This window comes from Ornithinibacillus contaminans, assembly GCF_001038425.2.
Lineage (GTDB): Bacteria > Bacillota > Bacilli > Bacillales > Amphibacillaceae > Ornithinibacillus > Ornithinibacillus contaminans.
On record NZ_LDPV02000036.1, the window covers coordinates 1 to 57,671 of the forward strand.

Annotated in this window: 64 protein-coding genes and 1 other RNA gene; 8 read left to right on the forward strand and 57 right to left on the reverse strand. The window is 37.4% G+C overall.

Annotated features, from left to right (window positions below; translation table 11 throughout):
• Positions 1 to 531, forward strand: a 531-nt coding sequence (locus JF53_RS08690) for an IS3 family transposase (protein WP_047982126.1), incomplete at its 5' end; no start/stop codon positions are given.
• 90 nt (positions 532 to 621) lie between these two features.
• On the opposite strand, the gene JF53_RS08695 is transcribed toward JF53_RS08690, so the two are convergent.
• The 5 genes from JF53_RS08695 to JF53_RS08715 all read right to left on the reverse strand — a co-directional run bounded on the left by JF53_RS08695 (position 622) and on the right by JF53_RS08715 (position 6,847).
• Entirely contained in the window at positions 622 to 825 is a 204-nt protein-coding gene (locus JF53_RS08695; RefSeq protein WP_047980091.1) for a DUF6501 family protein, read from the reverse strand.
• 72 nt (positions 826 to 897) lie between these two features.
• A complete protein-coding gene (msrA, locus tag JF53_RS08700) occupies positions 898 to 1,854 on the reverse strand; it encodes a peptide-methionine (S)-S-oxide reductase MsrA (protein WP_047980090.1) in 957 nt (318 codons plus the stop codon).
• A 76-nt stretch (positions 1,855 to 1,930) separates the two neighbouring features.
• A complete protein-coding gene (vrrA, locus tag JF53_RS08705; RefSeq protein ID WP_053071844.1) occupies positions 1,931 to 2,389 on the reverse strand; it encodes a VrrA/YqfQ family protein in 459 nt (152 codons plus the stop codon).
• Positions 2,390 to 2,580: 191 nt separating this feature from the next.
• Positions 2,581 to 5,694, reverse strand: a complete 3,114-nt coding sequence (locus JF53_RS08710; RefSeq protein ID WP_047980089.1) for an AAA family ATPase — start codon at positions 5,692 to 5,694, stop codon at positions 2,581 to 2,583.
• 1 nt (position 5,695) lies between these two features.
• The gene (locus tag JF53_RS08715) at positions 5,696 to 6,847 is read right to left on the reverse strand and encodes an exonuclease SbcCD subunit D (RefSeq protein WP_047980088.1); all 1,152 of its coding nucleotides are present in this window, start codon (positions 6,845 to 6,847) and stop codon (positions 5,696 to 5,698) included.
• Positions 6,848 to 6,984: 137 nt separating this feature from the next.
• On the opposite strand from JF53_RS08715, the gene JF53_RS08720 reads away from it, so the two are divergent.
• Positions 6,985 to 7,308, forward strand: a complete 324-nt coding sequence (locus JF53_RS08720; protein ID WP_053071843.1) for a YolD-like family protein — start codon at positions 6,985 to 6,987, stop codon at positions 7,306 to 7,308.
• 121 nt (positions 7,309 to 7,429) lie between these two features.
• Here the strand turns inward: JF53_RS08720 and JF53_RS08725 are convergent, their stop codons facing one another.
• From JF53_RS08725 to JF53_RS08750, 6 genes are all read right to left on the reverse strand, one after another.
• Entirely contained in the window at positions 7,430 to 7,651 is a 222-nt protein-coding gene (locus tag JF53_RS08725) for a YozE family protein (protein WP_047980087.1), read from the reverse strand.
• 22 nt (positions 7,652 to 7,673) lie between these two features.
• Positions 7,674 to 8,417, reverse strand: a complete 744-nt coding sequence (gene tatC, locus JF53_RS08730) for a twin-arginine translocase subunit TatC (protein WP_047980086.1) — start codon at positions 8,415 to 8,417, stop codon at positions 7,674 to 7,676.
• Positions 8,418 to 8,513: 96 nt separating this feature from the next.
• The gene (locus JF53_RS08735) at positions 8,514 to 8,717 is read right to left on the reverse strand and encodes a twin-arginine translocase TatA/TatE family subunit (protein WP_047980085.1); all 204 of its coding nucleotides are present in this window, start codon (positions 8,715 to 8,717) and stop codon (positions 8,514 to 8,516) included.
• A 24-nt stretch (positions 8,718 to 8,741) separates the two neighbouring features.
• Positions 8,742 to 8,945 (reverse strand): twin-arginine translocase TatA/TatE family subunit, encoded by a 204-nt coding sequence (locus JF53_RS08740; RefSeq protein ID WP_083443589.1) that lies wholly within the window; start codon positions 8,943 to 8,945, stop codon positions 8,742 to 8,744.
• 151 nt (positions 8,946 to 9,096) lie between these two features.
• Positions 9,097 to 9,585, reverse strand: a complete 489-nt coding sequence (locus JF53_RS08745; protein WP_047980084.1) for a dihydrofolate reductase — start codon at positions 9,583 to 9,585, stop codon at positions 9,097 to 9,099.
• A gap of 12 nt (positions 9,586 to 9,597) precedes the next feature.
• Positions 9,598 to 10,554, reverse strand: a complete 957-nt coding sequence (locus JF53_RS08750; RefSeq protein ID WP_047980083.1) for a thymidylate synthase — start codon at positions 10,552 to 10,554, stop codon at positions 9,598 to 9,600.
• 123 nt (positions 10,555 to 10,677) lie between these two features.
• On the opposite strand from JF53_RS08750, the gene JF53_RS08755 reads away from it, so the two are divergent.
• Positions 10,678 to 11,679 (forward strand): C40 family peptidase, encoded by a 1,002-nt coding sequence (locus JF53_RS08755; RefSeq protein ID WP_047980082.1) that lies wholly within the window; start codon positions 10,678 to 10,680, stop codon positions 11,677 to 11,679.
• A gap of 131 nt (positions 11,680 to 11,810) precedes the next feature.
• Here JF53_RS08755 and JF53_RS08760 read toward each other — a convergent pair whose 3' ends face one another.
• Positions 11,811 to 12,404 (reverse strand): HD domain-containing protein, encoded by a 594-nt coding sequence (locus JF53_RS08760; protein ID WP_047980081.1) that lies wholly within the window; start codon positions 12,402 to 12,404, stop codon positions 11,811 to 11,813.
• Positions 12,404 to 14,074, reverse strand: a complete 1,671-nt coding sequence (locus JF53_RS08765) for a formate--tetrahydrofolate ligase (RefSeq protein ID WP_047980080.1) — start codon at positions 14,072 to 14,074, stop codon at positions 12,404 to 12,406. Before JF53_RS08765 ends, JF53_RS08760 begins: the two co-directional genes overlap by 1 nt.
• Positions 14,075 to 14,437: 363 nt before the next feature.
• Between JF53_RS08765 and JF53_RS08770 the strand changes: the two genes are divergently transcribed.
• Positions 14,438 to 14,638: a cold-shock protein gene (locus JF53_RS08770; protein ID WP_047980079.1), complete on the forward strand. Its 201-nt coding sequence runs from the start codon at positions 14,438 to 14,440 to the stop codon at positions 14,636 to 14,638.
• A 57-nt stretch (positions 14,639 to 14,695) separates the two neighbouring features.
• Here the strand turns inward: JF53_RS08770 and JF53_RS08775 are convergent, their stop codons facing one another.
• From JF53_RS08775 to JF53_RS08810, 9 genes are all read right to left on the reverse strand, one after another.
• Positions 14,696 to 15,211 carry an isoprenylcysteine carboxyl methyltransferase family protein gene (locus tag JF53_RS08775; RefSeq protein WP_047980078.1) on the reverse strand — a complete coding sequence of 172 codons (516 nt, stop codon included), beginning with the start codon at positions 15,209 to 15,211 and terminating at the stop codon, positions 14,696 to 14,698.
• Positions 15,208 to 16,296, reverse strand: a complete 1,089-nt coding sequence (locus JF53_RS08780) for a type III polyketide synthase (RefSeq protein WP_047980077.1) — start codon at positions 16,294 to 16,296, stop codon at positions 15,208 to 15,210. The genes JF53_RS08775 and JF53_RS08780 overlap by 4 nt, the downstream gene beginning before the upstream one ends.
• 155 nt (positions 16,297 to 16,451) lie before the next feature.
• Complete coding sequence (locus JF53_RS08785; protein WP_047980076.1) at positions 16,452 to 17,951, reverse strand: carboxypeptidase M32; 1,500 nt, start codon at positions 17,949 to 17,951, stop codon at positions 16,452 to 16,454.
• Positions 17,951 to 19,093, reverse strand: coding sequence for a THUMP domain-containing class I SAM-dependent RNA methyltransferase (locus tag JF53_RS08790; RefSeq protein ID WP_047980075.1), 1,143 nt, complete (start codon positions 19,091 to 19,093; stop codon positions 17,951 to 17,953). Before JF53_RS08790 ends, JF53_RS08785 begins: the two co-directional genes overlap by 1 nt.
• 142 nt (positions 19,094 to 19,235) lie before the next feature.
• Positions 19,236 to 19,611, reverse strand: an RNA gene (gene rnpB / locus JF53_RS17075) — RNase P RNA component class B.
• Between the two features lie 66 nt (positions 19,612 to 19,677).
• Positions 19,678 to 19,983 carry a cell division regulator GpsB gene (gene gpsB / locus JF53_RS08795; RefSeq protein WP_047980074.1) on the reverse strand — a complete coding sequence of 102 codons (306 nt, stop codon included), beginning with the start codon at positions 19,981 to 19,983 and terminating at the stop codon, positions 19,678 to 19,680.
• 156 nt (positions 19,984 to 20,139) lie between these two features.
• Positions 20,140 to 20,538 (reverse strand): cytidine deaminase, encoded by a 399-nt coding sequence (locus JF53_RS08800; protein WP_047980073.1) that lies wholly within the window; start codon positions 20,536 to 20,538, stop codon positions 20,140 to 20,142.
• A gap of 73 nt (positions 20,539 to 20,611) precedes the next feature.
• Entirely contained in the window at positions 20,612 to 20,962 is a 351-nt protein-coding gene (locus JF53_RS08805; protein WP_047980072.1) for a DUF1798 family protein, read from the reverse strand.
• 82 nt (positions 20,963 to 21,044) lie between these two features.
• On the reverse strand, positions 21,045 to 21,341 hold the full coding sequence (locus JF53_RS08810; RefSeq protein WP_047980071.1) for a hypothetical protein: 297 nt from the start codon (positions 21,339 to 21,341) through the stop codon (positions 21,045 to 21,047).
• A gap of 116 nt (positions 21,342 to 21,457) precedes the next feature.
• Between JF53_RS08810 and JF53_RS17460 the strand changes: the two genes are divergently transcribed.
• Positions 21,458 to 21,559 (forward strand): spore protein, encoded by a 102-nt coding sequence (locus JF53_RS17460; protein WP_157052485.1) that lies wholly within the window; start codon positions 21,458 to 21,460, stop codon positions 21,557 to 21,559.
• Positions 21,560 to 21,595: 36 nt separating this feature from the next.
• On the opposite strand, the gene JF53_RS08815 is transcribed toward JF53_RS17460, so the two are convergent.
• Complete coding sequence (locus JF53_RS08815; RefSeq protein ID WP_157052489.1) at positions 21,596 to 22,546, reverse strand: DUF2515 family protein; 951 nt, start codon at positions 22,544 to 22,546, stop codon at positions 21,596 to 21,598.
• Positions 22,547 to 22,746: 200 nt separating this feature from the next.
• On the opposite strand from JF53_RS08815, the gene recU reads away from it, so the two are divergent.
• Positions 22,747 to 23,322, forward strand: coding sequence for a Holliday junction resolvase RecU (recU, locus tag JF53_RS08820; protein WP_047980069.1), 576 nt, complete (start codon positions 22,747 to 22,749; stop codon positions 23,320 to 23,322).
• 17 nt (positions 23,323 to 23,339) lie between these two features.
• Entirely contained in the window at positions 23,340 to 26,015 is a 2,676-nt protein-coding gene (locus tag JF53_RS08825) for a penicillin-binding protein 1A (protein WP_047980068.1), read from the forward strand.
• Positions 26,016 to 26,056: 41 nt separating this feature from the next.
• Here the strand turns inward: JF53_RS08825 and nth are convergent, their stop codons facing one another.
• From nth to JF53_RS08885, 12 genes are all read right to left on the reverse strand, one after another.
• Positions 26,057 to 26,713 (reverse strand): endonuclease III, encoded by a 657-nt coding sequence (gene nth, locus JF53_RS08830; RefSeq protein ID WP_047980067.1) that lies wholly within the window; start codon positions 26,711 to 26,713, stop codon positions 26,057 to 26,059.
• The gene (locus JF53_RS08835; protein WP_047980066.1) at positions 26,713 to 27,396 is read right to left on the reverse strand and encodes a DnaD domain-containing protein; all 684 of its coding nucleotides are present in this window, start codon (positions 27,394 to 27,396) and stop codon (positions 26,713 to 26,715) included. The genes nth and JF53_RS08835 overlap by 1 nt, the downstream gene beginning before the upstream one ends.
• 98 nt (positions 27,397 to 27,494) lie before the next feature.
• Positions 27,495 to 28,787, reverse strand: coding sequence for an asparagine--tRNA ligase (asnS, locus tag JF53_RS08840; protein ID WP_047980065.1), 1,293 nt, complete (start codon positions 28,785 to 28,787; stop codon positions 27,495 to 27,497).
• A 58-nt stretch (positions 28,788 to 28,845) separates the two neighbouring features.
• Positions 28,846 to 30,030, reverse strand: coding sequence for a pyridoxal phosphate-dependent aminotransferase (locus JF53_RS08845; RefSeq protein WP_047980064.1), 1,185 nt, complete (start codon positions 30,028 to 30,030; stop codon positions 28,846 to 28,848).
• 14 nt (positions 30,031 to 30,044) lie between these two features.
• Entirely contained in the window at positions 30,045 to 30,566 is a 522-nt protein-coding gene (locus tag JF53_RS08850; protein WP_047980063.1) for a cell wall elongation regulator TseB-like domain-containing protein, read from the reverse strand.
• A gap of 329 nt (positions 30,567 to 30,895) precedes the next feature.
• Positions 30,896 to 33,757 carry an ATP-dependent DNA helicase DinG gene (gene dinG / locus JF53_RS08855; RefSeq protein ID WP_236686930.1) on the reverse strand — a complete coding sequence of 954 codons (2,862 nt, stop codon included), beginning with the start codon at positions 33,755 to 33,757 and terminating at the stop codon, positions 30,896 to 30,898.
• Positions 33,758 to 33,833: 76 nt separating this feature from the next.
• The gene (locus tag JF53_RS08860; RefSeq protein WP_047980062.1) at positions 33,834 to 34,829 is read right to left on the reverse strand and encodes a biotin--[acetyl-CoA-carboxylase] ligase; all 996 of its coding nucleotides are present in this window, start codon (positions 34,827 to 34,829) and stop codon (positions 33,834 to 33,836) included.
• Positions 34,805 to 36,007, reverse strand: a complete 1,203-nt coding sequence (locus JF53_RS08865) for a CCA tRNA nucleotidyltransferase (RefSeq protein WP_047980061.1) — start codon at positions 36,005 to 36,007, stop codon at positions 34,805 to 34,807. Before JF53_RS08865 ends, JF53_RS08860 begins: the two co-directional genes overlap by 25 nt.
• A 40-nt stretch (positions 36,008 to 36,047) precedes the next feature.
• Entirely contained in the window at positions 36,048 to 37,175 is a 1,128-nt protein-coding gene (gene bshA / locus JF53_RS08870; RefSeq protein ID WP_047980060.1) for an N-acetyl-alpha-D-glucosaminyl L-malate synthase BshA, read from the reverse strand.
• Entirely contained in the window at positions 37,172 to 37,588 is a 417-nt protein-coding gene (gene mgsA, locus JF53_RS08875) for a methylglyoxal synthase (RefSeq protein WP_047980059.1), read from the reverse strand. The genes bshA and mgsA overlap by 4 nt, the downstream gene beginning before the upstream one ends.
• A 16-nt stretch (positions 37,589 to 37,604) precedes the next feature.
• Positions 37,605 to 38,399, reverse strand: a complete 795-nt coding sequence (dapB, locus tag JF53_RS08880) for a 4-hydroxy-tetrahydrodipicolinate reductase (protein WP_047980058.1) — start codon at positions 38,397 to 38,399, stop codon at positions 37,605 to 37,607.
• A 23-nt stretch (positions 38,400 to 38,422) separates the two neighbouring features.
• The gene (locus tag JF53_RS08885; protein ID WP_047980057.1) at positions 38,423 to 38,749 is read right to left on the reverse strand and encodes a nucleotide pyrophosphohydrolase; all 327 of its coding nucleotides are present in this window, start codon (positions 38,747 to 38,749) and stop codon (positions 38,423 to 38,425) included.
• Positions 38,750 to 38,921: 172 nt separating this feature from the next.
• On the opposite strand from JF53_RS08885, the gene JF53_RS08890 reads away from it, so the two are divergent.
• Positions 38,922 to 39,794 carry a YitT family protein gene (locus tag JF53_RS08890; protein WP_047980056.1) on the forward strand — a complete coding sequence of 291 codons (873 nt, stop codon included), beginning with the start codon at positions 38,922 to 38,924 and terminating at the stop codon, positions 39,792 to 39,794.
• A 68-nt stretch (positions 39,795 to 39,862) separates the two neighbouring features.
• On the opposite strand, the gene JF53_RS08895 is transcribed toward JF53_RS08890, so the two are convergent.
• The 22 genes from JF53_RS08895 to JF53_RS09000 form a co-directional block, all read right to left on the reverse strand.
• The gene (locus JF53_RS08895) at positions 39,863 to 40,540 is read right to left on the reverse strand and encodes a zinc metallopeptidase (RefSeq protein ID WP_083443590.1); all 678 of its coding nucleotides are present in this window, start codon (positions 40,538 to 40,540) and stop codon (positions 39,863 to 39,865) included.
• A 79-nt stretch (positions 40,541 to 40,619) separates the two neighbouring features.
• On the reverse strand, positions 40,620 to 40,871 hold the full coding sequence (locus JF53_RS08900; RefSeq protein ID WP_047980055.1) for a sporulation protein YpjB: 252 nt from the start codon (positions 40,869 to 40,871) through the stop codon (positions 40,620 to 40,622).
• 55 nt (positions 40,872 to 40,926) lie between these two features.
• Entirely contained in the window at positions 40,927 to 41,520 is a 594-nt protein-coding gene (lhaT, locus tag JF53_RS08905) for a lipoprotein heptaprenylglyceryl N-acetyltransferase LhaT (protein ID WP_083443592.1), read from the reverse strand.
• A gap of 88 nt (positions 41,521 to 41,608) precedes the next feature.
• Positions 41,609 to 42,388 carry a menaquinol-cytochrome c reductase cytochrome b/c subunit gene (locus tag JF53_RS08910; protein WP_047980054.1) on the reverse strand — a complete coding sequence of 260 codons (780 nt, stop codon included), beginning with the start codon at positions 42,386 to 42,388 and terminating at the stop codon, positions 41,609 to 41,611.
• A 16-nt stretch (positions 42,389 to 42,404) separates the two neighbouring features.
• A complete protein-coding gene (qcrB, locus tag JF53_RS08915; protein WP_047980053.1) occupies positions 42,405 to 43,079 on the reverse strand; it encodes a menaquinol-cytochrome c reductase cytochrome b subunit in 675 nt (224 codons plus the stop codon).
• Between the two features lie 6 nt (positions 43,080 to 43,085).
• A complete protein-coding gene (locus JF53_RS08920; RefSeq protein ID WP_047980052.1) occupies positions 43,086 to 43,598 on the reverse strand; it encodes a QcrA and Rieske domain-containing protein in 513 nt (170 codons plus the stop codon).
• Between the two features lie 141 nt (positions 43,599 to 43,739).
• On the reverse strand, positions 43,740 to 44,198 hold the full coding sequence (locus JF53_RS08925) for a DUF2487 family protein (RefSeq protein WP_047980051.1): 459 nt from the start codon (positions 44,196 to 44,198) through the stop codon (positions 43,740 to 43,742).
• 89 nt (positions 44,199 to 44,287) lie between these two features.
• A complete protein-coding gene (locus JF53_RS08930) occupies positions 44,288 to 44,863 on the reverse strand; it encodes a ReoY family proteolytic degradation factor (RefSeq protein WP_047980050.1) in 576 nt (191 codons plus the stop codon).
• 44 nt (positions 44,864 to 44,907) lie between these two features.
• Entirely contained in the window at positions 44,908 to 46,152 is a 1,245-nt protein-coding gene (locus tag JF53_RS08935) for a tetratricopeptide repeat protein (RefSeq protein ID WP_236686931.1), read from the reverse strand.
• Between the two features lie 36 nt (positions 46,153 to 46,188).
• Complete coding sequence (aroA, locus tag JF53_RS08940) at positions 46,189 to 47,481, reverse strand: 3-phosphoshikimate 1-carboxyvinyltransferase (protein WP_047980049.1); 1,293 nt, start codon at positions 47,479 to 47,481, stop codon at positions 46,189 to 46,191.
• Positions 47,482 to 47,485: 4 nt separating this feature from the next.
• Positions 47,486 to 48,583 (reverse strand): 3-dehydroquinate synthase, encoded by a 1,098-nt coding sequence (gene aroB / locus JF53_RS08945; RefSeq protein WP_047980048.1) that lies wholly within the window; start codon positions 48,581 to 48,583, stop codon positions 47,486 to 47,488.
• Entirely contained in the window at positions 48,583 to 49,749 is a 1,167-nt protein-coding gene (gene aroC, locus JF53_RS08950) for a chorismate synthase (protein ID WP_047980047.1), read from the reverse strand. The genes aroB and aroC overlap by 1 nt, the downstream gene beginning before the upstream one ends.
• Positions 49,750 to 49,869: 120 nt before the next feature.
• Positions 49,870 to 50,649, reverse strand: coding sequence for a CheR family methyltransferase (locus tag JF53_RS08955; RefSeq protein ID WP_047980046.1), 780 nt, complete (start codon positions 50,647 to 50,649; stop codon positions 49,870 to 49,872).
• Positions 50,650 to 50,711: 62 nt separating this feature from the next.
• Positions 50,712 to 51,158, reverse strand: coding sequence for a nucleoside-diphosphate kinase (ndk, locus tag JF53_RS08960; protein ID WP_047980045.1), 447 nt, complete (start codon positions 51,156 to 51,158; stop codon positions 50,712 to 50,714).
• An 84-nt stretch (positions 51,159 to 51,242) separates the two neighbouring features.
• Complete coding sequence (hepT, locus tag JF53_RS08965; RefSeq protein WP_047980044.1) at positions 51,243 to 52,214, reverse strand: heptaprenyl diphosphate synthase component II; 972 nt, start codon at positions 52,212 to 52,214, stop codon at positions 51,243 to 51,245.
• 36 nt (positions 52,215 to 52,250) lie between these two features.
• Entirely contained in the window at positions 52,251 to 52,955 is a 705-nt protein-coding gene (menG, locus tag JF53_RS08970) for a demethylmenaquinone methyltransferase (protein WP_047980043.1), read from the reverse strand.
• Positions 52,955 to 53,671 (reverse strand): heptaprenyl diphosphate synthase component 1, encoded by a 717-nt coding sequence (locus JF53_RS08975; RefSeq protein ID WP_236686932.1) that lies wholly within the window; start codon positions 53,669 to 53,671, stop codon positions 52,955 to 52,957. Before JF53_RS08975 ends, menG begins: the two co-directional genes overlap by 1 nt.
• 134 nt (positions 53,672 to 53,805) lie before the next feature.
• Positions 53,806 to 54,021: a trp RNA-binding attenuation protein MtrB gene (gene mtrB, locus JF53_RS08980; protein ID WP_047980042.1), complete on the reverse strand. Its 216-nt coding sequence runs from the start codon at positions 54,019 to 54,021 to the stop codon at positions 53,806 to 53,808.
• Between the two features lie 105 nt (positions 54,022 to 54,126).
• Positions 54,127 to 54,399: an HU family DNA-binding protein gene (locus JF53_RS08985; protein WP_047980041.1), complete on the reverse strand. Its 273-nt coding sequence runs from the start codon at positions 54,397 to 54,399 to the stop codon at positions 54,127 to 54,129.
• A 389-nt stretch (positions 54,400 to 54,788) separates the two neighbouring features.
• The gene (spoIVA, locus tag JF53_RS08990; RefSeq protein WP_047980040.1) at positions 54,789 to 56,267 is read right to left on the reverse strand and encodes a stage IV sporulation protein A; all 1,479 of its coding nucleotides are present in this window, start codon (positions 56,265 to 56,267) and stop codon (positions 54,789 to 54,791) included.
• Between the two features lie 232 nt (positions 56,268 to 56,499).
• On the reverse strand, positions 56,500 to 57,222 hold the full coding sequence (locus tag JF53_RS08995; RefSeq protein WP_047980039.1) for a hypothetical protein: 723 nt from the start codon (positions 57,220 to 57,222) through the stop codon (positions 56,500 to 56,502).
• A 19-nt stretch (positions 57,223 to 57,241) separates the two neighbouring features.
• Complete coding sequence (locus JF53_RS09000; protein WP_047980038.1) at positions 57,242 to 57,439, reverse strand: DUF2768 domain-containing protein; 198 nt, start codon at positions 57,437 to 57,439, stop codon at positions 57,242 to 57,244.
• Positions 57,440 to 57,671 lie beyond the last annotated feature (232 nt).

Sequence of the window (57,671 nt, forward strand, 5' to 3'; positions counted from 1 at the left end):
ACCTATAAGCCACATAAACCGCAACATATAGCTGAAAATGTTTTAAATAGAAAATTCCAAGCCGACTATAACGCGATGGAAGTATTATTAACAGATGTCACTGAATTCAAGTACGGAGTTCATTCGAAAGCATATTTAAGTGCCATCTTGGATTATGGTGAAAATAAAATTGTAGCCTATAAATTATCACGACATAATAACAATGCCTTAGTACGTGATACGGTCACTCAGATTAAAGATACGATTATTCCAATGAAGACATTATTTCATAGTGATCGTGGCTTTCAATACACCTCCCATGGATTTAAAAACTTTGTGGAAGAACACAAAATTATCCAGAGCATGTCACGTGTTGGTAGATGTATTGATAACGGTCCAATGGAGAATTTTTGGGGGATCATCAAGGAAGAGATGTATCGATTAACCACTTATAACACATTTGAAGAATTAGAAAAAGATATTGAGGCTTATATTGAATTTTATAATACAAAGCGCGTGACGTTGAAGATGGGGCTAAGAATTCCAGCATAAGAAAAGCCATGCATGGAATTCATACATGGCACAAAAAATTTGTTTTTTTACCTGTCTACTTGACAGGGGGCAGTTCAATCGGCTCTCACATTACACTTCTTTAAAATAATCTTTTCGAAATCCAGCAATGCGATTGCTGTTATCAATAATGAAGTAAAACTCTTCTGTTTCATTTTTTACATCATAGACTTTTCCTGGCGTTAATTTATTGTCTACAACGAACTTTTTGGCATTTGCATGCACACATTCAATTTGTTTTAAGGTTTGGTTATTCTCCCATTTTAAATGCATCATTATTAAGTATTCTCCTCTACTTCATTTTAGTTAACATAATACTATTATGGTTAACCACAGTCGTTCTCCCTGCTATTTATCAAACAATTTACGATAGTTGCCATAACCCTCATCTGCCAATTTATCTTTTGGAATAAATCGCATCGCAGCTGAGTTCATGCAATAACGTAGTCCACCACGATCTACTGGACCATCTTCAAAGACATGTCCTAAGTGAGAGTCTGCTGTTCTACTTCGGATTTCTGTTCTTACCATCCCGTGTGATGTGTCCACTTCTTCGATAATTTCATAGTTATCAATTGGCTTTGTGAAGCTTGGCCAACCACATCCAGCATCATATTTATCTTTTGATGAAAACAACGGCTTACCTGATACAACATCCACATAGATCCCATCTTCCTCATTATCCCAGTATTCATTTTGGAATGGTGTTTCCGTACCTCTATCTTGTGTTACTTCGTATTGTAGTGGCGTTAACCTCTCTTTTAAATCAGACTTGTCGACCTTCCAGGTATTCTTAATAAAGTCTTCCCTGCCAGAACCCTTCTTATATAATCGATAGTGAAAGGATTGCTTTTTATAATAATCCTGATGCTTCTCCTCCGCTTCATAGAACGGCTTGGCAGGAAGTATTTTTGTTACAACTGGTTTAGAAAACTTGCCACTCGCTTCTAAAGCTTGCTTGGACCTCTCCGCTATTTCCTTTTGTTCTTCACTATGATAGAAAATTGCGGTTTGATAGGACTCACCACGATCATTAAATTGACCACCAGGGTCAGTAGGATCGATTTGCTGCCAAAAGGTTTCCACTAATTGCTCATAGGGCATGAGTTCTGGATCAAAGGTAATCTGAACTGCCTCGACATGACCGGTTGTGTCTGAACATACTTGTTCATAGGTTGGATTCTCAACATGGCCACCTGTATAGCCTGAAACAACGTTGATAATACCTGGACGTTGGTCAAATGGTTCAACCATACACCAGAAGCAGCCACCAGCAAATGTTGCTTTTTCTATTGAAGTTGTCATCATGAATACCTCCAAAATATCTTATTATATCTCATTCTTAATCTTTTCGAAGCAAAAATCAAGTTTTGCGTTTGAGTTAAATAAATAATTTTGGAGTAGATTGTCCTTGTCCGCTTCTTCTAATTGGTCTTTCGTCTTGTTCGTATATTGCATTTGGTGAGTTGTCAACACTTTCAGCAGTTTCGCTTTCTATTTCAGAATCCTCATTTTCAGTATCTATATCTTTAAATGCCTTCATCATTCGATACATAGCTGGTAAGTTACGAACTAGCGGGCCGTATTGTTTCACCATTGGTGCCGCTGTATCAACAACCCGTAAGACTTGTTGAACACCATTTAGTGTCCGTGATATCCCTTCTACCCCTTTGGTAGCTACCTGCGTAACATTAGTGTTAGGGCTAAGAAATTGCTGCACCATCGATACAATGTTATTGCGCGCAGGTAATGGTTGATAGCTACGACCCGGAAATGAAAAATTGTTATTTGGACGTATGAAATTATTCATTGGAGGCTGTTGCCGATTCGGGAATATCATCCAGTAATCCCTCATTTCATAAATTTTTCTAGTTCATTGTACGTAAGCTATTCGAATACGTGTAGGCTATTGGATGATAGGATAGTACGATATTTCCCGGGTAACCGCAAAAACCTACATTCAGGATGCGGTTATGGACGATTATTGGCGAATAAAGTAAGATAACCAAGCTTTTTGGTCGTTTTGCTGAATCATTTGCCGAAAGAAAATGTTAAACTGGATCCTCTATGGGACGGTGTGATCATGAGTTTTGTATGGATCTCATTTTTAAGCTGTGGAACATGGGAAATAATTCCGAGTAATCGATTACTCTCTTGAAGATCCTTCAAGCAATTTATAGCTTGTTGTAAGGAAACTTCATCAAGTGTTCCAAAGCCTTCATCAATAAACAGTGTGTCCAATTGAACCCCACCAGCATGGGCTTGTACAACATCGGCCAATCCTAACGCAAGACTTAATGCCGCTTTGAACCCTTCCCCACCGGAAAGTGTTTTTACAGAACGTCTGATTCCTGTGTGATGATCCATGACTTCCAAGTCTAATCCGCTTTGAGCGCCTCGTTTTGCAATTTCTCCGCTTCTAATCAACTGATAGCGGTGTTCAGTCATCCGATCTAAACGAATGTTAGCCTGCAGTAAAATTTCATCTAAAAATGATGCTAAGACGTATCGTTCAAACGATAAACGTAATGAATTATTTCCGCTAGAAAGATCTGCTAATTTACCTACAGTATAATATTCTTTTTCGAGTGTTTTTAGCTGTTTTATAGTAGAAGTTAGTTGACTTAGAATTATTTCATCATGCTTTAACTTAGCTGTAAGTGCAAATAAGTTATCCTGTATGGCTTGCAATTCTAGCTGGAATTGCCCTATTTCCACTTCCAATTCAACTAGATTAACTCGCTCTAGTTTGGCAAGTTGCTCTGTTAATTCCTGCAAACGATAGCGTAGTTGTTTTGTTTTATTTTCATACTCCTGCAGTAGAGCTTCTAATTGCTTCTGTTCCTCTAGTGATAGCTTAGCATGCTCATAGGACTCTACACTGTCAAAACCGTTTGTTTTGACTTCGGCAATAAATTGTTCCAGTTGGTGTTCATAACGCTGTTTTGTTTCTTTTTCAAATTCTGTCAGCTGTTCTAATACGGTACGCTCTTTGTGCAAGGAATCACGAGCGGTTTCGTAAGATCCTTTAAGTTGTTCCCATTCGGATAGGAGTTGCTCGTAATGCCTTTCTTTTCTATTTACCAATTGCACAAAGGTTGTCGGGTCTTCCAATTCTTCAGGAAGTAGTTTTTTCGTTTCCTCGATTTGTGTTCTTATTTGAACGAACGCTTCCTGTGTTTGTTGAATGGACTTGGTGGTTTGTTCAAACGTTTGTTTTAATTCTGTTTCCTTCTGTTTTAAGGTTTCCTTCTGTTCTTTTAACGTATTTAGTTTCGATAGCTTATCAGCTATTTCTTTCTGATCTTGCTGTAGTTGGTCAAGCTGTCTTTCGGTCTCTACTTCTAGCTTATCCATCTCTTCGGCGTTCATATCCGGCGCGATTTCGGCTAATTGCTGTTGTAGATTAACTACTTGGTCTCGTTTGCTTTGTCCAGTTGTTTTCGAATCAATATATTGCTGCTGAAATGCTTCGAATTCTTGTTCCTTTTGTTCCAGAAGGCTCTTTAATTGCTTCATTTGTTGATGATCCTCTTCAACTGTCATCGTTGTAGCTACTGCTGGATGGTCCTTGGATCCGCAGACTGGACAAGGTTCACCAGGTATGAGCTGATGTGCAAGTAAAGAGGCGTATTGTTCCTTTTGTTTTACAGCTAAAGAATCGTATTGTATTCGTAACTGTTTGATTTCGTTTTGTTTTTCTTGATAGGTTCGATGGATAACGGAGAATTCCTGTCGCAATTGAACTAAAAGTCTACTTTCATCTCGCAACTCTTTTAGTTTTCTGTTAAGCTCCGCTTGTTTGTTAAGTGTATCCTTTGTCTCATAAAAAGCTTTGGTAAGCGAGCTTTCTTCACTTAAGTTAGTTTCAATTGCTACTAATGTTTGTTCATTTGTTGCTAAATGCTTTTCAACCTCGGAAAGTATTACCTCATCCTGGTGTTTCTTCTTTTGAAGTCTATCCGCCTGTTGTTTTAATTCAAGATAATGATTTACTTGCTCGAGCTGTTTTTTTGCTGCTTTAATGTCTTCTTTTAATTGCTCACGCTCTTGTTCTTTATCCGCCGCTGTAGAATATTGAACGGAAATGTTCGTAAATAGCTTTTCTAGCTGCGTTACGTGTTCTTGTTGTTTGGTTAAACGGCTTAGTTGATGCTGCCATTCCTTTTCACGTGCAATCCGTTGTTCCTCTAATGGAATGATGTGTTGTGCTTGTTGTGCGTTTTTTAGTGTTGCTTTTTTCTGCTCGATTTGATCCCGATCACGCTCTAGTTTTTCTAATTGAGTTGTCAACAGTTCTTGCTCGCTAAACTTTTCTTCAATTAATTTTGCTTGATGGAGTTTCTCCTCAGCATGTTTTATTTTTTCCTGTTGGATCAATTTCTTTTGGGTTGCGACTTCGATTAATTGCTTCGTATCCTCATTTTCCTGAACTAAACGATTTCGTACTTCTTCAACACTATCTGTTTCTTCGACTTCTTCATTTCGCCATTGAACCTTGGAGATTTCATACGTGATATCTGTTTCCAATTTACGGATAGCGGCTTCCATATCTTTTGCTTCCATTTTTAATGCTTCAGTAATTTGTTCATAAAAATAAGTTCGAAATATTTTTTGTAAAATCACTTCACGTTCGCGACTGTTTTCTGAGATAAGTTTACGAAATTCACCTTGTGGGATTAAGACCATTTTCCGGAATTGTTCATAATCGAATCCTAGACGTTCTTCTATCGTTTCGTTGACATCTTTAATTCGGGAAGATAGTAGTTGTTTTTGCCCATCATTCACTTCGTATAAAACTGCTTTAGCTGGTTCCTCTGTATAGCCATCACCGCGTTCCTTCTTTTTTAATTGTTTCGGATTACGGGTGATTTCATAGATTTTATTTGTTAAAGAAAACCGAAATGTTACTTCAGTTGGTTCTGCATCGGTGGCAAAATGACTTCTTAAAGAATCCTGATCACGATCTGATCCACTTGCCTTTCCGTATAATGCATAGCAAATCGCATCAAAAATCGTTGTTTTCCCAGCTCCGGTTGGCCCGGTTATCAGAAAAATTGATTCATCACCAAGTTCATCGAAACGGATAATTTGTTTTTCGAGATATGGTCCAAATGCCGTCAAACTTAGGGTTATCGCCCGCATACTATTCCCCTCTTTCCTTCGTCATGACTGTAGAAATGACTTTTTCCATGTATTCTAGTTGTTTCTCATCAATCGCTTCATCTGTAATTTCTTTATAAAACGATGCAAACAATTCTTGATGTGACTGGGACTGTTTTTGGCGAATTTGTTGTAGGTCGACTAAGCTTTTAGTAGTGGCTAAGCCAACTCGTTCTAATCGCAATATATTGGGATAAACCTTACGTAGCTTGTACATGGGATCCATAATTTTCCCTTTATCTAACAATCGGATATGCAAGTAATCTTCATTGTTTTCTAAAGGGTTAGCCATTAGTTCTTCGAAGTATCCTTCTACAACTCGCAAATCATGTTTAGGCTGTAATGGGATATAGCCAAGCTCACAAGTACCCGCTTCATCCAAGTCAATGATGGTTACCGATTTTTTATGGTTAGCTTCTGAGAAAGAATATTTCAGGATAGATCCACTATAACGGACGACATTTCGTCTTATCCGTTGTGGCTGATGTAAATGCCCTAATGCCACATAGGAAAAATCATCAAATAGATTCGCATCGACATAGGGAGTACCACCTATCATGGATAGTCGTTCCTCTGATTCAGATTCCATGCCACCTGCGACAAAAGCGTGTCCAACAAAAATGTGACGTTTCGTCATGTCATGGTGCTGTTTAATGTAACGAATAACTGCTTCCATCGCGGTTTGATGGGAATGAATGCTATTATCTGCAAAGAACTCTCGAGCTTCTGCAGGTTCAATATATGGAACTAGATGAAAATAAACTGGACCATGTTCATCGTTTAGGATGACTGGTTCGAGGCTTCTACTAAGCTTGGTTTCGATATATAAGTTCTGGGCGCGAAACATCTCGGTACCAAATTCAAGACGTTCGGGACTATCGTGGTTTCCAGAAATTGCTAGAACAGGAATTTTGATATCTGTGACAAGGGTGGTTAAGACACGATTCAGTAGGTCGACTGCTTCTTTTGGTGGTACAGCACGGTCATATAAGTCTCCAGCTATTACCAGAACATCGGGCTGTTCTTTCCTGATAATGTCGAGTATTTGATTCAGTATATAATCCTGATCTTCTGTCATGTGGACACTATTAACGATTTTACCTAAATGCCAATCGGCAGTATGCAATATTTTCATGTGCTTTCCCCCTGCTACGATTTTAAAATATTTCAGTTCGTATTAGTCTATTTTACCATGATTTTTTCGGCTTCAGTATAACGAAATGTTGAATCACAAACAAATGTTCGCGTATAATGTATAGGAGGTGACGTAAAGTGGTACAGGATAGAGGATCTATTAAATGGGCATCTTTAATGCTGCCGGAGCATGTAGAGTTATTAAGGCATATATGGAAGGAAGATACTAAGATTAAACGGACTGTATTGGATGAACAAGAACTCGAGGTGTTAAACACTCGTATGATAAGAGCATATGATGTACAACAAGTGGTAAGAATTGAACATTATAAAAGTGGCCAAAAATTAACATCACAAGGCATTGTAACTAAATTGGATTCATTAAATCATCGTATCACACTTAAATCCCATGACGGTGTGCTACAATCCATTCAGGTAATCGATATTTATAGCATTACATGAAGAGGCTGGGACATAAGTAAAATGAGAAGATACAAGGACGAACAATGCACTGATTCCTGGAGCGGGTATCGTGCACCAACGTTCGGATTTTATCTAACCATTAACACTTATGTCCCAGCCCCTAATCTATTTCCTTCGTTTGATAGGTATCCCAGAGTGAATCAAATACAGAAAGCGCAGTTGCGAATGGACTATTCCACTCGAGATACTCACTAATTTCATGATAGCTTGTGGAATGCTTCGGAAAGTTATGATCCTGAAACATCCAATCTGCTAATCTACTCATATCATCAGGCTTCTTTTTACCACGATATGTCATCATAAAATGATAAAACGAACGCATTATTACACCTCATTAAACGGATTTAAGCTTGCATATACTCGTTATGTCTTTGTTCCTTTTTGCGATACACCATTTTGGAAAGAAAAATACTGATTTCATATAATAAGAAAAATGGAATGGATACAATAATCGGTAAGAAAAAGTCAGGTGGTGTTACCATCGTTGACAAAATGACCAAAATAAAATAGGCGTACTTACGTATTTTTTGCATAAATCTTGGTGTTAACATACCGATGCTCGTTAAGAACATGGCTATTATTGGTATCTCAAAAATAATGGCAAATGGCAATGTGATTCGGAAGATAAATTTAAAATACTTATCAACGGTAAACATTTCAACAAATGTTCCATCATTCATCGATAAAAGGAATGGAAGTATAAGATTAATAAACATAATATAACCTACAACTAGTCCACCTACAAATAAAAGAAAAATCACTGGGATATAAGCAAGAGATGCCCTTCTCTCACGTGGCGTTAGGCCAGGCTTAATAAACATCCAAAGCTGAAAAGCTAAAACTGGAATAGTTGCTGCTAGTGCTACAATACCTGCAATCGTAAACCACACCCAAAATACATCCGCTACTCCAATAATTGTTAATTTGAAATCGATATGACTTTCAAAAAAGCGGTAAATATCCTCAACGAAAATATAGCTTGCAATAAAAAATATAATAAAGATAATGGCCGTCACAACGATGCGATTTCGAAGTTCTGCTAAATGCCCGGTAAAATTCATTTCCTTTTCATCAAACTTGTTCTTCATGCGTAACACTCCTAGTGAACGATTGCCAGTGTGCTTGTTGGTTGCTTAACAAACAGAAAAGAAGATGCAAGGTTACTTCAACCTTACACCTTTTAATTAGTCATTTTTTATAGTAGTTGACGAATCAGTTGTTTGCTTCGTACGTGAGTCTTCCTCTGAAACAATATCCTTTGCAGCATTTCGAAATTCCTTTAAGGAACTACCAAACGCTTTACCGATTTCCGGTAGCTTAGAAGGACCAAAAATAACCAATGCAACAATAAGAATTAGGATTAGACCTGGAACACCTATATTGCCCATGTATCTTCACTCCAAAAGTTTCAATTATTTTGTGTCATTACCTTTTACAATATCTTTTGCTTCTTGAACCTCATCAGCGACATCACCAGTTAGATCCTTCGTAGATTTCTTGAATTCTCGTAACGTTTCACCTGCTGCTTTACCGATTTCCGGAAGCTTTTTTGGTCCAAAAATGACCAAAGCAATAATTAATATTAAGATTAAACCTGAAATACCTATGCTTGCCATCAGATACACCTTCTTCTGCATAAATAAAATAATACTAGTTTTACCTTGTAATAGTGTTATGTAATGGTAAATCGTAATCCGATTTACCTGCACCTATATTCTATCAGTTTACTGTCTTGGATACAACTTCTAAACAGCTAGATACCATTAGTTAGATGCGGTCATATTGTATAAAGTAGTAATCATAAGGATTTTTCTCATCACGAATCCCTTTTACCTTAGCTGTTTCCTGCCATTCTGTTTCAACAATGACAGGAAAATAGACATCTCCATCGAATGCCTCATCAATGAACGTAACATACATTCGGTCGGCATGCGGTAAAAAATGTTCAAATAATACTCCTCCACCAATCACAAAGTATTCCTCGGTAGGATTCGCTTTCTCCCATTCCAAAATCGTGGAAATATCGTTAACTAATTCGACATGATCAGGAAGTGAAATGTTGTTTCTGCTTAATACGACATTTCTTCGGTTCGGAAGTGCTTTACCAATGGAATCAAACGTTTTTCTTCCCATTATAATTGTATTTCCTGTTGTTTTCTCTTTAAAAAACTTTAAATCATTGGGTAAGTACCACGGGAGATCATTATTGGCTCCAATTAGCCGATTACGATCCATTGCAAAAAGTAGTGAAATCATGAAAAATCCTCCTTACACAGCGATTGGTGCTTTTATCGTCGGATGTGGATTATAATCTACTAGTTCAAAATCAGTTAATTCAAAATCAAAAATAGATGTTTTGGCTGTAGTGATTTGCAGTGTTGGAAGTTTCCTAATATCACGATCTAGTTGAGTTTTCACTTGCTCTACATGATTGGCATAAATATGCGCATCCCCAATTGTATGGATGAATTCTCCAACCTGAAGCCCTGTCTCATGTGCGATCAGATGGGTTAATAGAGCATAACTAGCAATATTAAATGGTACTCCTAAAAATACATCTGCACTACGTTGATATAACTGACAAGAAAGCTTCCCGTCAGCAACATAAAATTGGAATAAGGTATGACATGGCGGTAATGCCATGGTAGGTACATCCTCAGGATTCCATGCAGAAACGATGTGTCTACGTGATGTTGGGTTAGAGCGAATAGAATCAATCACTTCGCTTAATTGATCAATAGTTTCTGATTGTGACGTCTTCCATGCACGCCATTGCTTCCCGTATACAGAACCTAAATCACCGAATTTTTTAGCAAACGCACTATCGTCTACAATTTTTTGCTTAAATAAAGCCATTTGTTCTTCATACTGCTCATTAAAAGTTGGATCGATTTGACAACGATTCCCAAAGTCCGTCATATCGGGACCGGAATATTCATCACTTTCTACCCACTTTTTAAACGCCCACTCATTCCAAATATTATTGTTGTTTTCTAATAAGTAACGAATGTTTGTGTCTCCTTTGAGAAACCAAAGCAGTTCACTTGCAACTAAACGAAATGGGACTTTCTTTGTCGTTAGTAGTGGAAATCCTTCTTCTAAATCAAATCGCATTTGATGACCAAACACAGAATATGTCCCCGTATTAGTTCGGTCTCCCCTTTTCGTGCCATTTGCTAAGATATGGTTGCATAAATCAAGGTATGCTTGTTCACCTTTTACCATGTGCTAGCCCACTCCTCTAATTTTCACGTTGTTTCATTTATTGTAACATAATCGTAATTCATAAAAATACTTTTTTAAAATAAATCTAGTTAACAAGAGTCAAAATGAAAGGGGATAAATTGCATGTTAAATGGAACAGTTGAAAACATAGCAAAGAACACACTTTTATATAGTTTTGTCCTTAGTCAACCATTTGCTCTTTATACAGGCGCCTACCCTATCTTTGAAAATAAAACATTATTGGATGCCGAAGAATTGGAATACGGTGACCACGGTGAGGCCGTCAGAATTTTACAATATAAGCTAAATGAAATGTCGTACTACGATGATAAAGTTGATGGAGAACTCGGTGTATTAACCGAGCACGCTATTAAAAAGTTTCAACGGGATCATAATATTACGATGACTGGTTTAGCAGATAAAGAGACGATCTATGCCCTTATTGAAGTAGAAATAGAAACCCATATTAAACGTCTCGAAAGCTTATCAGGTTCAGTCTATCCAGGATTACAAAGTGAAGATGTTCGGATTGTTCAGGAGTCCCTTCAATACTTCGGGTATTATGAAGGAGAAATTGATGGCATGTATGGACCGCTAACGAAAAAAGCGGTTGAGATTGCTGAGGAAAAACATGACATCGATTTTCTTGACGAGGCGCCACAACAATCCTTAAGTACGATGTATGAATCCGAAAAACAACAAGCAGCGGCATCAGTTAAAACAGCATCTAAACAAACTTCCATTAAGAATGTGTCGATTAAAAATGCTAGTAATGCAGCTATCGTACAAACCGCTTATGCGTATATTGGTACACCATATGTATGGGGCGGTGAATCACCTGGTGGATTTGATTGCAGTGGATTTTTGCAATATATCTATCACACACATGGAGTAACAATCCCTAGAACGGTGTCTGATATTTGGAACTTCGGTACTTCCGTGAGTGCTCCTTCAGTTGGGGATTTAGTGTTTTTTGAAACGTATAAACCAGGTCCCTCGCATGCGGGCATCTATGTCGGTGACGGGAAATTTATTCATGCAGGATTAGATGGTGTAGAAGTAAGTTCTTTGAGCGAATCATATTGGAAAACACGATACTTAGGTGCGAAACGGATTGGGCGTTAAATTACTTAATTTGAAAAATTCGGGACATGACGACGCTGAATGAATAAAAAACGAACATGTACATTTAATAGAATGCACATTGTTCGTTTTTTATTTTGCTCAAAATCCTTTTGACCCGCACTCCTGATAAATTATCCCCATTCCCTAAAGAATTGATCTAAGTATGCCTCCATAAACTGATGGCGTTCCTCGGCTAATTGTTTAGCACTGGCTGTATGCAACGTATCCTTTAGCTTTAGAAGTTTATCATAAAAGTGCTGGATGGATGTTTCACTTTTGTCCTCGTTATGGTAAATAAGCCGACTCTTAGCACCACCATATGCGAAGGTTCTCGCAATCCCAATTGCACCAAGTGCATCAATTCGGTCAGCGTCTTGAATAATACGTCCTTCGATGGTGTCTGGTATTTTACCTTTACTATAGGATATATTTTCAATAGCTTGATGAATCGCTTGTATTTGTTCATTGGTAAGCGTGATGGATTGAAGAAATAAATCCATCTTGTGTAATGCACCGGAAGGATCACGGAAAAGTTTGTGGTCACCAACATCATGTAGCCAAGCACCTGCTGTACAAATGAATACATCAGCATCCTCTTCAACAGCAATTTGATTCGCTAATCGGGCTACTCGTTGTAGATGAAAGAAATCGTGTCCAGTTGCATCGTTTCCAAATATGTCTTGACAGTATGAAGTAACGGCTTCTAGTTGCTTTCGTTCGTTCATTAGAATAGCCCTACAATCTTACCGTCTTCTGTAACGTTCATGTTAAGAGCTGCTGGCTTTTTAGGTAAGCCAGGCATTGTCATAATATCACCTGTTAGCGCTACGATAAACCCGGCTCCGATGGATGGTCTTAGTTCCCGAATCGTAATCGTAAAATCAAATGGTCTACCGAGTAACGCTGGATTATCAGATAAGGAGTACTGTGTTTTGGCCATGCATATTGGCAATTCTCCCCAGCCCTGTTCTTCAAAAAGAGCAATCTGTTTTTTTGCTTTAGCTGACAATTCGATATCAGTGGCACCATAAACAATCTGTGCTATTTTTCGTATTTTCGTATCCAGCGAATCCGTTAGTTCATATACATGCTTGAAATTCTTCTCGCGAGTCTCTATTGTTTGAACAATCTTTTCCGCAAGTTCTATGCCACCTTCTCCACCTTTTGCCCACACATCTGTAAGGGCAACCTCATAGCCCATTTCGTCGCACCAAGTGGAAACATAATCAATTTCAGTTTGTGTATCGGTTGGGAATTTATTAATAGCAATCACAAACGGTAGTCCAAAATATTCAATGGTTTCAACATGCTTTTTCAAATTAGCAATACCAGTTTTTAATGCTTCCACATTTTCGGTGGTTAGTTGATCCTTCGCTACCCCACCATGCATTTTTAGAGCGCGAATGGTTGCGACAATTACAACTGCATCGGTATCAATATTTCCAGCTCTAGTTTTAATATCAAGAAATTTTTCTGCACCGAGATCAGCCCCAAACCCTGCTTCGGTGACCACATAATCTCCAAGCTTTGCTGCTGTTTTCGTCGCAATTATACTATTACAGCCATGTGCAATATTGGCAAATGGTCCACCATGAATGATGGCTGGTGTATTTTCAATTGTCTGTACAAGGTTAGGCTTGATAGCGTCTTTAAGAAGTAATGTTAAGGCACCTTCTACTGCTAAATCACGCACATATACAGGCTCTTCCTTATATGTATAACCAATCATTATATTGGCAATTCGTTTCTTTAAATCCTGCAGATCAGTGGCTAAACATAATATAGCCATGATTTCAGATGCAACGGTAATATTAAATCCATCTTCGCGAGGGACTCCTCGTAATGGTCCACCAAGTCCAACAACTATTTGCCGTAATGCTCGGTCATTCATATCCATTACGCGTTTAAATTCAATTCTTCTTGGGTCGATTTGTAATTGATTTCCTTGATGGATATGATTATCGATCATTGCTGCCAATGCGTTATTTGCGCTTGTAATAGCATGTAAATCACCTGTGAAATGTAAATTAATATCTTCCATTGGTAATACTTGAGAGTAGCCTCCCCCTGCTGCCCCACCTTTAATTCCCATTACCGGACCAAGTGAGGGCTCCCTTAGTGCAATGACGGTTTTCTTACCGATTTTGTTTAGAGCCTGTCCCAAACCTACTGTTACGGTCGATTTGCCCTCGCCAGCTGGTGTAGGGTTGATAGCAGTAACCAATATTATCTTTCCGGAGGGCTTCGATGCCAATTTGTCTAAGAGTGTAGCTGAAAGCTTTGCTTTAGTATGGCCGTATGGTTCCCAGTCCTCTTGTTCTAAATGTAGATCATTGGCGATGTCATGAATTGGCTTTAGAGTAGCCTCTTGTGCTATATCGATATCTGTTTTCATTTCTCCTCTTCCCTTCTCTGATTTCTTTGGCGTTATGTAAGTCTTGAAAAAAAGATTTATCATACATAAAATAAACGAACTATTACACAATAAGATTATACAATGAATGTCAGCAAAACAACAGAAGGATAATTGGATTATTCTGCATATTTTTCTGAATTCGTCTTGACTGACATTTTAAAATAAGCTATATTGGACACAAGCAAAGAAGATATATGGATCATTACGGAATGGTAGCTTCGAAATAGAAAGAAGTGGGATGCTTTATGATCCAATCTTTCTGTCTGAGCTGCCTTTTTACTTGTCCAATTTCGGCTTTGTATTAACACGTTTTACGTGAAAGTTTTTAGGAGGTTTTGTTACATGGAAAACGGAGTAGTTAAATGGTTTAACGCAGAAAAGGGCTATGGGTTTATTTCAGTCGAAGGTGGAAATGATGTATTTGTTCATTATTCGGCAATTGAAGGTGAAGGCTTTAAAACATTAGAAGAAGGTCAAGAAGTAACGTTTGAAATCGTTGATGGTGAACGTGGACCACAAGCGGCAAATGTAGTGAAAAAATAAGCGAAGGTATATAGAAACGGTAATCTGATTTATGGATTACCGTTTTATTTTGGTCTCTCAATGTTTCGAAATCAATGCTAGAGCTCTTTCCTCTTCTGGAATTCGAATACGTAATAACAAGATGTGTAGTATTGGAAACACGAATGCTGTAATATAAGCACCGAATAACATTGGGATGATAAACAGCTCAACAGCGACGATTATATAATTCGGGTGCTTGACAAATTTGTATGGCCCCTTCTTAATTAAGGCAACACGTGGTAGTACAATGATTTTTGTGTTCCAAAATCTCCCTAAAGAATAGATGCACCATATACGAGCGAATTGCGCTAAAATAAATAGAGAAAAATAGAACGTATGAAATGGTATGTCACTCTGTTGCTGAATCATTCCCTCGGTCACGGTACTGAAGAAAAATAGTGTGTGCAGATAAATAAACCACTTATAATGAGTCCCCCCTGCTTCTACTCCACCTCTTGCTTTCATCCACTTTTCATTGTTTTTTGCAATAACGAGTTCTACCAGTCGCTGACCAATAATAACACTAATTAATATCCACATCCATATTGTCATGATATTACCCACTCCACTAGTAAAATTTCTGAGCTGAAGCCAGGTCCAAGTGCAGATATGACACTTTTATTCCCTGGACGACCCCCTTCTTCTAACCATTGTCGCAATACATATTGAACCGTTGCTGAGGACATATTACCGTGCTTTTTTAATACCTCATAGGAATATTTTAGCTTACTAGAGGGGATAGTTAAGGATTCTTCCATTGCGGATAAAACCTTCTTTCCCCCAGGATGAACAATAAACGAGTGGATATCTGCTAGATCCAGTTGATTTCTATGAAGAAATTGCTCGAGATGTTCCTTCCATGTTGTCTTTACAAGTGCTGGAATGCTCTTGGAAAATACTACTTCAAATCCACTATCGGTAACTTTCCAACCCATGATGTCAGTACTGAACTTTTTCGTGTATGAACTGGCGCTAGTAATGTTCGGTAACGGTTTCGATAGGGACTTACGATAGGGTGATTTTTCCCCCACTAGTAATACAGCACTAATGCCATCTCCAAATAAGGCGGTTCCAACTAAATTACTTTTTTTCTGATCACTTTTTTGAAAGGTTAAACTACAAAGCTCACAATTCACGAGTAGTGCGATTTTTTCGGGATTGGCTGTTAGCCAGTCGGAAACCCTCGATAAACCAATTGCTCCACCTGCACAACCTAGTCCCCATAACGGCATTCGTTCTACATCCTCTCGAAAAGACCGCTCATTCATTAAAAATACATCAAGGGACGGGGTTGCAATGCCCGTACTTGACACAAAGCTAATTAAATCTATGTTAGAATAGTCAATTTCGCGGGAAAGATTAGCACTGGCTAAACAATCATCCATGGCTTTTAGCGAATGCTTTATGGCAAACTGGTGGTATAAGTTGTTCCGCTCTTCAAAATTATGTTCTTGAAGAAACCATGACGCATCAACAACAAATTGCCTTGCCTCGATTGCTGCATGGTCAAACACTGGTAGCATTCTAGCAAATTGCTTATCGGTATAGCTGAATAAATCTTTTGCTAATGTCTTTACTTGATTTTGGGGAATTTCATATTCGGGAATTCCAAGTCCCACTGCACCTATAATCGCCATATTCTCACCTGAATTAGTTTTAGCGTTAGTTTGCGAATGATTTCATAAATTATTACGCAAATAGTAAAATAAGTTAGTTACGGCTATTTTTTCCCCCAAAAAAATACCTACCTAAGCATCTTTCTTGCATGCTTGGGTAGGTTGACATTAATACGTTAGAACTGATAAATATCTTTGTATTTTTCGGTTAAATATTCTACTAAATAATCTGGGTTAAGCGCTTCACCGGTCACATCTTCAATAATTTGAAGCGGCTTCTTCATTTTTCCATATTGATGGATATGTTCTGTTAGCCAATTGCGAATTTCTGTAAAATCACCTGATTTAATAATTTCATCGATTGGAAGTGCATCTTTCATTGTATGCTGGAATTGTGCCGCATACATATACCCTAGAGCATATGAAGGGAAATAGCCAAAGTCCCCACCTGCCCAGTGAATATCTTGTAATACACCTTCGCGATCAGTTGGTGGTGTAATTCCTAAATATTCCTGCATTTTTTCATTCCATAGTTTCGGTAAATCCTTAACCTCGATTTCACCATTAATTAAGGCTTTTTCCAATTCATACCGTACCATGATATGAAGCGGATACGTTAATTCATCTGCTTCAATACGTATGAATGAAGGTTTCACCTCGTTAACTGCTTGGTAAAAGTCTGCAAGGGATATATCGTTAAAATGGTCCGGTGCATGTTGCTTAAACACATTATAATGGGATTCCCAAAACACCTTATTGCGACCGATAAAGTTTTCCCAAAATAGCGATTGTGATTCATGAATCCCCATAGAAGTTCCGGTAGCAAGTGGTGTTCCAGCCAATTTTGTATCAATGTTTTGTTCATAAAGCGCATGGCCGCCTTCGTGAATGGTTCCAAATATAGCCATTCGGAAATCCTCTTCATCATAGCGTGTTGTAATTCGAACATCATTTATATTCAATGTAATCGCGAACGGGTGTATCGTATCATCTAATCGGCCAGCATCAAAGTCATAGCCCATTCGTTTTAAAATTTCAATCGCAAAGTCTTTTTGTTTTTGCTTAGGAAAATGAGTGTTCAAAACAGAAGAATCTGGAATGATAGAGCTGTGTTGGATGCTAGTTAGTAATTTTGTTAAAGATTGACGCACCTTTGGAAATACTTTATCTAATGTTTCAACCGTTACACCAGGTTCGAAATTATTTAAAAGTGCATCATATCGGTTGGTATCATAGCCCCAATAATCTGCGAATTTTTGATTGAATGCTACTAATTTTTCTAGATAGGGCTGGAAAAGCGAAAAGTCCGCTTTTTCTCTTGCTTCCTGCCAAACTGCCTCTGATTTCGATTGAAGCATTACATATTCTTTAAACTCTGTATCAGGTATTTTTCGGTTTTTCTCATATGTATCAAGACACTCTAATACAATTTTTTGTAATACCTCATCCGTAGTTTGATCCTTTAATGCATCGATATAGGATTTCATTTGGTCAGAAGTTTCTAATTGATGTAGTTTGTGAGCTAGTTGGCCAACAACCTCTGAACGTTGCTCAACACCCTTCTTAGGTATTTTGGTGCGTAAATCCCATTGAATTAACGTGATTGCTTCTCGGTAGGCATTTATTTCTTTTAAGTACTCCTGAAACTCGGTTTGTACCGTTGTTAACGTCGACATTATCTTCTCTCCCCTGTTTTCTTTCCGAAATATTGATAATAATCCGTTTTAATAAAGCCGTTAAATAGCTTTCGTTTCTTCGTTGCCTTTTGGCCATAAAATTTCTCAAATGCTTCATAGGCTGTTAAAATGTATACGCTCCATGATGGATGATTTTTCATGACAGCTCCAAGCTGCTGGTATATTTTTTGTACAGCTTCTTGATCTCCAATTCGTTGTCCATATGGTGGATTACCAATGATATACCCATTATCCTGACGAATCGTTAAATCACTAACCTGCATTTGTTTCCATGTAATTAACTCACCTAATCCAGCTTCCTTACTGTTGGAATCGGCTATTTGAACCATTTTATGGTCAATGTCACTGCCGATTATTTCTAGCTTTTGATCATAATTGGCTAAATCTTCCGCTTCCTGAAACGCATCATCCCAATAACTTGAACGAATAAGACCCCAATCCTCTGATGCAAATTCACGATTAAACCCTGGTGCAATATTTTGTCCGATTAGTGCTGCTTCTATCGGAATCGTACCAGACCCACAAAATGGATCGATTAATGGATAATCAGCGCGCCAATTGGTTAACAATAGAAGTGCTGCTGCCATTGTTTCTTTTAAAGGTGCTTCACCTTGCCCAACGCGATATCCTCTTTTATGTAATCCAACACCAGATGTATCAATAGTCAGAAGAGCTGTATCTTTCAATATCGATACTTCTACCTTGTATAATGATCCTGTTTCTGGCATTTTAGATGCCATGCCATACTTTCGCTTCAAACGTTCTGCAATTGCTTTTTTGACGATTTTTTGGCAATCGGGAACACTATATAATGTGGATTTTACCGATTTTCCAGCTACAGGAAATTGCCCTTCCTCACTAATGTAATCTTCCCATGGTAATGCTTTTGTACCTTCAAACAGTTCGTCAAAGGTCGTAGCCCGAAATTCTCCTACTACTAATTTAATTCGATCTGCCGTTCTTAGCCATAAATTACATCTTGGTATGGCAGAGATTGGAGCATCAAATATCACCTTCCCATTATCAACCTGTACCTCATAGCCTAATTGTTTTACTTCTGTTGCTACGACAGATTCTAAACCCATTGCAGCTGTTGCGATTAATCGTATGTGTTGCGCCATGTATAAATTCCCTTCAAATTGTTTTCCGAGTATCAATAGTTTACCATATGTTCTTATAGAAAATAAAATAACCCTTCTGTAAGCAAGAAGCAAACAAAAAGGTTATGCGTAAATGAATTGTATTGTAATGGACCATTGAATACTCGATAAGCCATGTTCTGTACCAATTGTACTTCAAACGGTGGTCAGCCTCGTACTCTGGTTGTAATCATCTATCTACAGGTATTTACCTGTCCCTCTTTCGGTTCAATTCCCTACTAAAGGATGCCCCTACCATAATTTGGGTTGCTCACTCGCGGGGTTTACCTCGTTCCACCTGAAATGTTTCCATCTCAGCTCCGTCACTGTGGCACTTTCAAGGATCGCATTCCATATCCGAAGACTTAGGAACTTCACCTGCCGTTAGCTATAATAGCTACCTTGACTTATGAATTCGTCAAGCACGAACACTACAAACATCGCAGTTTGTGTGAGCATGGACTTTCCTCTGCATTTGCATGCAGCGATTACGTGAGTATTCAATTTAAGCTAACATGATTATATCATAGGTTGCGATTTCTTTCATTGGTAAAAATAGTTAGCACTTATGATTCAGCATTTGCGTATTTGTTGCCAAACACTGCCTTTTCAAGGTTAGACAGTCGTTTTAGCACATCATAGTTAACCTGTGGTGCTGCTTGAGTTGATCTTGTTTTCACTTGACTATCTCCAGTTTTTTTCAAGCGATCGATTTCTTGCTTAAGACGATCAATTTCACGACCAAAAGCTTCATAGTCCTGGATAACCACATCTAAAAACTCATCCACTTCCTCTTGATTATAGCCTCTCATTGCTGTTTTAAAATCTTTTTCAAGAATTTCTTTACCGTTTAGTTGAATTTTATTTTGCATCGTATTTTCACCCCATCATATATTCCTAAAATTTTCGTACGTTCTACCATTAGCTTTGCTATTATACAAGTTAGTATACTATATGTCCGTATATCTTTTTTTATTATAGCAAAAAAGGAAGAAACAGGACAATCTGCTTCTTACCTTTTCTATGTATTACTTATCCATATCAGTTTTTTGGAACGAAAATGGTAGTAACTCATCCATCTTAATAGTCATTGTATTCGCCTTCAAATTGGTTAAATGAATCTCGGTGTCCGGGTTAAAGAATTCGCTCATTACTTGACGACATGATCCACATGGTGGTACTGGTCGTTCGGTATTCGCAGCTACTGCAATCTCTACAAATTCGGTTTCACCTTCTGATATTGCTTTAAATATCGCTACTCTCTCTGCGCAACAGGTTACTGGATATGCAGCATTTTCAATGTTACAGCCTGTATAGACTTTTCCTGATTTTGTACGTAACGCTGCCCCTACTTGAAAATTTGAGTATGGAACATAAGCATTGTTTCTACTTTCAATTGCTTTTTCTATTAGCTGTTGTTTTGACAACACGCATTCCCCCTTCACGTCGTGTGGAAGCTAATTATAATAAAAGACGTAGTAAATGTAAAGGAGGAGCAGATTATTCGATTGCCCGTAATAATTGGTCTAAAACATATTCCACCGATTGATGTAGTTCCATGTATCTTCTTCGTCTTACATCGATATAATAGCTATGCATTAATAAAAGTTCCATATTTTCTCGAGTGGACATAACTTGATTCGGGTGGACACTTATTTTGTGTTCCTTAATCGTCGTTAAGGCCAGCTCCTCCCATTTCGCTAATAAGTCATAAATAGGAGCGGTATTCTCCTTTACCATTTGGAAAAATAAATTATCTCTACGATCCTCAGGTGGATTGTTTTGCTCGAAAATGTCTTTTAATTCCTGTAAATATGTTTTTAATTGTAGTGTATATGTCATTAACTCCATAAAAAAACGCCTCAATTCCTGTAATCATACTACTACTGTATCATGATTACAGGAATAAGGCATTCTTTCATGCTCCCTCGTGCTATTTTTTCAGTTTAAACCATTTCCTTATCGTATTCGAATGTTTACGGTGTTGAATCGTTTTTACTGTCTTTTTTACTTCCACTATCGAAGCTTCGTGCTTTTTATATTGTTTCTCAATTCGTTCATCTATCTTTAATGCTAGCTTTTGTTCCGCTCTCCGTGCCGTATCACCTATCTGTAGCAAGCGTGCTTCAAATGCTTTTCGTGGATAACCGTTTTGTTCCCTCTCTTTTGCAAGAGCAAGTCCCATCATTATCACCCCATATTTTTTTAGTGTTACAAGTGTATTCGGCATGTCTACGTTCCGCTCCTGCCTGTTCGACAAAAGTAGAAGAAAACAAACAAAACTAGTGCATATCCTCATGATTTCTTATAAATTAGACAAACTAGTTACGGAAGGAGGGATATTATATGAAAGATAAACATAAGAACAAACAAAAGGATGCAACAAACGGTAAATCACTCAAAACGGGTGATAAGAAGCTTAACGGTCCTAATAAACCATCTACTTAAACCTAAAAAAGGATTTGCCTAGGTGCAGATCCTTTTTTAGGTGAAGCTGTTTTTTATTTTGGAAAAGGTAGCAATCCACTTTCTTTTTTGATAGAACGACTTCCCCATATGCTTTGGCTGCCCTTTAGTTAGTTGATACCAGGTTTGTTTGATACCCCCTGATTTATACCAGTCCTTTCGAATTATATCTTGATGTTCAATTATTGGGTATGTAGTCCTTAAAAATACGGATGACGTTGGTTGCGTTGGCAAAAACACTTCATAATCTTGCCGCGATCCGGTATGCTCCACTTTCGTAATGAAGTTCAGTAAACCTGGAAATATAGCTGGGTGAAACATTTGAGATGCTAACGATTTCCCTAAGGTAATTCGGTTGGATACATGTGTAAATTTATGAACAAAGTCGCCATATAAGTTACCTGAAGTGGTCGGGATTAAAACGGCATTTAATAATAGAACATCTTGTGCGAGATACGGTAGGCTCAAGAATATGTGTCTTCGAAAAAAAGATTGTGTAATAACGGGATGTTGAATGACATTTTGTTCATTGATAATAAGAGAAATTAATAACTGATCTTCATCTTTTGTTACCCAAAACCGTTCCCATTCACGGATCATAAACTGTGAAACATGGTAATTCTGTAATAAATGAAATAAAGGTACCTGCAGCTTTGTTGATAGCTCATAGACAACTAGTTGTGGGTATGCATCTGAGAAGATTAGCCAATTTGCCCTCTCATAGGTCATAAATAATCGTTTTCTCTCTTGTTCCTTTAATAACTGCTTATAGGTTGGTGTGTACAAATCTGTCATATTCCAGCCAGCGTTTCGTGACACGACACTGGCAACTAATGCCCACTTAATTTCTGGGTGTTTTTTATAAAAGCTCTGATAGGCTTTTGTTCGTGCAATATTGTCGATATTATACTTCCTAGTCCTATTTGTTATATAATATAAATAATCCTGCGTATGCCAGCTTACACGCACCATATATACCTGCTTTCATCATAAACTTATTGGTGGATAAGAAGTCGTAGTCATCATCAATCATATATCTTACTATGATAGTATCGTGGAGATTAATTATGAATGCCTTATTCATCGATAAAATTACGATCGATAGACTTTATTGTTACGCTGTAAGCATTTTTCTGATATGATACTGTATTATGCTAGGAGGCATAACAATGAATTATCCAAATGGGAAGCGAAACATAGCGACCAAACAGTCTAATCAATCCTTTAGTAATCGTGGAATGACACTAGAAGAAGATATTAATTTAACTAATCAATACTATTTAGATACTAATCTAGCTGTCATACACAAAAAGCCAACACCTGTACAAATTGTGAAAGTGAATTATCCGTCCAGAAGTGCAGCAGTTATAACAGAGGCTTATTTCAAACAAGCATCGACAACGGATTATAATGGCATTTACCGAAATCGTTACATTGATTTTGAGGCAAAGGAAACGAAAAATAAAACCTCCTTTCCCCTAGCGAATGTACATGAACATCAGATTAACCATATGAAGTCAATTGTTGATCATGGTGGTATTTGTTTTATGATTATCCGTTTTGCTGTTCTGAATGAGACCTATTATTTACAGGCAGATAAATTATTCAAGCATTGGTATGAAAAACAGAGAGATGGTAGAAAATCAATACCATACAATCAAATAAAGCAAGAAGGTTTCGAAATACCGTTTAAATACCAAACAAGAGTTGATTATCTTTCTATTATTGATAAGCTTTATTTTTAGATTGGAGGTAGTGAGTTATGGCAGAAAATCGCCAAAGTCGCACTGCACGTAGAAAACAAAAAAAATCAAAAAAGAAACCAGTATGGAAAAAGATATTTTTAGGACTGCTAATCTTCTTTTTAGTTATCGGAGTCGCTGTTGCAGGTCTATTTACCTATTATATTGCCACAGCACCAGAAATTGATGCATCACAATTATCAGATCCAGTATCATCAAAGGTGTATGATCCTAATGGTGAATTAATAGCGGATCTAGGTGAAATAAAACGGACAAAGATCGAATATGATGATTTACCAGATATTCTAATCGATGCCGTTACAGCTACTGAAGATGCACGTTTTTTTGAGCATCCTGGTATTGATATTAGACGTATCGGTGGGGCTGTAATTGGGAATTTACGGAATGGATTTGGTTCTGAAGGAGCTAGTACCATTACACAGCAGGTTGTAGAACGTTCCTTCTTAAACCCTGAAAAGAAACTAAGTTTAAAAGTACAGGAACAATGGTTAGCGTTAAAATTAGAACAGGATTATTCGAAAGAACAAATCCTAGAGATGTATTTGAATAAAATATTTTATGGCGCCAATGCTTATGGTGTTGCAAAAGCAGCTGAAACCTATTTTGGCAAGACCGATTTACATGAGTTAACGTTACCAGAGGCGGCGATATTAGCTGGACTTCCACAACGCCCTACTGCGTATAATCCATTTAATAATCCTGATTTGACGAAGGAAAGAATGGAAACTGTACTGAAATTAATGGTACGTCACGATAAAATAACACAAGAAGAAGCAGATGAAGCACTTAAAGTTGATATTACTTCTCTATTAGTAAAGGATCAACCAGAGCCAAGTCCATATGATGCATTTATCCAACAAGTGGAAAAAGAAGTGAATGAAAAACTAGATGGTGCTGATATCTATTCAGATGGTTTAAAAATTTACACGACAATAGATAAAAATGCACAAGATCATGTGGAGTACTTGTTATCGAATGCAGAGGATAACCCTATCCCCTATCCGAATGAAGATTTACATGCGGGTCTAGTTGTACTAGATACTAAAACTGGTGCTATTCGTGCCATTGGTGGAGATCGAAACTATCAAAACGGATTTAACTATGCGATTCAAGGTGGAAACCAAGCAGGTTCAACCTTTAAACCGATTGTTGCTTATGGTCCAGCCATTGAATACAACAAGATGTCTACTTATCATCAAATTAATGATGATAAACCATATGAAATAGCTGGAACAGATGGAAAAGTAATACGAAATTGGAACCGTGAATACCAAGGCTGGATGACCGCACGTTATGCATTACAAGAATCACTAAACGTTCCTGCGGTAAAAACATTAGAAGAAACTGGCTACGACAATGCCCAAAAATTTGCCAATAATTTAGGGATTGAATTTGCTAATGGTAGACCGCAATTAACAGATGCAATTGGTGGTGCCGATACGACAGTTAATCCATTACAAATGGCAGGAGCCTATCAAGCGTTTGGTAATGGTGGTATTCGATATGAACCACATGCCGTAACAAAAGTTGTCTTTCCAGATGAACGTACGGTTGATTTGGCACCAGAACCCGTTGTAGCAATGTCTGATTACACGGCATATATGATTTCTGATATGTTAAAGACTGCTTTATCACAAGGTTCATCAGGTGGAAATGCTCGTATGCCAGGTCTACCAGTTGCAGCGAAGACTGGTACAACTAATTTAGAGGATCAAGACGGAGCAAAAGATTCCTGGGTAACAGGTTTTACGACGAATTATACCATGTCGGTATGGGTCGGTTATGATGAAACAAATCGCACGATGCCATATGCTGATACGCAAATTGCACACTATTTATTTAAAAATACGATGACAGAGTTATCTAAGGATATTGAAACGGCAGATTTTACGAAGCCTGATTCAGTAGTTAAAGTTGCTGTTGAAAAAGGTTCAAACCCTGCTACATTGCCAAGTGACTACACGCCAGAATCTGAAGTTGTTACGGAATTGTTCGTAAAAGGAACAGAACCTACGAAGACATCTGAGAAATATGATAAATTAGATGCAGTTAAGGATCTAAAAGCAGAATATGTTGCTGAAAGTAACGCTATTAAGGTTCAGTGGGGATACGATAAAGACAAAGATCAGGCAATATCCTTTGAGGTTTCTGCTAGTGTAGATGATGGAAAAATGCAAGTCCTCTCTACTACGGAAGATAACGAAATTGAAATTACGGAAGTTACACCTGGTTCTTCCTATACGATTCAAGTAGTGGCCTTCAATGCAGAGGATGATTCAAAACGTAGTGATCCACAAGCTGTTTCCTTAACATTAGAAGCCGAAGAAGAACCAGATACAATCAATCCTGTGGAAAATTTAAGTGCTAATTTCATTCCCGATCAGTCGTTGATTGATGTTTCTTGGGATTATAACGGACCTCCCGCATCCTTTGAAGTTATTGTGGAAGGACCACAAGGTGGCACACAAATCGTACAGTCAAAAGGTATTGAAATAAATGGAAATTTTGAGCCTGGTGGTAGCTATACTATTCATGTAACAGCGATCGGTCAAAATGGAGGCCAATCAGGTAACAGAAGTGAAACAAGAACGACAACGATAGATATTCCGAGTGATTCCGAAGATACAACAACCGAACCGGAAGAACCAGCGAATGAAGAAGACGGAGAAGAATAAGTAAAAAACGAGGAGATCCTTAGAAGGACCTCCTCGTTTTTTTATATAGCATCCCTTTCTTTCATTCGCTTTTTCCCTTCCCTGCAAATTTCAAGCAGCGGACATTCCGGACAGTTAGGATTTTTCGCTTTACAATGGTATCTTCCGAAGAAAATTAATCGATGATGTGTAACACTCCATTCATCCTTTGGTACCTTTTTCATTAATGTCTCTTCTACTTCAATAACGGAATCCTTCCAACGACATATCCCAAGTCGTTTTGATACTCTCTCTACATGTGTATCTACGGCAATTGCAGGTTCACCAAAAGCTACCGAAGCCACTACATTAGCTGTTTTTCTACCGACCCCAGCTAACTTTACGAGTTCATCCTTTGATTTAGGCACTTCTCCATCATATTGATCAAGTAATACTTGGCAAAGCTTCTGGATGTTTTTTGCTTTATTACGATATAAGCCGATTGATCGGATATCTTGTTGTAGTTCCTCGAGGGATACTGCTAAATAATTCTCTGGGGTTTTATATTTTTTAAATAATTCCTTTGTTACTTTATTAACAAGTGCATCTGTACATTGTGCAGACAATAATACTGCGATAACTAATTCAAAAGGATTATCATGTATTAGTTCACATTCTGCATCTGGGAACATATCAGCGATTTCGTCGAGACAAAATCGAATCTCTTTCTTAGTAAGCATTATTCCTCTCCCTCTAACCAATTATAGTAAAAGGATGTATCACGTTTCTTTGGTAAAGAAGTCTGCTGTTTAGTAGCTTGATTATCATGAAAACGTTTGGATGCCTCACGTGCTTGTTCAACGGAATGAATCCCCTTCTTTTTCCATTCGCGAAGAATTCGGTCCATATATTTAAAATTTAATTTCCCCATCAGAACCGATTCACGTAAAGCTGCTTTGATTAGTGATGGCGCAATCTTATCTTCATCAAGCCAAGCATTGATGGTTTCAATTTCAAAAGGTGAAATAGGTCTGCCAAATTCTTGTTCAAATAATATAAATAAAGTGCCATCCTCATTCTGCTTGTCCTCTACTACTGGTTGTTCAAATAGTTTTTCCCATAAAGGTTCCAGTGAATAGGCTTCACTTAATTGCTCATGGTTATTTTCTAATCGTTCTATTTTTAATAAATTCCGTTGCATAAGTTTTCGTAAAATGACAGAACATGCTTTATCATCTATCGATAAAGTGGCAGTTAACTCATCTAATGTTGGAAAGAAGTTACCTTGTATCGAAAAGCGATGAATTTGTATTAATACCATTACCTCTGTTTCATCTAAGCCAATTGTATTGTAGGAGAGTAACAACTCATTCGGGATTGTTACTTGATTGATTAATTGTTGATATGAAATAGATTTTGTCATATAGTTGCACCTCCTATCCTAGTATAGCATGATTGTTGTCCCTATGAGATTAAAATCCCCTGCACAAGTGTGGCAAGGGATGAGTTGGAAACGTATTTTTATGGATATAAACGATTTAATAAACGTGGGAATGGGATTGTTTCACGAACATGTTCTACACCTGATAACCATGCGACAGTTCGTTCTAACCCTAAGCCAAATCCAGAATGTGGTACACTACCGTATTTTCTTAGCTCTAAGTACCACTGATAAGCAGGTCCTGTTAATCCATGCTCCTCATAACGTTGTTGCATTAATTCTAAATCATCAATACGCTGTGAACCACCGATAATTTCGCCGTATCCTTCTGGAGCAATAAGGTCTGCACAAAGTACTACGTCATCACGAGTAGGATCTGGTTTCATATAAAATGCTTTAATGGATGCCGGATAATTCGTAATAAAGACAGGCATGTCAAAGCTCTCCGCAATTGCTGTCTCGTGCGGAGCACCAAAATCCTCACCCCATTCAATATCGGTAAATCCTTTTTCTTTTAATAGAGTAATCGCATCATCATATGAAATTCTAGGGAATGGCGCCTTAATTTTTTCAAGCTTAGCTGTATCGCGTTCTAATGTTTTTAACTCTAATTGGCAATTTTTTAGAACGGATTGAACAATATAGCTAACGTAATTCTCTTGAATTTCTAAGCTTTCATCGTGTTCTACAAAGGCCATTTCTGGTTCAATCATCCAGAATTCAATTAAGTGACGACGTGTTTTCGATTTTTCAGCGCGGAAAGTTGGCCCAAATGAGAATACTTTTCCTAAAGCCATTGCTGCAGCTTCCATATACAATTGACCACTTTGAGATAAATAGGCATCTTCGTCAAAATACTTCGTATGGAATAGCTCTGTAGTACCTTCTGCTGATGCAGCTGTTAAAATTGGCGGGTCCACCTTCGCGTAGCCATTATCATTGAAAAATTCATAAGTGGCACGAATGATTTCATTACGGATTTTCATAACAGCATGCTGTCTTTTAGAACGTAACCATAAATGGCGATGATCCATTAAAAATTCTGTTCCATGCTCTTTCGGTGTGATTGGATAATCTACTGACTCATGGATTAGTTCAATACTTGCTACTTGCATTTCATAACCTAATGGTGAACGTGTATCTTCAACGATTGTACCTGTTATGTACATAGATGATTCTTGAGTGATGTTTTTAGCAAGTTGGAATGTTTCTTCATCTACTTCACTTTTTACTACTACGGCTTGCATGAATCCAGTTCCATCACGTAGTTGTAAAAATGCGATTTTACCACTAGAGCGCTTGTTAGCTAGCCAAGCCCCGATTGTGACTTCTTTACCTTCAAATTTAGATACTTGTGCGATTGTTGTTTTCAATTTTATACCTCCATTACATTTTCGCTCGTTACAAAAAAGGACGAACAGTAGTTAAATCTTATTTTAGATGATTTTCTACGAAACGACGAATTCGCTTAGCTGCTTCCTCTAGTTGTTCTTTAGAGATTGCATAAGATAACCGTACGTAATCTGGTGCACCAAACCCAGAACCAGGAACAATTGCCACTTTCTCCTCTTCCAGCAAAGCAGAAACCCAATCATCAACCGATTCAAAGCCGGTTAAGCTTGCTGCTTGGGAGACATTTGGAAATAGGTAAAACGCTCCTTGGGGCTTTTGGCAGGTTACACCTGGAATCTCAACTATTAAATCATATAACGCATTCAATCTTTCTGCAAATACTTTACGCATTTCAATCGTTGGATCCTCTTTCGCTCGGTAAGCAGCTAAGGATGCATATTGTGCTATCGAAGTTGGATTTGATGTGGAATGGGATGCAAGGTTTGTCATTGCTTTAATAATAGCGACAGGTCCAGCAGCATAGCCTATTCTCCATCCTGTCATAGCATGTGATTTGGAAACCCCATTAATGACCACTGTCCGTTCTTTTAATTCGGTTGAAAGCTGTGCAATAGAAACATGTTTATCGTTCGTATATATAAGCTTTTCATAAATCTCATCAGAAATAATGAGTAAATCGTGTTTTGTACATACAGAACCTAGTGCTTTTAATTCACTTTCAGTATACATCATACCGGTAGGATTGCTTGGCGAGTTAATAATAATTGCCTTCGTTTTAGCGGTAATAGCAGTTTCTAGTTGTTCGGGCGTGATTTTAAAATTATTTTCCTCTAGTCCGCTAACAATACTAGGAGTACCACCAGCCAATTTAATTTGTTCCGGATAACTTACCCAAAACGGAGATGGTACGATGACCTCATCTCCCTCATTCAATATGACTTGAAAAAGCGTGTATAAAGCATGTTTTGCACCAGATGTAACAATAATTTCATTGGCGCTATAGGTTAAATTATTGTCACGAGAGAGCTTTTCGATAACGGCTTGTTTTAACTCATTAATTCCACCTGTTGGTGTATATTTAGTCATTCCAAGATCCATTGCTTCTCTAGCAGCTTCTAGGATATATGCTGGTGTGTTAAAATCTGGTTCCCCAGCACCAAGACCAATTACATCATAGCCATTTTGTTTTAATTCTTTTGCTTTAGCCGTAATGGCCAATGTGCTTGATGGTGTCAGTGTCTTCACTCTGTTTGCGATTTCCATAAACTTTCCCTCTCTTATTCAAACATTTTATTAAAACGAAATTCCTCATATTGTGTACCATCATACATGGATACATAATTAATAACATAGCGATTAGCTTCATCGGTAAAGGTTATTTCCCACAGTGCATTGCCTTTAATAATGGCAGGGACAATAGCTTGAAACTCACAGGCTGAGCATTCTTTTTCCCAGTTTTGTTTAACTGTGTCAGAAGTGATGATATCTTCCTGTGCTACGATTGTTATGTCTTCTTTTTTGGTATCAGGAACAAAGGCAATCTGCTCTTCGTTATCGCGCTTCGTTCCATATATTACATGATATCCTGTATCACCATAAAATCTCATCGTATCATTAATTTCAACAATATCTGTTTCCGCTAATACACGCTTACGAGCAGCATCATATCCATCTGTTTTACTCGATTGAATACTAGTATAAACAATAACAAAAAAAGTGATAAACGCAATTATTAGTAGTATAAAAGCAAGAACTACCCACTTCGTCCAGGAGGGAAAATCAATCCGTTTTCTATACATAAGCCACTGTTGGTCTACATCCAACTTCTCGTAACAATTTAGTAATACGTTTTAAATCTTGACTAGCTATCATTTGCATCCTAAAATTCACCCTCCATTATGCTATACATGACAATTCACTTCTTTTATTATCAATATTTGTAAGACATAGTTGTCTAATGGCTGTTTATACTATAAGTAACGTTGAACTTAAATAAGATGAAACACATACATTATAACAACAAATCATTCTTTTGTTTTGTTTTTATTTATTTCAACCAAAATTTCTCTAAACACCATACCATCCTATTGACTGATGCTACATGCGTCAGTTCTTTTTTTGCTCGTTTTTAAAACCAGTTCTTGGCTTTTTCCATTAACTTCGCTGTTGAATCAAAGGTAATTGGTACAGCAGGAATCGATCCGGTAAAATAGCTCCCATAACGTGCTGTCATAATTCGAGCATCACAGACAAATACGATTCCCCTATCATTGGTTGAACGTATCAATCGGCCGAATCCCTGTTTAAAACGGATAACAGCATTTGGCAAGGAAAGGTCATAAAAGGCATTTTCGTCATTCTTTTTCATTTCGATAGCCTTTGCTTCATATACCGGATGGTTAGGTGGCTGAAATGGTAACCGTACAATCATCAAACAGGACAAATCATCCCCGGGAATATCAACACCCTCCCAAAAAGAACTAGTTCCTAATAAGATAGATTGGTCAAAGGTTTGGAAATTCTTTTTGAGCCTTGCTCTACTTCCACTAGAGATTCCTTGAGCAATAAGAACGAACTGGTCATTCTCCATTATTTCTTTTAATAAATAGTACGATTTCTTCAACATATCATAAGAGGTAAATAATACGAGCATTCTTCCGTTCGTAATCTCAGCGAGGCTAAGGATTGACTCACAGGTAGCAAATATGAAATCGTCAGTATCGCCATATTGAACTGCTGGAAAGTCATTCGGAATCAATACCTGTACTTGTTGGTCATAAGAGAATGGTGACGCTATTTTTTTCGTTACTACTTGTTCCGGTGTTAATCCAAGCCTTTTTTGAATAAAAGTAAAGGAGTTTTTCATGGTTAACGTAGCACTCGTTAAGACGACACTTTCTTTTTGGTTGAAAAAACCTTCTGATAAAATCGAAGCAATACTTACAGGTTCACTATACAAATAAACCGCGTTCTTTGCTCCATATGCTTCGATTTCTATCCATTTTACATCTGTCGTATCGTTGTCGAGTAAGAAAAGTTGTTCCAATCCATCGATAAACGATTGGAGAACTTCTATTTTTTGTTGTACACTATCAAGATTTTCTTTATTCGTCACGACACTTTCTAGACCCGTTAATAAATGAATAAGATCACGTAAATAATAAATCATTCGACTTGCCATTTCTTTTATCGTTAACCATTTCGTTGACTGTTCTTTCTCGCTCTGATATCGGTATTGTATTCGACCGACATCACTTAGTGTCTTCGAAGTACCTTGTTGATGTAAAACATATTGGAATATAGTTCGAAATAAATCATCCAATTCATATTTAATCAAAGCATATAAATCATCCCAACGTTCTTTCGGAATAGCTTGTTCAAGCTCTGGAGTTTCTTTATCGTTTACTAGCGAGGAAATCCATTTCCCTTCACTGTACGAACCCAACTGATTAAAAACATGTTGCATGTTTACATAATCTAGCTTCAATCCATAATGTTTAGCAGCTGTTTCTTCTAGATGATGTGCTTCATCAATAATTGCTTTTTCATATGACGGTAAGAATTGGTAGTCATGAAACATATCGGTGCATAATAACGCATGATTTGTAATAATGATGTTCGATTGTTGCGCTTTTCTTCTCGCTTTTTGATAATATGAGTATTTATACCAGGGTGAAAATGGATCCAGTTGCCCTTCTGTATCAGCAGAAATTCGTTTATAAAATAGTTGTCCATGTGAAGGTAAATGTAATTCATCAATATCGCCTGTTTCCGTCTCTAGTAACCAAACTAATATCATTGCTTTCGTTAAGGCTACATCATAATTCTCCTGTTGATCGGAGAATAGCTCATTCGCAAATTTTTCGAGGCTGATGTAATGCTGTTTCCCTTTCAATAACGAAACAGAAAATGGAAATGATACTAGCTTCTTAATAAGCGGTACTTCTTCCTCTAATAATTGTGATTGTAATTGAGTCGTATACGTACTTATGACAATTCGTTTATTTGAGTGAACAGATTCGTACACGGCTGGTAGTAAATAAGCTAAGGATTTTCCAGTACCTGTTTCCGCTTCTATTAAAGCGTGTTTTCGGGATTGAAATGCATCATAAACGATTTCTGACATGTCTCGTTGTCCATCACGTTTTTCATAATGCTTCATTTCCGCGGCCATTGCCCCATCTTCCTCGTAAATAGCATCCAAATAATCGCCATATGAGGATGAAAGAAGAACTTTTTCCCGCTTATCACTCGTTAAATCACGAAATGCCAAGCCTTTATAGGAAACCACATGAGAATTCTCATTAAATGCTGAGGTGGTCTGCATAGCTTGTAAAAGTAGTGATAAATCGGATTTCAGCATCGGTTCTAGCTTTAGAAGTTGGCTAAGTGTTTCATATGGTAGCGAAGAAAGCTTTTGCATTAAGTTAATAAAGAGCTTCGCTGTTACATACGCATCTGACAATGCTCGATGAGGATTATCATGCGTAATAGCAAGATATTCTGCTAATATACCTAGCTTATAACCAGGGGCCTGTGGATACAATATTCTCGTTAACTCTACGGTATCAATTACTGGGTTATGAAGGCGCCTTTTTCCGATGGCAGTGAGCTCTGCATTTAAAAATCCTAGGTCAAAGGGAACATTATGCGCAATTAAATAACTATTTTCAAATAGATGAACAATAGTATCTGCCATTTCCTGAAATGTTGGAGCTTGTTTAACATCCTCATCGGTTATGCCGGTTAATTTTGTAATAAATGGTGGAATTTCTTTACCAGGTGATAACATCGTCGAAAATTCATCAACAATCTGGTCGTTTTCGATTACGACGATACCGACTTCTATTATTTTGTCTTGGTTCGCCGATGAATTACCTGTCGTTTCCAAATCGACTACGACATAACGGTTCATTGGGTTCATTGCTCCACCACCTTTTATAAAAAATTTCGTTCGTAAGCATTTCTTTTTCATATTGCCTTCAAACATGTGAATAAGACTCTTATCTAACTGTACGATAAGAGTCTGCCCTATCTTTTGTTATGTAAAGATATCCTGCATCTTCTTACTTGCTACCGTTAGAAAACCAATCAATTTCACCAGAATAAACCTTTTTAATCGTCCCATCCTGGTACGATGCCAGTAATGCACCATCGTCAGCAATGCCCATAATTTTAATTTCCTGTTCATCCTTTATTGTCTTAATTTTTGTCGTTTCACCAATGCGATAACCATAGCTTTCCCACTTTTGCTTGATTGCCGTTTGAAAACCATTCTCAAGATAATTGGAATAGGTCTCTTCGAATGTCAGTAATATGTCTTGGATTAATACATGCAAATCCCAGTCTTTATTCGTTTCGATCTTTAGAGAGGTTGCTCTCGCTTGAATGTCATCTGGTAATTCTTCTTGTTCTTGATTGACGTTTATACCTATTCCGATGACAATATATTGAATTTGGTCCTGTTCTGCTTGCATTTCGGTTAGAATGCCTGCTACCTTTTTATTCGATAAAATGATATCATTTGGCCACTTTATTTTTGGTGTTACATGTAGCTTGTTTTGCATAACATCTGCCAGTACAGTTGCTGTTAACAAAGTAAGCTGTGGTGCAAGATTCGGTCCAATTGTGGGTCGTAAAACGATGCTTAGCCAAATCCCTTTATCCTTTGCACTATGCCATGATCGGCTAAGTCGTCCTTTCCCGGCAGTTTGTTCATCTGCCATTACAACAGTTCCGTGTGGCGCATTCTCGGACGCTAATTGATGTGCGATATGCTGTGTTGAGGTCGTAGACTCACGATGAATAAGCGTCTTGCCCAGCCATTTAGTTTTCAATCCCCATTGGACTGTATTCTGACTAACCTTCTTCGGAATTTCGATAATCCGATAGCCCTTATTTCGTATCGCTTCAATCTTGTATCCGTCTTTTTCCAATTCCTTCATATGCTTCCAGATTGCATTTCTTGAAAGATTAAGCTTATCTGAAATCACTTGACCAGAAATAAATGTATCCTCTTCTTTGGACAAAAGCTGAATTAATTTGTTACGGGTGGATTCCATTTTATCCAATCCTTTATAAGTGATGTCTCATTTCGAATATTTCCTAATACAACTTGTTTTTCAATAGCGGTTAACAATTTCTGAATCCATGGTCCTTTTGTTTCATTTGGAAACATGCTAACCAAATCATTACCATTAATCTTAATCTCTGACCGATGTTTAATTGGTAAACTATCTAATAGTGAAGCCAACTGAATAGTTTCTACCTTTTTAGGAAATAAGATATCGGTAAGCCTAGAAAAACTGTTGTGTAGATCTGGTAATAGTTGATAAACTAGCCAATTGTCAAGCCCATGTAATTTATAGTAGCATATTGCTTCATGAAGTTGTAGCGATTCTTTTACGATTTTATTGGAACATTTCCAGTTTCGCGTAATAGCACGTATACTTAAATCTTGCTTTAGAGAATGAATTAGACAGACCACCTCTGCTAATGATTGCAATGGTTTAATAGGACGTGGTAGTACTTGAAGTAATGGTAGTTCCTTTAAAACAGGAAGATGTTTATCTATCTCAAGCTCGTGAATATAATTCAAACCATTTGTAACCGAATCTCCTGCGAAGGTCTTCTGTAGCTCTTTGGTAATTCGTTCGATTGCAAGTCCTTCAAGGTTCGGTTTGACTGCAAGGATCGCTTGCTTTGTTTCCTCCTCGATTGAAAAACCTAATTGACTTGAAAAGCGGATTGCTCGTAAAATTCGTAGCGGGTCTTCTTTAAATCGATCGACACCATTTCCAACAGTACGTATTAAATGGCGCTTAAGGTCTTCTTCTCCTTGAAACAAATCAATAATTGTGCCATTCTTATCCATCGCTAATGCATTAATCGTAAAATCACGCCGTTCCAAATCTTTATCAATTTTTTCGATAAATTCAACAGAGTCTGGATGGCGTTGATCAGAGTACTTCCCTTCGACTCGAAAAGTTGTTACTTCATATGATACATGAGCATGCCTTACGATTACTGTTCCATGTTCAATACCAACCGGAATTACTTGGTCAAATAGTTCAAGTATTACTTCAGGTGTTGCAGACGTGGTTATATCAATATCACCAATAGATCGTTGCAAGAATAAGTCACGAACACAGCCACCAACAAAATATGCCTGATGTCCGGCTGCTTCGATTGTTTGAATTATAAACAATGCTTCACGAAAAGCATTTGGTAACTGCTTCACCTTTTATACCTCCTGTTTCATATGGATAGGAGTATCCATGTTACATAGTGGTTAGCACTTTATCATATAAGTCCAAGTATTGTTTAACAATCAGTGAGGAGTGGAAGTTATTCCTAACATGATTAACCGCGTTTTTAGAGAACGTATGGAGTAATGTATCGTTCTGTAACAATTCAATCGCATAACTACTTGCAGCAGCTATATCTCCCAATTCCACAATATACCCTGTTTCATCATGCTTCAGCACCTCTGGAATACCACCGACATTCGTTCCGATACAAGGAACTTCGCATGCCATTGCTTCTAATAATACTAAACCAAAGCTTTCTTTTTCAGACATTAAAAGATTTAAGTCCGATATTGATAAGAGATCACTAATATTCTTTTGTTTCCCTAGAAACAGTACATCGTCTTGTAATCCTAAGTTTTGAACAAGCTGGAAAGTCGTAGAATATTCCGGGCCATCTCCAACTAATAATAGCTTAGCTTGTACATTATCATTAATCCGTTTAAACGAATGAACGATATCGTCCAACCGTTTGACCTTACGAAAATTTGATATATGAATGATTACTTTTTCATCCTCTGAAATTCCATACTGCGCCTTGATGGATTCGAGGTCTTTCTTGTGATATTCTTGTTCATTAACGAAATTATAAATAACTTCAATATCCTTTTTAACGTCAATTCTAGCTTTTGTCTGCTTCACTAAATCGTGAGAAACAGCGGTGACAGCATCAGAATTTTCTATCCCATATTTAATCATTCGTTTAAAGGTATTATCGATACCTAATACCGTAATATCGGTACCATGTAGGGTTGTAACAATTTTTACATCTCGTTGGGCCATATCACGTGCTAGGATTGCACATATGGCATGTGGCATTGCATAATGAACGTGTAATATATCTAATTCTTCCCGATCAATCACTTCGGCCATTTTCGTTGCCAAGGCAAGATCATATGGCGGGTATTGGAATACAGGATAATGACCTACCTCTACTTCGTGATAATAAATCGAGGGGTACACTTTAGTTAAACGAAATGGCAAGCTTGTTGTTATAAAATGGATTTCATGACCTTGCTCCGCCATTAATATACCTAGTTCGGTTGCAATAACACCTGATCCCCCAACTGATGGGTAACAGGTTATTCCTATCTTTTTCATGTTTCACGATCCTTATTAGCTTTTACTACGTTTCTCCAATCCACATCCCCACGTTCTAGGCCATGAATAAATAATTCAGATGACGCCATATTGGTTGCCAGTGGCACTTGGTATACGTCACACAAACGCATTAAGGCACTAATATCCGGTTCATGAGGCTGTGCAGTTAATGGATCGCGGAAGAAAATTACCATATCCATTTCGTTGTTGGCAATCATCGCGCCAATTTGCTGATCACCACCAAGTGGACCAGACTGAAAACGGTGAATCGTTAATCCGGTTTCCTCTGCTATCATTTTTCCGGTTGTACCAGTTGCATATAATGAATGCTTTTGTAAAACATATTGATATGCAACAGCAAAACTAATAATTTGTGATTTCTTTTTATCATGGGCAATCAACGCAATATTCATTAGTTTCCTCCAAAAATTAGTCTAATTCTATATCCAAAACATTTTCTAATCCGTATACGAATTCTTTGAGCTTAATTACTTGATTAATCGAAAACTTAATCCCATCCATAAAGGATGATCGACTAATTGAATCATGTTTGATGGTGAGAGTCTGCCCTTCTCCCCCAAAAATCACTTCTTGATGCGCAACTAATCCAGGCAAGCGCACACTATGAATATGGATTCCTTCATCATCAGCCCCTCTAGCGCCCGGCATTATTTCAGTCTCTTCTGGATGTCCTTGTTTTTTTGGCTCACGTATTGTTTTTATTAAATCAGCGGTTTTAACGGCAGTACCAGATGGTGCATCCATTTTTTGATCATGATGTTTCTCAATAATTTCTACATCAGAAAAATACTTTGCTGCGATCTTAGAAAATTGCATCATTAAAATAGCCCCAATCGCAAAATTAGGTGCGATAATACAGCCGGTTTTATTGGCATGTGCAATGGTCTTCAAATCTGTAAGCTGTGCATTGGTAAATCCAGTTGTCCCAACAACACAGTGAATTTGCTTTTGTAAAGCCATAATGCAGTGATTGTAGCTCGTTTCTGTATTAGTAAGATCTATTAATACATCTGGGTTTACTTTGTAGAAACATTCCTCAGCATCCAAAAATACAGGTATGTGATTATCATTTAACATAGGTACATCACTAACGATTCGGTCAATACAACCAACTAATTCAAAGTCATTTTCTCTCAGTACCATTTGAACAGCCTCAGAGCCCATCCTACCACGTGGACCTGCAATAACAATTTTACGTGTCATGTGCTAACCCTCCTAGAACATCATTAATCCTTACGTGTCCATCGATCCCTATCTCTCGTTTCAATTTTAGTCATCGAACGATTAAAGGACTCCGATAAGTCAATATGTAACGAATTTGCAAAACAGGTCAAGACAAATATCATGTCTCCTAACTCATCTTCAATCGTTTTTTCATCCTCAGTTGCTTTCTTTGGTTTTTCACCATAATGATGATTTACTTCACGAGCTAATTCTCCTACTTCTTCTGTTAAACGGGCCATAAGTGCTAATGGTGAAAAATAACCTTCTTTAAATTGGCTTATATAGCGATCAACGCGTTCTTGAATATCTTTTGTTGAATAAATTGTCATTGTATTTAATCAGTTCTCCTTTACCTACATCATCTATTGTTAATGGTAGCGAATAGCAGAGCATTTGACAAATTTTTAAGACGCCAGGTCAAAGTTTGTCCTTCTATATTAAATTGATTATAATAAAGAAAGTGTGTAGAAAACGCAACACGACATTGATGGAGGTAACGACATGGTTTTTGGTTTACGAATTAAAAATATTTTATTTATTTTGCTCGGTGCGGCAATTTTTTCATTTGGTATCGTTCATTTCAACATGCAGAATAATTTGGGTGAAGGTGGTTTCACTGGGATAACCCTGATTTTATATTTTGCCTTTCATTGGGATCCGGCAATTACAAATATTATTTTAAATGTGCCCGTCTTGTTTATCGGTTGGAAATTTCTTGGAAGAAATACCTTTCTTTATACGATCATCGGTACGTTTGCTGTGTCATTATTTTTAAGTTTATTTCAAATCAATCCATTTCCGATTAATCTAGAAAATGATATGACGTTGGCGGCCTTATTTGCAGGTGTATTTATTGGAGTTGGTCTAGGTATTGTATTTCGTTATGGAGGAACTACTGGTGGAGTCGATATTATAGCACGAATTGTACATAAATATATTGGTTGGAGCATGGGGAAAACAATGTTTCTCTTTGATTTTATCGTAATTGCTACATCTGTATTTACCATCCTTCAATTGGAGCAAGGTATGTATACGTTAGTTGCAGTATATGTCGGTGCAAGAGTGATTGACTTTATTCAGGAAGGAGCCTATTCTGCTCGAGGTGCTACTATTATTTCAGCGAAAAGTGATGCTATAGCCGCTAAGATTATGAATACAATGGACCGGGGTGTTACCGTATTGGATGGTCGAGGTAGTTTTACTGGTGAAAAACGTGATGTACTGTATTGTGTTGTTGGAAGAAATGAGATAGTGAAGCTAAAGAACATTATTAATGGGATAGACCCACATGCTTTTGTAGCAGTAAGTTCTGTTCACGATGTAGTTGGAGAAGGTTTTACATTAGATGAAAACAAGAATCCGATTCATCATTAACCATATGAAAAGGGCTGGACAAAAATATTGTTCAGCCCTTTTTTAATTATTTAAATCAAGGAACAGCTTTAATCTTGATTACTAGCAACAATCATAAATACAAACCGCAATAATTCTGCAACGGCTACTAGTGCAGCGGCGACATATGTCATTGCTGCAGCATTTAACACTTTCTTTGTTTCACGTTCTTCATTATTACGGATAACGCCAGTGGATACTAGCTGTGTCATTGCTCGATTAGATGCATCAAATTCAACTGGTAATGTTATAAGCTGGAACAATACTGCAGCCCCCATAAACACTACACCAACTGTTGCTAGTTCTAGCATACCTAATAGGAAACCAGCAATAATTAAAAAGAATGATACATTAGATCCGAAACTTGCTACTGGTACTAATGCTGTTCTAAAACGAAGAAACGCATACGATTCCTGATCCTGTATCGCGTGACCAACTTCGTGTGCAGCAACCGCAGAAGCAGCCATTGAATGGCCATGGTAAATGCCAGAAGATAGGCGAACCACTTTTTTGCGTGGATCATAATGATCAGAAAGCATCCCTTTTGTTTCTTCGATTTGTACATCGTATAAACCATTATCATCAAGTATCTTACGTGCCACTTGAGCACCGGTCATCATGGATGACGTAGCGACTTTTGAATACTTTTTATACGTATTCTTTACTCGTGATTGTGCCCATAGTGGGACTAGCATTATTAATATAAAATAGATAAGATACGCACCCATTCGTAGTATTCCCTCCATCGTTACTATATTGGTTTCTTTAAGGTCAATTTTAGTCAAAATCGACCTCTCCGTCAATTAATTAGTCAGTTTCTTGATTTTTTTGTTTCTGTTCCCCTTTATATTTTCTCCAGCTAACATAAGATAATGTGCTTGCTATTATCCCACCGACAATAATTACTAACCAATAAAAGGGAAACATGTCATCGTTCCCCTTTTCCTGCTGTCCGGTATTCGCAGTAACCACTTCCCTATTTATCACATCGATTAGTAAAAAACAAAAGAGTCCAATGATGATCCATAGGAAGGCTTTTTTCATGTGCGACGTACGCATAGAGATCACCTCATTTAAATTGAGAATCATCTCTATAACCATATGTCAGCCAGTATTACTTTATAACAGGATGGCTAAGACTATTTTTCTTATTCACTGTAAGTTTATACGCGATCATTATCGATACAATGCTTAACCAGAACGTGAAATATCCGATTTCATCCATGTAAGATGATAAGGACGAATAAATCGGCATCATGCCAAATACATAGTCGATCACATCATTATGTAGTGTCCAAACTGCTGCAATCACGATATGCCGTAGCCTTATGTTATAAAATGGTGCATACAATAGTCCTTGAATTGCCATAGCGCCATGAGAAGCCATTAGCATATATCCCTCAGGAGCCAAATTGCCATTAACGTATAATGTAAGTACATTCATGACGACGGCCCAAATTCCGTACTTAAACAGTGTGATGATAGCTAAAGCTTCGACTATCGGTATATTTTTATGAAATAAAAAAGCCACTAATACCAACGTAAAAAAAAGACTAGCAGTAGGACTATCAGGAACAAATAATAAAAATATATCTGGTGTAATCGCTAATTGCCCTCTATACCAATAGTAACCATAAATCGTTCCAACTAAATTGATACAAAATAATAGAAATAAAACTCGTCTATCCATTAATATGGCTTTTATCACACTAATCTACCCCTCCGAAACAATGTACTACCTTATTAAAAATGCACCTTCACCAGAATTGGTAAAGGTGCATCTACTGTTGCAAGTATTATTCTGCAGCCTGTTCATTAGTCGACATAATAAAGTCAACTAGTTGTTCTAACTCTTCATCAGAACCAGTAAACATATTTGGAGGCATTGTATTAAAACCATTTCTTGCAATATCAGCGACTTCTTCAGCAGAATGTTCGATTCCGATTAAAGTAGGAGCCGCTGCACCGCCTTGAAGTGCATCTCCATGACATTGTAAGCAGTTATTGCTATATACTTCATAGCCAGCATGCTCCATGTCGATTTCAACGTCGCTTGGTGGTACTGGTTTATTCATTTCAGCTCGTTCTTCCCAATTGACATGTTCTGCAGAAGCGTAAGTCAACCAAATTGTGGAAGCTAACGCTAAAATCATCATGATTACCGCAATCGGACGTTGGTGCGGTCTACGACCAGGACCATTATCTAAAAACGGTGCTAGTAATAATGATCCAAATGCTAGACCTGGTATAGCTAAAATACCAAGTAATACATATGGTCCACTAGCAAATTCATATTTCAGTAATTCGTATAAGAACAAGAAGTACCAGTCTGGCAATGGTATATAGGATGCATTTGTTGGATCTGCCATTCCTTCAAGAGGCGATGGATGTGCTAATGTAAGACATAAAAATCCAACTAAGAATACAGCACCTACTAACCACTCTTTTAATAAAAAGTTGGGCCAAAAAGCTTCTGTTCTACCAGGATACTCAGAATAATCTTTTGGTATTTGTGATTTGCGTTCTGCGGAAACACGTGAGTCTCCAACAAATTTCATTCCTTTTCCCTTATGCATCGCTTTCCCCTCCTTTTTATAGTGGTCCAGAAATACCTTGTCTACGTATTAATACAAAGTGTGCTGCCATTAACGCAAATAAGATAGCTGGTAAGAAGAAGACATGAATAGCAAAGAAACGGGTTAACGTTTGTGCTCCAACTATTTCATCATCACCTGCTAATAGCGTTTTTAGTTCATCACCAACAAAAGGAACCTGTTCAGCAATTTCAAGTCCTACTTGTGTTGCAAAGTAAGCTTTGTTGTCCCAAGGTAATAAATACCCTGTAAAACCTAATCCAAGCATTACAAAGAAAATGAGAACTCCAACCATCCAGTTAAGTTCACGTGGTTTCTTGTATGCCCCTTGGAAAAATACACGTAACGTATGTAATAAAAGCATTACGATTACAACACTTGCACCCCAGTGGTGCATTCCGCGGACAATCTGCCCATGTGCCACTTCTGTTTGTAAGTAATAAACTGATTTCCAAGCGTTTTCAATATCTGGTACATAATACATTGTTAAAAACATACCAGATAAAATTTGAATTACTACCACGAAGAACGTTAATCCACCAAAACAATACACAAAAGCTGAGAAGTGATGTGCGGGATTTACGTGTTCTGGTACTTCATGGTCAGCAATATCCCGCCAGATAGGCGTAATATCAATACGATCATCAATCCAGTCATAAATCTTTTGTAACATATGTAATTACGCCCCCTCTCTCGGTATTGCTTTACCTAGGTATAGCATGCCGTTTTCCACTTTGCTTTGGTATAATCCAAGTGGTGCAGTTGGTGGTGTACCTGGAATGTTAACACCATCTTTTGTATAACGTCCTTCATGACATGGGCAGAAGAATTGATTTGGATGACTTTCGCTTCCTTCCCAAGATACAACACATCCTAAATGCGTACATATAGGGGAAAGTGCAATAATTTCATCGTTTTCATTTTTGTACACCCATGCAGTTCTACCTACTTCAGATTCATACCATGCATCTACTTGATCAATTTTCCAATCGACACGTTGAGGTGTTGTTGTAATATCTTCAACAGCAAGACCAACATTCGCATAGTCTCCAACACTAGGAGGCTGTAACACTGGATCAATTGCCATTCTGAGCATTGGTGCAAGCAAGCCTGCTGCCATAAATCCACCAACACCTGTTAGTGTATAGTTAAGAAACTGACGACGGGATACTTGTTGCTTTTCTTCGCTCATGATTTTCCCCCCTCTTTTTTTACATTTATCACGGACAATAATTTTAATCAGATTACTAGGACATTACCATGATAGCGCAAACTATCTGCTCGGTCAATATTAAACCTTCATTGTTCTGAAAGTTTTCACTTATGACAGTCTTTACCAATAGCTGCGTATTAATTCGACAATATCCGTAACTTGACCGCGAATCATTTGTTGCATTTCTTGTGAATTGGGATCTATTGGTTGGAAACCTGGTAACCATAACAAATTAGCTTGAAGATCTTTTTCATACTTCTTCCAGCCAGCATCAAGCGTTAAAATAAATACGTGTTGGAATGGTTGGTGCTGAATTTCAGTAGTCCATTGATTTAACCGTGCGATTTCGGTCATTTTATCGCCAAACTCTTGATAATAATAATTTGGGATTAATAGCACTCTTCCGGTGAGTTCTTTTTCAATTTCAGTTGCGAAAATAGATAATAATTCACGTTTACTTGTGCTTTTCTCAAGCGTTGTCTCGTCGGATAATTGAAATGGGATAATCGGAATTATAGCTGTGTCAATATATTCCTTTGAATCGACATACCGCTTCATATCGTTCTTTGTCCAATGCATGTATGTACTCACCTTTCTATAGTATTTACCAAAACTAACAATTTATAATACCTGTGTAAATCTTACTGATGTAAACAAAAAAAATCAACCTATTGCTCCTGCAAGCTAGGTTGATTTAACATATTTTCCTCAAGGATTTGTAACGCATGTACGAGTCTATTAAATTCCTCGCGATTTTGCTCATCTAGTGACTGATCAATCTGTTTAAGCAATTGGTTACGTTTAAACTCATATAGAGAGTTTTCAAGTAAAATTGCTGCGTTTTCCTTGTCTTGTTGTGTAATAACATAATCATCTGGGACAAAAGGATTCTCCTCTAACACCGCAGCATACATATGATTTTGATTGGCATTTGTAAAGTTTAACTGGATGTATAGTGACTCCTGTTGATTTAACCGGATGTCATGAAAAGCTTTTTCAGCATCTGTTGTAACTAAATGATTTTTATAGAAACGAAATGGGACTTCCTTGGAACATTGCGTTGTCATAATAACACTACGCAAACAAAACTTTGCATCGTGAACAAAATGAACATGTTCCAGTATATCTTGATGATTAATTAAATAATTAAGAATCCAAACACTTTCACGCTTTTTTAATTGATAATTGTTAAGAAACCATTTTAAAAATTCACTTTTATCTTTTACGGAAACAGGAGCTTGCATACAGTCAATTACCTCCTTCCTAATTATCCAAGAAATATTGCTTATTACTGCTTTAGTCGAGATACATATTCTGTTATCTCGTGGTCATCAGGCTCGTGTTGTAAATACGCTTCAAATAGCTGAACTGCCTCTTTGGTCCTCCCTTCTTCATTTAAAAAATAGCCGTATTCTTTTAGGAAATCACTGTCATGTTGTAAGCTATTATATGCTTCTTTATAGTGAATTAATGCATCATTATATGATTCTATTTCTACAAAAGCACGTGCTAGTTCCCAGTCATATATTGGATCGTCTCCACCAGTTTCTTTCACATTTTTTATTAAATCGACGATAGCTTCATATTGCTCTTTTTCTTTGAATAACTCAATTAAGAATAGAACTGCTTCCTTATAATCTGCATCTAGACTAACAGCTTCCCGTACATGTTGTTCACTATTTTGATCAAGGTTAATTTTATGTGCTAATTTACCAGCCTCTAAATAAAGCTCTTTATTATATTCATCAACCTTCAAGCCAGCAACCGCTGTTTTATATGCATCCTCGAGTAATTCTTCTTCCTCGTAAGCTTTCGCCAACTGTAAATAAGCCGAGTGGTAATAGGGATCTTCCTTCAATAATTCCTTCCATATATGAATAGCTAAATCATTTCGGTCTGCTTTATGGGCACTGAATCCATATTTGAATAACGCATCTGGATGTTTACTAGCTGCTTTCTCATAATATTCAATGGCTAGTTCATATTCGCCAACATTAGCATAAGACTCTGCCAATCGATCTGCAACTGGAATAGTGGCTACTGGATGCTTTACGGTTTTTTCATAATACGTAATTGCGCGTTTAAAATCACCTAAAGAGAAATACAACTCTCCCAGCGCTAAATCAATGACAGTTTCCGATGGACTTAGATGCTTTGCTTGTAATAATTTTTGCTCAGCAACTTCAAATAATCCTTGTGCTTGATACAAATCTGCAAGAGCAACCAGTACTTGAAGATAAGCGTCATCATCCTCAGAAATCGTATTTAATAATTCAATTGCTTCTTCGTCCTTTTGGTTTTCGATGTAGCAATCAGCAAGTAATAATTTTAGTTCGCTTTCTTCAGGATAGTTAGGAATAAGTTTTTCTAAAATTGCTTCTGCTTCATGCAAAAACCCCCATTGCATAAAAAATTCTGCAATCGAAACAGATTCTTCATCCGTCGCATCTGGAGCGTAAGAATGTATTAGTTCTAATGCCTTATCTACCTGATCCATTTCCATTAGATTCATTGCTTTATCTAAAATGTTCACGCTATTAATCCTTTCTATGCTTACTTTAATAGTATATTATTCTGTTACAATTATGGATTGTAGATCCTCCATAAAGGTTGGATACGAAATAGCTATGGATGCTAAATCATCAACGGAAACTTCTCCTTCAGTAATAAGGGAGGCAATTACAATCATCATAGCAATACGATGATCATGATAAGCAGATACAGTTCCGCCTGTTAATCGTGTTTTTCCGTATATGATCATACCGTCTTCTGTCGCTTCTATTCTCGCACCAAGTGTCGATAATACGTCTACAACACAAGCTATCCGATCTGTCTCTTTTACTCTAAGCTCTTCTGCATTACGAATGATTGTTTTCCCTTCTGCTTGTGTGGCGAGTAAAGCTAAAATTGGTAGTTCATCAATCAAGCGAGGAATGATTTCCCCTTCAATAACTACTCCGTGTAACGACTGATTTGTGATTTTTACATCTCCAAATGCTTCGCCACCAATAAATTGATAATTAGAAACAGAGATTTCTGCTCCCATTTGTTGTAATACATCGAGAATTCCTGTTCGTGTAGGATTTAATCCAACATGTTTAATAGCTAATGTACTATTTGGTACCATAGCAGCGGCTGCTAGCATGAAGGCGGCAGAAGAGATATCGCCCGGAACGAACACATTAGTAGCTTGTAATGACTGTTTTCCTTCTAACGAAATCGTGTTATCACCAATTACTAAGTTAGCACCAAAAGCAGTTAGCATGTTTTCTGTGTGATTTCTCGTTTGTTCTATTTCCTGTATGCTAGTCCGCCCTTTTGCCTGTAATGCTGCAAACAATAACGCTGATTTAACCTGTGCGCTTTTTACAGGCATATCATAGGTAATGCTTTGTAAATTCCCACCTTGGATAGCCAATGGTAAATAATTCGAATTAGCACGTCCTAGAATTGTTGCACCCATTTTACGTAACGGCTTAATTACCCGTGCCATTGGTCGATTTGACAAGGAAGAGTCCCCGTATACTGTCGTGGTAAACGGTAATGCCGCTAAAATTCCTAGCATTAGACGAGCTGTCGTGCCGGAATTACCAAAATATAATGGCTGGGTAGGTTCTGTTAAACCAGGCAATCCCTTTCCGTAAATTTCAAGAGTTGTGCCTGATCTTTTAATGGAGACACCAAGTGATTGAAATGCTTTAACCGTTCGCAAGCAGTCATCTCCCACAAGGAAATTCTCCACCATTGTTACACCTTCTGCTAATGCTCCAAGCATTACAGCTCGATGAGAAATTGATTTGTCACCTGGCACAGTAATCTCACCATTAATTACAATGTTATCTTTTTTTGGTAAACGTTTCATTGACTCATTTCACTTCCTGATCGCCTGTAATCATCCAACTGTTGGTAGTTAAAAATGTATGTAAATACCGTTTAAGTTTTTGGTCGGATACGGTATACAGTACCGGTTTTGATATATCACGTAATAGAATCATTTGTACTTCTTGATTAATCGTTTTTTTATCGTGTTTCATGTGCTCGATTATCTCTTGAATAGAAGGAACCGTAACCGAAACTGGGTAATTATTTCTTACCATCCAATTATAAAGTGGCTCAATCGGTAAAGTTATTTGGAATTCTTGTTCGCTAACATAGCTTGCAAATAGTATACCAATAGCAACAGCTTCTCCGTGTGTGATGCGGCCATAGCCTACAATTGCTTCAAGTGCGTGAGCTAGTGTGTGGCCCAAGTTAAGCATCTTTCGACTTGCTGTTTCCTTCTCGTCCAACTGTACGAAATGAGCTTTGATTTGGATACCTTCTGTTACAAAGTTAGCTAACAAAGGACCAGTTAGTTGATTTAATTGAACTGACAAAAGCCTCTCATAGAAAACCTTGTCTGCCAGCATTGCTTCTTTTATCAATTCAGCATAGCCGGAACGCAGCTCTTTTTGAGGTAATGTTTGTAAAGTATCAATATCATATAAAACCATTGTTGGTGGATAGAAATTCCCTATTAAATTTTTTCCGAGCTCATGGTTAATAGCAACTTTACCGCCAACACTACTATCATGTGCAAGTAGTGTAGTTGGAATTTGGACGAAATCTATTCCGCGCATAAATGTCGCTGCCACAAAACCAGCAAGATCGCCAATAACTCCACCGCCTAACGCAATAATAAGTGAGTTTCGATCAAGTCCACACTCAAGTGCGGTGGTGTGTAAATCATAAAACATATCAATGCTTTTGGATTTTTCCCCTGCTTCTATTTTAGCAACGTATACTGTTTCATGTTGTATACTGTTAACAATATCTTCTGCGTAAAGTGTAGCTACATTACTATCGGTAACAATTAAAATGGAGGTATAGGCTTGTTCTAGCAATGTTCCAAGTTGATGCCGAATACCGTTACCGATAAAAATTGTATAGGGCTGGATGCTAGAGTCTATTTGAATAGTATGCATTAGAAACTCCTGATTTCATGACGATAATTTTGGATAGCTTCCGTTAATTTTGGAAATTGATCATGTGGGAATTGTTCTAAAAGTGCTTTGGCTAATTCATATGCCACCACATGTTCCATTACAACCGCAGCAGCTGGAACAGCGCATGCGTCTGATCGTTCCACACTCGCTTGGAATGTCTCTTTTGAATCAATATCGACACTGTTAAGTGGTTTCATTAAGGTAGGAATAGGCTTCATAACACCTCTGACTACGATTGGCATTCCGGTTGTCATACCACCTTCAAACCCTCCTAGTCGATTAGAATTGCGATAGTATCCGTTCTCTTTCGACCATAAAATTTCATCATGCACTTCACTGCCAGGTTTACGTGCTGCATCAAATCCAATTCCGAATTCTACTCCTTTATAGGCATTGATACTGACAACCGCACCAGCAATCCGACTATCTAGTTTTCGGTCATAATGTACATAAGAACCAACACCTGCTGGCATTCCTTCAACATATACTTCTGTTATACCACCTACTGAATCTCCATTCTGTTTGGCATTATCAATCGCATCCATCATTTTTTGTTCTACTTGTTTATCTAACGTCCTAACAGGAGAATTCTCAGCTAGTTCTTGTCTAGCTGCCATTGATTCTACAGTAATGTCATCTGCTCGAATACCTGCAATTTCTTTTACATAGCCACAAACCTCTATACCAAGTTGTTTTAATAGAGATTTGGCAATTGCACCAGCAGCAACCCTCGCAGCGGTTTCTCGTGCTGAAGATCGCTCCAGAACATTACGCATATCACGATGGCCATACTTTAACGCGCCGTTTAAATCTGCATGTCCAGGTCTTGGCCTGGTGACTACCCTTCTAATCTGTTGGTCTTCCACGATTGGATCCTCGCCCATAATATCTATCCAATGTTTGTAATCATCATTGTGAATGACGAGTGTTATTGGCGACCCCAATGTATACCCATGTCGGACCCCACTAGTAATCTCTACTAGGTCCTTTTCGATTTGCATTCTTTTTCCACGCCCATAACCTTTTTGACGGCGTAATAACGAATCGTTTATCATTTCTTTTAAAAGAGGCATTTGCGATGGAATACCTTCTATAATTGTCGTTAATTGCTTTCCGTGCGATTCACCCGCTGTTAAATAGCGCATGCTCTACCTCCTAAAAATGTGCTCTATAACCCTATTATAGACTAATTCGCATCAGGAATAAAAAGAAGAGGCTGCGACATATGTATTTAAATTAAAATACGATTGTCACTGCCTCTAAGACTACTTATCTTCCTTTTGATAGAAAAAGGTATCTATTAGTTTTAAACCGAATTTATTAGGGCTGAAAATTTGTTCTGTACTTCCAACAAATAACACACCATTTTGTGAAAGTGAGGTTGCAAAATTATGATAGATTTTATCTTTTGCTTGGTCTGTAAAATAAATTAATACATTTCGGCAAACAATTAAATCAACATTCTTTGGATAATTATCTTCCAGCAAGTTATGTTTTTTAAAATTTATTAGTCGCTTTAAAGTAGGATCAACTTCGAATAGTTCACCATTTTTCGTAAAATATTTTTGTTTTAAACTCTTCGGTAAATCCTTTAGAGCTTGTTCTAAGTACGCCCCGGTCTTAGCCCTTTCTAAAACCTTCTCGTCGATATCTGTTGCCAATATAGTCGGCTGTATACCCGGAAAATATTCTTTTAATAAAATCGCAATACTATACGGTTCCTCTCCCGTTGAACAAGCAGCGCTCCAAATTTTCAATTCACCTTGATTTGGTTTAATCAGTGGGATGATTGTATCTTTCAATACTTCCCAACGTTTCGGATTACGATAGAATTCGGAGACGTTGATCGTGATTCTATCCATGAATTCATGTAACAGCTCAGTTTCTTTTGTCAAAGCGATATAGTACTTCTGAAAATCATGGAATCCTCTTTTGTCTCGTAAGGATGTGAGACGTCTTTTCATTTGCGCTTCTTTATATTGTTTTAAGTCGATACCGAATTTCATATAAATGTTTTCTGTAAATAAATGATAATCATCTGACATGGTGTTTACGCCTCTTTATAGCAAAATGCCCCCATTGAGAACGGAGGCAATTACATGATATTTTAGTAAATCCAACTATTTTCTTGTTTTGTATACGATACCAATTCACTGGCGTTAAAAAATAGATTAATCTCTCTCTCAGCACTCGCCGCGGAGTCAGATCCATGAATGACATTTTTCTCAACAGTTAAACCGAAATCCCCTCGAACGGTACCTGGAGCAGCGTCTTGTGGGTTGGTTTTGCCCATCATCGCACGTGCAGTTGTAATTACGTTCTGCCCTTCCCAAACCATCGCAAAGACTGGTCCGGACGTAATAAACTCAACTAACTCTCCAAAAAACGGTTTTTCTCGGTGCTCAGCATAATGTTGACTAGCTAATTCTTCTGAGACTTGCATTAATTTAGCACCAACTAATGTAAAGCCTTTTTGTGAAAATCGATTTACTACTTCCCCTACTAGATTACGTTGTACCCCATCTGGTTTGACCATTAAAAATGTTTTCTCCACGTTTACACCTCTTCTATGTATATGTAGTAAAGATTATGTAACCGTTTAAATTCTATCAAACTTTCGGAAAAATAACAATATAAACTATGCTCTTCTTTTACCAATAAATTTGGCAATTTGCTCTAATGTCACTTTTGCCTGGACATCTGGGAAATATTTTAGTTCGTGTAATGCTTTTTGTAAATAACGTTCACTAATTTCATACGATCGTTCAATAGCATCTGTCTTCATTAATGCGGTAATTAGTTTATCCATGTCCTGTTTGCTAACTTCTCTAGAATTGGTAAATGTTTGCTTTAAAAGCGAGTTAAAAACTGGATCTTCCATTGCAAATAGAACAGGTAATGTGACATTTCCTTGAAATAAATCATTTCCAGCTGGCTTACCTAATTGTTTGGAGGAAGAAGTGAAATCTAATATATCATCGATGATTTGATAGCTCATACCAATGTAATAGCCATAACGGAATAATTTATGTATATGTGTTTCAGTTATATCGGATGTAATGGCCCCTAATTGACAGCTCGTTGCGATTAATAAAGCAGTCTTACGCTTAATACGTCTAAAATATGTCCGGATATTTTGATTCCAATTATATTTTTCTTTTATTTGCTCGATTTCACCAAGACTTACTTCGACTAATGTTTTAGATAAAGCTGAATGAAGTGCTGTATTATCGATTTCTGTTATATTTTCTAACGCCCTAGCCAAGATATAGTCACCAGTATACATCGCTACACGATTTCCGTATTGGTGTTTTATCGTTGGTTTTCCTCTGCGAAGTGTTGCATCATCAATAACATCATCGTGTACTAATGTAGCCATATGAATTAACTCCAAGGACACTGCTACGGTTTTCACTTTCTCCAAATCAACGTTACCGAATTGACTAGCTAACAATACAAATACAGGTCGAATTCGCTTCCCTCCGGCTTGAAGCAATTGAGTAGATGCATTTCGCAGTACAGGATGATCCGCCTGAATAGCATCCATAAGTGCTGATTCAATCAGGTCAAGATCTTTTTTTAAGTAATTATATATTTTCGCTAATTTCATGTGATTCACCTTTTGTCTTATAAAACGATAGATTTGTTATTTAATACCCATATGCATGGCAGCAACTCCGCCAGTATAGCCCTTCACCTGTACGCTTGTAAAGCCAGCCTCCAAAAACATTTGCTTTAAGCGATTTTTATCCGGAAAGTTTCGAGTTGATTCATTTAGCCAAGCGTATTCCTTATAACTCTTTGCAAAGATACGACCGAATAATGGCATGATAAATCGAAAATAAAAAAAGTATAATTGCTTAAATCCAATCATCGTTGGTTGAGAGGTTTCTAGGCAAACGACTTTTCCGCCTGGTTTTACGACACGATGCATTTCCTGTAACACTGTCATATAGTCAGGGACATTACGTAACCCGAATCCAATCGTAACGAAATCAAAGGTGTTAGCTTCAAATGGTAATTCCATTGCATTTCCGTGAATGAACTCAAGCTGTTTAAGTGCAAGCTGTTGATTTTTTTCTTCCGCAACAGAGAGCATGTTTTTACTGAAGTCTAGACCAATTACTTTTCCTTTTGGACCAGTAGCTTCTGCAAGTGCGATCGACCAATCGCCTGTCCCGCAACAGACATCAAGTGCCATGTCACCAGCAGTAACATTCATCTGCTTCATAACATCTTTACGCCACGCCTTGTGCCGTTGGAAAGATATGATGGAATTCATTGCATCATACTTATCATAAATTTTTTCAAATACATGATGAACACGTTCTTCTTTTGTTTTCTCCTGCATTAGTATTCCTTCTCCCAAGCGGTGTTATATAGAATAGAATCAAGTAGCTGTTTTGTTTCGGATTTAAAATGACTGTAGCTGACAGGAAGACTCTCTATAATACCAGTTGTATTTTTGATTTGTACTGTTTGAAGTTCAGATTGTGTAGGATATTCTAATTCGGATACAATTTGCTTCGATAAATAGTTCGTTAATAATATTTCCTCTATCACAGGAATTTCAATAGTCATGTTGAGCTCTTTCGCTATATTGGTAATTAATAACGATTCTATTTGCTTAATCATTACCAATTGTTCTTCACTAGAAATATGTTTCGCAAAATAACGCTGCATTTTCACTTCGTTAATCTGTTTAATTGCCGTTGCTAGCACACGAATAAATCGGTGCTCTGATATATTAGCTAATAACCAGTAATAAAGACCACTATAAAAATCACCGGCAAGGATGGATAACTGACTATTTGTTGTTATCGGCATATCCTCTTCTTCGTGGTTATTAGGAACCTGTTCATGTATGTCTAATGCGATTTGAACTAGCATAATCGCGATTAATAAGTTATCCCTTGTTTTCGGGTTAAGTGAAGCGTTACTTAATAAATAATTTAGAAAGAAAAGCTTGTATTCATCAATTACAGGCTGTTGGATATGCTCTACTAGGAAAGGATGATGAATAGTATCTTCTATCATCTCTTTCAGTTGTACTATTTCCTTCTCCATTGTTTGCAAAATAATCACCTTTGCCCTTTCAAGCCTTTAGTGTTGCCTAAGTTATTATAACATAATTACGGGTATACGATAATTTAAAAACCATAAAGGAAAAAGTGGAAAGATAGCCAATAGCAGAAGTTCCTTTAATCGTTTGTGATTTCCCCGTGACTTGTTTGAATTAAGGCTTTCCCTCTAACTTTGACAGCAGAAGTATGTTCTGTAAATTGGGCAATCATCACTTCACCCTTGTCAAGTTTCTCTGAATGATGGAACTTCGTATCAGATCCTCTCGTTAATCCAATAACATTTACCCCATCTTCTAATGCTTTCACAACAAAGAAATCTGGATTATTACTCATATAACCAACTCCTTTACATCATATTACTAGTATTGTCGCTTCGTTATGTATTATGAAATGAAAAAAAGGGTGCGAATGAACGCACCCTTTAACCCTATGTACGTATTATTTTACGCTATCTTTAAGGGCTTTACCTGGTTTGAAAGCAGGAACTTTGCTTGCAGGGATTTCGATTTCTGCTCCAGTTTGTGGATTACGTCCTTTACGTGCAGAACGCTCACGTACTTCGAAGTTACCGAAACCGATTAATTGTACTTTTTCACCTTTTTTAAGTGAATCCATGACAGCTTCGAAAACTGCATCTACAGCTTTTGTAGCATCTTTTTTAGAAAGTTCGCTTTTCTCAGCAACTGCATTTACTAAATCTGTTTTATTCATGACATTCACCTCCTCCCAAAAAAATTCGGGTCACATTGGTACAAATATTTCTCTCATCATTTGTTTACCAATTTACCAACTTTTATACTTGTTTGCCCTATAATCAATAGGGACAAGGCTAATATTAAACGAGATTCCAGCAAAATTCAACAAAAAATTACTCTTTTTTCATATTTTCTTAGATTTTTATCCATATATTGGAAGAAAATCAAGTATTTATTAAAGGCTAAAAAGCTGCTGTAAAGCCCGTTTTATAGGTATTCGCTATCGTTTTATAAATTCCTGCTAGATTTTAAAATTTTTGTAGCAAATTGGGCGATTTTTTTCCTTTTTCACTTCGGTTTTTGCCCAAAACAAAAACAGCAGCCCATATGAACTGCTGTTTTTGTCTATAATATGATGGCGATTAAACCACCTGATCCTTCGTTGATAATTCGCTCTAATGTTTCCTTTAATTTGTATCGGGCATTCTCTGGCATTAAGGAAATCTTCGCTTGTATACCTTCCCGAACTATGGAGCTAAGTGATCTGCCAAAAATATCGGATTCCCAAATGGAAAGCGGGTCTTCTTCAAAGTCTTGCATTAAGTATCGAACTAATTCCTCACTTTGTTTTTCAGTGCCGATTATAGGTGCAAATTCGGATTCCACTTCGACTTTTATCATATGAATTGATGGTGCAACAGCTTTTAATCTAACACCAAATCGGGATCCCTGTCGGATGATTTCTGGTTCATCTAGTTCCATATCCTCTAAGGTAGGAGCAGCGATTCCGTAACCGGTTTGTTTTACCATCTGAAGTGCACTTGCTACTTGATCATATTGACGCTTTGCATAAGAAAAGTCTTGCATTAACTCTAACAAGTGATCCTTGCCTCGAATTTCTACCCCAACAATTTCTTTCAATACTTGGTCGTATAAATAATCAGGCGCATGTAGGTCAATTTCAGCTATACCTTCTCCCATTTCCATGCCTGCTAAATTCGCTTTTTCGATGTAGTCATATTCGGAAAAATCACCGACAATACTATCCACATCTCGAAGGCGTTTTATGTTTTTTACGGTTGATTGAATTGCTTCTTGGTAGCTTTCTCGTAACCAGTGATCCTCTTTTAGCACCATTACCCAACTTGGTAGATTAACATTGACTTCTAAAACCGGAAACTCATATAATGCCTCGCGAAGCACATTGTACACATCATGCTCTGTCATCGCTTCTACACTCATCGCAAGTACCGGAATGTCATGTTGCTCTGATAATTCCTGACGAAGTAATTCAGTTTCCTGACTAGTAGGTTTTACCGAGTTAATGACCATTATAAATGGTTTTCCAACTTCTTTTAATTCCTCAATTACTTTCGTCTCTGCTTCTACATAATCTCCTCTCGGTATGTCAGCGATTGTTCCGTCAGTCGTCACCACCACACCAATCGTAGAATGCTCCTGAATTACTTTTCTTGTGCCGATTTCCGCTGCATCATGAAATGGTATCGGTTCCTCATACCAAGGTGTATTGATCATTCTTGGGCCGTTTTCGTCCTCAAATCCTTTTGCGCCTTCGACTGCATAGCCAACACAATCTACCAGTCTAATATTGACATCTAGGCCCTCTTCTACACTTACCTTTACAGCTTGGTTGGGAATAAATTTCGGTTCTGTTGTCATGATAGTTTTACCGGCTGCGCTTTGTGGTAGTTCATCCTGTGCTCTTACTTTTTCGCTTTCGTCATCAATGTTAGGTAACACCACTAATTCCATGAACTTTTTTATGAATGTTGATTTGCCTGTTCGAACAGCACCTACAATACCGAGGTATATATCGCCATTCGTACGTTTGGAAATATCTTTAAAAATATCTACCTTCTTCAAACGATCCCCTCCCGATCACTACAATATTAAATGAACAAACTACGAATAATTGACATTACAATTCTATGATGTTGTCCTATCAAATTATGACTTAATATATGCAAAAGAATTTAATTTAATGCTAAATCAGCATTCGTAGTTTGGTAATTTCTAAAAACCGCGTGAAATTGGGGATAAAAAAACCCCTGCAACAAATATATGCTGCAAGGAATAAGTTATGAGAAATATTTCGTTACGGTGTATCCATAAATACCGGCTCATCGTTTTTAATAGTATAAGGTACGGAATATGCAGGTAAAAATGGAGCGTTTTCCGCTAAAATAAAACGAATATCGTCCCCTTCTTGATAGGTGTGCTCATATGTTTGAAGTGCATTATTCAAATCAATCCGATAGTCCACATAAATCTCACCATTCGCATCCATTACAAGTGGTAATGTAACATCAGAATATGGACTATCAATTAGTGGCGGGCTGTCAATGCCAATCTTGTCATAATCTATTTCAAAAATGCCATCGTCAATTCGTTCACCAAATGGTGGATAGATGTGTTTATCACGAAATGCATTCACGCGAATTTTTACACTCCGAATAGCTTCTGTTAAGCGAAGATCGATTAATTTAACTTGTGGATTTGTTTCTGGGTTTAAAATGGCATATTGATAGACACCGCCATTTTCATAAGCATTTCCAGGTACATCAGCAATACTATTGCTTTCTTTTAATGTTGTAAAGTCGATTAAATACTTCTCAAATATCGGTGTATCATTTGACTTGGTTCGGATTGGCAATAGTCCACCAGTTTGCTCTTGATAGTGCTCAACAGCTGCCTGTACCATTTCTAGTTGTACCTCATTGGGAACCTGGTTCTTATCTAATTCACTAGTCGGATACATGCAGCCACTTAGTATTAATAACAGTAACGCAATAAGAATTGTTCTATATGTATACTTCATACCACTAAACCTCCATAAGCTAAATCGATGGTCCGCTAAAAACGATATACAATATAATAATCCCGCCTAAGAATAGACTAACATAAGCAAAGAATGAAATAATCATAGCGAAAATACCTTTTAACTTATGTCTGCTAAGGATGACCAAACCAATCGCTAGAACCAAGAAGCCCATACCAGCGAACGAAATCCACATTTTAAGCATAGATTCTGACATGTTTTCACCTCTTATATAACCATTATCCATTTATCTTGCACATCGTATTATACCATAGTGTTGCCAGGCAAGCATGGATTAACGAAATTAGCTACATTCCTCGATATGGTCTTCGTTACAAAAAAGTACCGGGGTGAAGAGGGGCCATCTTCATCCCGGTTTGACTAAATAATACCCACAGCAACCCTATCTATGAATGCTTGTGCGTTTCATTTTATGCGAGTAGACGCGA

Bases quoted from the DNA above. Each gene is read 5' to 3' on its own strand.
- JF53_RS08695 (WP_047980091.1), bottom strand. From the start codon at position 825: ATGATGCATTTAAAATGGGAGAATAACCAAACCTTAAAACAAATTGAA.
- msrA (WP_047980090.1), bottom strand. From the start codon at position 1,854: ATGACAACTTCAATAGAAAAAGCAACATTTGCTGGTGGCTGCTTCTGG.
- vrrA (WP_053071844.1), bottom strand. From the start codon at position 2,389: ATGATATTCCCGAATCGGCAACAGCCTCCAATGAATAATTTCATACGT.
- JF53_RS08710 (WP_047980089.1), bottom strand. From the start codon at position 5,694: ATGCGGGCGATAACCCTAAGTTTGACGGCATTTGGACCATATCTCGAA.
- JF53_RS08715 (WP_047980088.1), bottom strand. From the start codon at position 6,847: ATGAAAATATTGCATACTGCCGATTGGCATTTAGGTAAAATCGTTAAT.
- JF53_RS08725 (WP_047980087.1), bottom strand. From the start codon at position 7,651: ATGCGTTCGTTTTATCATTTTATGATGACATATCGTGGTAAAAAGAAG.
- tatC (WP_047980086.1), bottom strand. From the start codon at position 8,417: ATGAAGAACAAGTTTGATGAAAAGGAAATGAATTTTACCGGGCATTTA.
- JF53_RS08735 (WP_047980085.1), bottom strand. From the start codon at position 8,717: ATGGGCAATATAGGTGTTCCAGGTCTAATCCTAATTCTTATTGTTGCA.
- JF53_RS08740 (WP_083443589.1), bottom strand. From the start codon at position 8,945: ATGGCAAGCATAGGTATTTCAGGTTTAATCTTAATATTAATTATTGCT.
- JF53_RS08745 (WP_047980084.1), bottom strand. From the start codon at position 9,585: ATGATTTCACTACTTTTTGCAATGGATCGTAATCGGCTAATTGGAGCC.
- JF53_RS08750 (WP_047980083.1), bottom strand. From the start codon at position 10,554: ATGGTAAAAGGTGAACAAGCATACCTTGATTTATGCAACCATATCTTA.
- JF53_RS08755 (WP_047980082.1), top strand. From the start codon at position 10,678: ATGTTAAATGGAACAGTTGAAAACATAGCAAAGAACACACTTTTATAT.
- JF53_RS08760 (WP_047980081.1), bottom strand. From the start codon at position 12,404: ATGAACGAACGAAAGCAACTAGAAGCCGTTACTTCATACTGTCAAGAC.
- JF53_RS08765 (WP_047980080.1), bottom strand. From the start codon at position 14,074: ATGAAAACAGATATCGATATAGCACAAGAGGCTACTCTAAAGCCAATT.
- JF53_RS08770 (WP_047980079.1), top strand. From the start codon at position 14,438: ATGGAAAACGGAGTAGTTAAATGGTTTAACGCAGAAAAGGGCTATGGG.
- JF53_RS08775 (WP_047980078.1), bottom strand. From the start codon at position 15,211: ATGACAATATGGATGTGGATATTAATTAGTGTTATTATTGGTCAGCGA.
- JF53_RS08780 (WP_047980077.1), bottom strand. From the start codon at position 16,296: ATGGCGATTATAGGTGCAGTGGGACTTGGAATTCCCGAATATGAAATT.
- JF53_RS08785 (WP_047980076.1), bottom strand. From the start codon at position 17,951: ATGTCGACGTTAACAACGGTACAAACCGAGTTTCAGGAGTACTTAAAA.
- JF53_RS08790 (WP_047980075.1), bottom strand. From the start codon at position 19,093: ATGGCGCAACACATACGATTAATCGCAACAGCTGCAATGGGTTTAGAA.
- gpsB (WP_047980074.1), bottom strand. From the start codon at position 19,983: ATGCAAAATAAAATTCAACTAAACGGTAAAGAAATTCTTGAAAAAGAT.
- JF53_RS08805 (WP_047980072.1), bottom strand. From the start codon at position 20,962: ATGGAGTTAATGACATATACACTACAATTAAAAACATATTTACAGGAA.
- JF53_RS08810 (WP_047980071.1), bottom strand. From the start codon at position 21,341: ATGCCGAATACACTTGTAACACTAAAAAAATATGGGGTGATAATGATG.
- JF53_RS17460 (WP_157052485.1), top strand. From the start codon at position 21,458: ATGAAAGATAAACATAAGAACAAACAAAAGGATGCAACAAACGGTAAA.
- recU (WP_047980069.1), top strand. From the start codon at position 22,747: ATGAATTATCCAAATGGGAAGCGAAACATAGCGACCAAACAGTCTAAT.
- JF53_RS08825 (WP_047980068.1), top strand. From the start codon at position 23,340: ATGGCAGAAAATCGCCAAAGTCGCACTGCACGTAGAAAACAAAAAAAA.
- nth (WP_047980067.1), bottom strand. From the start codon at position 26,713: ATGCTTACTAAGAAAGAGATTCGATTTTGTCTCGACGAAATCGCTGAT.
- JF53_RS08835 (WP_047980066.1), bottom strand. From the start codon at position 27,396: ATGACAAAATCTATTTCATATCAACAATTAATCAATCAAGTAACAATC.
- JF53_RS08845 (WP_047980064.1), bottom strand. From the start codon at position 30,030: ATGGAAATCGCAAACAGAGTGAAGACACTGACACCATCAAGCACATTG.
- JF53_RS08850 (WP_047980063.1), bottom strand. From the start codon at position 30,566: ATGTATAGAAAACGGATTGATTTTCCCTCCTGGACGAAGTGGGTAGTT.
- dinG (WP_236686930.1), bottom strand. From the start codon at position 33,757: ATGTTTGAAGGCAATATGAAAAAGAAATGCTTACGAACGAAATTTTTT.
- JF53_RS08860 (WP_047980062.1), bottom strand. From the start codon at position 34,829: ATGGAATCCACCCGTAACAAATTAATTCAGCTTTTGTCCAAAGAAGAG.
- bshA (WP_047980060.1), bottom strand. From the start codon at position 37,175: ATGAAAAAGATAGGAATAACCTGTTACCCATCAGTTGGGGGATCAGGT.
- mgsA (WP_047980059.1), bottom strand. From the start codon at position 37,588: ATGAATATTGCGTTGATTGCCCATGATAAAAAGAAATCACAAATTATT.
- dapB (WP_047980058.1), bottom strand. From the start codon at position 38,399: ATGACACGTAAAATTGTTATTGCAGGTCCACGTGGTAGGATGGGCTCT.
- JF53_RS08885 (WP_047980057.1), bottom strand. From the start codon at position 38,749: ATGACAATTTATTCAACAAAAGATATTCAAGAACGCGTTGATCGCTAT.
- JF53_RS08890 (WP_047980056.1), top strand. From the start codon at position 38,922: ATGGTTTTTGGTTTACGAATTAAAAATATTTTATTTATTTTGCTCGGT.
- JF53_RS08895 (WP_083443590.1), bottom strand. From the start codon at position 40,540: ATGGGTGCGTATCTTATCTATTTTATATTAATAATGCTAGTCCCACTA.
- JF53_RS08900 (WP_047980055.1), bottom strand. From the start codon at position 40,871: ATGCGTACGTCGCACATGAAAAAAGCCTTCCTATGGATCATCATTGGA.
- JF53_RS08910 (WP_047980054.1), bottom strand. From the start codon at position 42,388: ATGCATAAGGGAAAAGGAATGAAATTTGTTGGAGACTCACGTGTTTCC.
- qcrB (WP_047980053.1), bottom strand. From the start codon at position 43,079: ATGTTACAAAAGATTTATGACTGGATTGATGATCGTATTGATATTACG.
- JF53_RS08920 (WP_047980052.1), bottom strand. From the start codon at position 43,598: ATGAGCGAAGAAAAGCAACAAGTATCCCGTCGTCAGTTTCTTAACTAT.
- JF53_RS08925 (WP_047980051.1), bottom strand. From the start codon at position 44,198: ATGCATTGGACAAAGAACGATATGAAGCGGTATGTCGATTCAAAGGAA.
- JF53_RS08930 (WP_047980050.1), bottom strand. From the start codon at position 44,863: ATGCAAGCTCCTGTTTCCGTAAAAGATAAAAGTGAATTTTTAAAATGG.
- aroA (WP_047980049.1), bottom strand. From the start codon at position 47,481: ATGAAACGTTTACCAAAAAAAGATAACATTGTAATTAATGGTGAGATT.
- aroB (WP_047980048.1), bottom strand. From the start codon at position 48,583: ATGCATACTATTCAAATAGACTCTAGCATCCAGCCCTATACAATTTTT.
- aroC (WP_047980047.1), bottom strand. From the start codon at position 49,749: ATGCGCTATTTAACAGCGGGTGAATCGCACGGAAAGCAATTAACGACA.
- JF53_RS08955 (WP_047980046.1), bottom strand. From the start codon at position 50,649: ATGTCAGATGATTATCATTTATTTACAGAAAACATTTATATGAAATTC.
- hepT (WP_047980044.1), bottom strand. From the start codon at position 52,214: ATGAAATTAGCGAAAATATATAATTACTTAAAAAAAGATCTTGACCTG.
- menG (WP_047980043.1), bottom strand. From the start codon at position 52,955: ATGCAGGAGAAAACAAAAGAAGAACGTGTTCATCATGTATTTGAAAAA.
- JF53_RS08975 (WP_236686932.1), bottom strand. From the start codon at position 53,671: ATGGAGAAGGAAATAGTACAACTGAAAGAGATGATAGAAGATACTATT.
- mtrB (WP_047980042.1), bottom strand. From the start codon at position 54,021: ATGAGTAATAATCCAGATTTCTTTGTTGTGAAAGCATTAGAAGATGGG.
- JF53_RS08985 (WP_047980041.1), bottom strand. From the start codon at position 54,399: ATGAATAAAACAGATTTAGTAAATGCAGTTGCTGAGAAAAGCGAACTT.
- JF53_RS08995 (WP_047980039.1), bottom strand. From the start codon at position 57,222: ATGAAGTATACATATAGAACAATTCTTATTGCGTTACTGTTATTAATA.
- JF53_RS09000 (WP_047980038.1), bottom strand. From the start codon at position 57,439: ATGTCAGAATCTATGCTTAAAATGTGGATTTCGTTCGCTGGTATGGGC.